This is a genomic window from Streptococcus sp. 27098_8_186 (genome assembly GCF_041432055.1).
Classification (GTDB): Bacteria; Bacillota; Bacilli; order Lactobacillales; family Streptococcaceae; genus Streptococcus; species Streptococcus dentalis.
The window spans coordinates 57,672-99,761 of sequence record NZ_JAPVYV010000008.1 but is presented as its reverse complement, the minus strand read 5'-3'; the positions used below and the strand labels follow the sequence as shown (position 1 = coordinate 99,761).

Below are 42,090 nucleotides of genomic sequence, written 5' to 3'. Positions count from 1 at the left end.
ATTTAAATACTCTTAACTTTCAGTTTTTAAATTGAATTTTTAAAATCCTTTAAATAGTTCTCTAATTTCTTTTTCATTTTTGTTTTTCCTAGACATCTTCTGTTTGCTAGTAATGCTTCATATTGTTCTTTTTCTTTTACTGTTAATTTTTCTTTAAAACGTTTTAAAGAATCTCTTAAAACAACCAGTTCATCTAAATATATTTTTCTTGATGAAATTCTGTGGCTAATTTCTCCAATTTCAATATATGGAAGTCTATTAATTTTTCTTTTATCACTTTCCTGTTGTCTTATTTTATCTTTAATATGATTTCTAAATTTTGTTTTAAAATATGTATAAAGCAACTCTTCATTTGTTTCTATTTCAGGATTTTTTTGATAAAGTTCAAATAGAGTTAGCTGACCTTCCTGTTCCCAATCGTCTTTTTCCCATAATTGAATATAATATTCTTTTTCACATTTTCTTACAATATATTTTACTTTTTGATACATTTTATTAAATTCCATAAGCTCTCCTTTACTTTTATCTGTATTTTATAAAAATAAAGAAGCCCATTGGACTTTTTTTCTATTCTGCACGTTTTTTTAACTATTTGGTTATTATTTTTAACTATTTTGCCCAAATACACAAAAAAACTGCCACTTGGTGACAGTTTATCGATAGTCCGTACGGGATTCGAACCCGTGTTACCGCCGTGAAAAGGCGGTGTCTTAACCCCTTGACCAACGGACCATTTTTACAACATATTCTATTATACAGAATATTTTTACTCTGTCAACACTTTTTTTATAAAAAAAAGAAGGAAATATTTTCCTTCTTTTAAATTAGTTGTTTTCTTCTAATTTTGACTTAATTTCATCATATGATAAAGGTTTTGCTTCTTCTTCTAATTCATGCTCTGAATTTTCGGGCATTTTTCCTGTTTCGTATAATGATTTAATTTGAACACTATCCAAGGTTTCATATTTTAATAGAGCTTCAGCAATCAGTTTATGCGTTTCTCTATTTCCTTGAATAATTTCCGCAGCTTTATTACGGGCTTCATTCAACAGACCACGAACTTCTTCGTCAATTTCGTAAGCCGTTTGTTCTGAAATCATTTTTTGTGGGCTTTGAGCACCAAACATTGCATGATTTCCTTCATATTGAACAGGTCCAAGTTTTTCACTCATACCATATTCTGTTACCATCGCACGCGCCATTTGGGTTGCTTGTTCGAAGTCATTTGAAGCACCGGTTGTTTGCGAATTAAAAATAATTTCTTCGGCAACACGTCCTCCCATGAGCCCTGCTAATTGTTCTTTCATGTCTTCTTTAGAAAGTAACATTTGATCTTCTTTAGGAAGGGCAATCATGTAACCGCCTGCGCGACCACGTGGAACAATGGTAACTTTATGGACCACACGAGCATTTGATAAGACCAGACCAACGATCGTATGACCAGCTTCGTGATAAGCAACCATTTCACGTTCTTTTTGTGAAATCGTCCGATCTTTCTTAGATGGACCTGCAATAACACGATCTTCTGCTTCATCGATATCTGCAGCATCAATTACTTTTTTATTTCGACGTGCTGCAACCAAGGCTGCTTCGTTCAAAACATTTTCGAGATCAGCACCGACAAATCCTGGTGTCTGTTGAGCAACCAATTTCAAGTCGACATCTTGAGCAAGTGGCTTATTCTTAGCGTGAACACGAAGAATCGCCTCACGACCTTTCACATCTGGACGCCCAACCAATACTTTACGGTCAAAACGACCAGGACGAAGAAGGGCAGGGTCAAGGACATCCGAACGGTTAGTTGCTGCGATAACGATGATTCCTTCATTACCTTCAAAACCATCCATCTCAATCAAGAGTTGGTTGAGGGTTTGCTCACGTTCATCATTTCCGCCACCAAGACCTACACCACGTTGGCGCCCAACAGCATCAATTTCATCGATAAAGATAATGGCTGGTGCTGCTTTTTTAGCATCTTCAAAAAGTGAACGAACCCGGCTAGCACCGACTCCGACAAACATTTCAACGAAGTCAGAACCAGAGATACTGAAGAATGGCACCCCAGCTTCACCAGCTACTGCTTTTGCTAAAAGTGTTTTACCAGTTCCCGGAGGGCCTTCAAGAAGCACTCCTGCTGGGATTCTTGCACCCAATTTAGTAAAGCGTTTTGGATCTTTTAAAAATTCAACAACTTCAACAAGTTCTTGTTTTTCTTCTTCAGCCCCTGCTACATCTGAAAAACGAACTTTTATATCTTCTTTATTAGCAGCACGGGCTTTATTGCGACCAAAGTTCATGGCACCGCGGGCACCTCCGCCACCGCCTTGGTTCATCATTGAGAAGAAGAAGAACATGACGATAACAAATGGAACAATTGAAGTGAGAATTGTTATCCACATGCCACTTGAGCTCTCACGCTTGATGGTGATTTCTGCTTTGTGGTCAGCTGCTAATTTTTGTAATTCATTGACGGTGATATCAGATGGAAGGATGACACTAGTAAAGCGAGTTACTTTTTGAACACTTGGGGTAAAAAATTGAATTCCTGTATCTTCTTTTGATTCTTTTGCTTTATTATAGGTCCCTGCAATTTCAATCACACTACCATTTGGTTGGTAACTGATCGTTTTGACATTATCATTTTTAATTTCTTTGACCAATTCTGTGTAGTTGATTTGCTGACTTTGACCAACTCCATTACCCGCAAAAAAGTACTGGAATCCTGTCACAGCTGCTACAATAATCAACAAATACAGAAATGGATTTCGAACAAAACCGTTATTTTTTCTGTTATTCATCTAGTCTCCTCTATTTTGAGTACACTTCCTCTTTTAATACACCAACATAGGGTAGGTTACGATAATTTTCATCATAGTCTAAACCATATCCTACAACAAACTCATTTGGAATCGTAAAGCAGGTGTAATCTGCTTCAATCTCAACCAAACGTCCCTCAGGTTTATCCAGTAAGGTAGCAATCTTTACAGATGCCGCATTTCGTTCTTCAAAAAGTTCTTTTAGACTCTTGAGGGTTTTACCTGTATCGATAATATCTTCTACAAATAAAATATCTCTACCAGTAATATCTTGGTCGATATCCTTGATAATATTAATAATACCTGAGCTTGCTGTCCCACCATGATAACTTGAAACCAGCATAAAATCCAATTCAATATGTGTATCCACGTGATTGATCAACTCTGCCATAAATGGAACAGAGCCTTTCAAAATCCCAACAAAAATTGGATTTTTTCCTTGGTACTCTTTTGTTAGGGTTTCACCCAATTTCTTTGCTGCTTCTACAATTTCATCATGTGAAACCAATACTTTTTTTATATCTTTTTCTAACATGTTTTTACCTATCTATTTTTTGAATATAAAGACTATCTTTCATTATACCACTTTTTGAGGGTTGACTCAAATCACTCGTTACCAATCCCACTACAGAAAGAATATTATGATTTTGTTCTATAATGAGAGCCTTTTCCCGAAGAGAAATTGGAATTTTATGGTTGATAAACCACCGTCTTAATTTTTGATGGTGGCCATTAATAAGCAACTGATCTCCTTCCTTTCTCCCTCTAATTAAGATGGGGCTTTCGCGTGAAACAGAAAGAATTTCTACATTTTTCCCTACTAATAGTTGTCCAAAAGATAGTTTATAATTTGCAATTTCAAAGATATTCCCAAATTCTAACAAAAGCGGGAGGGGGTGGTCATCAGACTTTTGACTGATTTTTTGTATTTCAAAGAAATCATATTCTTGATGTAGTTCATAATTCGACTTTAAATAATGAACGCAATTTCTTTTTTTTCGCAGTAAATTTAATAATTCTTGAAACTGTACCCTACCAAGTTGCAAATCTGGAAATTGTGCCAGATACTCTTCTAATAAGAATGATTGTACAGAATCAGAATACGTTCTAAAAGAAGCTAAATCTTGAATAGTTAACTCGCTAGTCAATTCTTTCAATGCTTGGTGCCAATGAGTCACTTCCTCTGCTAAATAACGAAGACTTGCTTGTATTTGAGGATTTTCTTTTTCAAATTCTGGAAGGTATTGATGGCGTACACGATTGCGAAAATAATCCTGTGAGTCATTGCTACTATCTTCAAAGTGAGGGATTTTCATCAACTCATCTTTGGTAAAAGTTAACAAAGGACGGATTAGCTCACCCTTGCCAAATGGTTGGCGTACAGAAATGCCACTTAAGTGACGTAATTTAGTTCCTCGTATCAAGCGCATGAAAGTTGTTTCAGCTTGATCGTTTGCATGATGACCTGTTACTAAAGCGGTGCAATCCTCTTTCTCCATAATCTGTTTAAAAAAATCATAACGAAAGGTACGAGCTTTTGCTTCTGTAAAATCACCCGAATAGTGAGCCACATGAATACGTGTCTCTCGCCTATCAGCTAGCGTTCGAAGTTCACTTTCTTCTAAATCTGATTCTGGTCTTTGTCCATGATTGACATGAGCGAGTACCAGATGGATTTTCAATCGTTCTTTATTCTTATATAAAAGTTCATACAGATTCATTGAATCCAATCCACCAGATAAGGCAACCAAAACACGGCGATGGGGAGTAAATAGATCTTGTTTTTCACAAAACTCTAAAAATCGCTTTTCCATTATTTCAATACCTCATAGATATCTTTTGAAATGTTGGAAATCGTATCATAATTCGAATGATCTGTAAAAATGGCTATTACATAGGGTGAATTTGTGTATACAATCGCAACATCATGTCTAAAATCATAGGCATCTCCAATTTTATGAGCAACTTTTACTGGAATGTCACGCGCAATCCGTTGATCATCATATTTTGTCGAGGAGAGTGCATCAATAATAGGGCCATTTTGTTGATAGATAGCCTCCATGACATTGCCAGCCATTTCAGCGGATGCTTCTCTTTTTTCAACATCCCAATGTTTCTTTGCAATTTTATCCAAAGTTTTTTGGAAGTCTTGATCTGATTGATGAGTGACATAATAATTCAAGATATTATGTCCAACATTATCTGATTCTTTTGCAATTTTATCTACCAACTCTTGAACACTGTATTCTTTTCCATCTGGTGTTTTTGAAAGGCTACCACTTCCTTCTGGTTCATAGCCACCTTTAAAATCATTGACTTCTGGAATATATTTGTAGGTTGTAGTTGGAGAAATGGCTTTTTTATTAAGCTGTTCTTGGACATAGTACAAGTATGGTAATTTTGTGACACTAGCAGAATACATTTCTTTTTGCGGATTGATTCCAGCAGTATTTCCAGTCGTTAATTGTTTTACATAGATTCCATACGAAGGAGAATTGTATTTACTATTTAACAAGTCCTGGACTTTTTCCATTCGATTATCTTTTTCAGTAACGAATGCTTTGTTCACCCAACCCTGACCTTCAATCTCCACAAACTCATCTCGTAAAGTCTTAGCTGTACGTAAGACTGTCACTTTTGTATAAGGAGAAAGAGGTGTATTTTTTTCTTTTGTACCATTTATTAAGGGTCGGTCATACACTTTAAAACCAGGTTTTAGCCACATGTCTTGTTTTTTTTCTTGTGTTTCTTGCACAACATCAGAAAAAATGACAGAAGAATCTGCTAATACATATCCTTTATCTGCTATTTTAAAAACAGCTTTCCCTTCATCATTTACAAAGAGTTGTTCGATTGTAAACGGTGTGTTGGGGAGAATTTCTCCTTTTGCTTTTTTCAACTGAGGATCAGAAAAAACAGAAATTTTGCGATAGACATTAGGGTTCGCTGGAATTGAAGAAAAATAAAGTTCTGATGGATGAGCCATTGTCTGAGAAGACTCAGACTGCTCGATACTCGCTGCTTGAGACCCAATAAATAAAATTGGAACTAACAATAGGAGCAGAAATCGTTTAGACACCTGTATTCCTTTCATTTTCATCCTTTTGAAGTTTGATCATTTGGTTTTTCTTTTTTAATTCCTCTAATTTTTCATCCGAAAATTCAAGAAATTGTTTAACTGTTTGTAAGATATTTTCCATCGGTTATTGTGGGAGTAAATCTGGGATGGTATAAACATATTCACCATCTTTTGAAAAAGAATACTTAGCGCGTGCATATTTTGTTGCATAATCATCGTCTTTTAATTTTTTAGCGATGTCTTGTTGGTATTCTTTTTGTTCACTTGTTTCTTTATACTCTTTTTCCAACTGTTTGTATTGTTCTTTTTTATCTTGTAGTGATTGATAGCTCTGGGCTAAATTATATGTTGGAAGAATAAACAGTAACATGACCAATATCAAGACGAGTCCCATAAAACGATTGCGTTTTTTTCTTTCTTCTTCTAAAAAACGTTTTCGCTGGCTTTCGTCTTTGATATATTTATTGTTCATTTGAACGATATTTTTAGGCATCTTCTTCTATCCTTGTTTCACTAATTATTTCGTACATTTTGAATGCATCTTCTTTTTTTGTACTATCCAACATTTCCAAGACTTTAACCGTCAATACTTTATTTCCAAAACGAACTTCAATTTGATCATTCACTTTCAAATCCGTTGAACTTTTGGCTAATACTCCATTGACTTTGATTCGCCCTTTATCTGCAACTTCCTTTGCAACAGGACGACGCTTAATAATGCGAGAAACTTTTAAATATTTATCTAATCTCATACTGTCACCTCTAACATAGTATTGTATCATTTTTTATACATAAAATGCGAAAAATGAGCTAAGAACTGCTAGTTCTCTTCTTTTTCCTGTTTAATTTCCAATAAGGTTTGACCAAATTGCTTCAGAGCTTCTAAAATTTCAAAATCTTTCTTATTTCGAATATCAAAGATCACTTCAATCAATCCTTTTTCTTCTGCAATCTGTGCCTTTAACTGTGTCATTGATAGAGCTTTGAAATAATCCTGTGTTAAAAACAGTTGTTTGGCAATAGGTTCAAATTTCACTATCACTTTTTGTTGTTTTCTCTCAACAAGACGGACAAAGACTTGATCCAAGTAAGCTTTCACTAAACCAATTTCAAGTAGGTAGGCGACAACATCTGGGTATTCTCCAAAACGATCAATCAATTCATCTTGCAAGTATTCATAGTCCGTCGCAGAATTTATTTCACGAATTTGTTTGTAAATTTCAATTTTTTGACGTTGATCTGAAATATATTCATTAGGCAAATATGCATCTATTTGAAGGTTCAACTCTGCATTGTTCTTTTGCCTGCGATGCTCTTGACCTTGTTTCTTAGCAATAGCTTCTTCTAACAATTGAGAATACATTTCAAAACCAACTGAATCGATGAAACCAGATTGAGAAGCTCCAAGGATATTCCCTGCTCCACGGATCGATAGATCTCGCATAGCAATTTTAAATCCAGACCCCAACTCAGTAAAACCTTTAATAGCTTCTAAACGTTTTTCAGACACTTCTGTAAGAGATTTGTCTGGACGATACATCAAATAAGCATAAGCAATTCTATTGCTTCTTCCTACACGACCTCTTAGTTGATAAAGCGTTGAAAGTCCCATATGATCCGCATTTTCAATAAAGAGTGTATTGGCATTTGGAATATCCACACCTGTCTCAATAATGGTTGTCGTCACTAAGACATCGTATTCGCCATTAATGAAATCCAACAAGGTATTTTCTAAGCGAACTTCACTCATTTGGCCATGAACAAAGCCAATCGAAGCCTCTGGAATCAACTCTTTTAACTCGGATACTTTTTGCTCAATCGTATCTACCTTGTTGTAAAGATAGTACACTTGACCTCCACGATCCATCTCCCGCAACACAGCATCTCGAATAATAGTTGGATTGGTCTCTAGTACAAAAGTTTGCACAGGATATCGATTGGTCGGAGGTGTTTCAATGACAGACAAATCTCGAATTCCTAGCATAGACATGTGAAGAGTTCGAGGTATAGGGGTAGCTGTCAAGGTAAGCACATCCACCTTTTTTTTCAATTCTTTCAAGGTTTCTTTATGCTTCACTCCAAAACGTTGTTCTTCATCGATCACAATTAAACCTAAGTCTGAAAAAACAACATCTTTGGACAAGAGCCGGTGAGTTCCAATAATAATATCCACTCGTCCTTTTTTCAACTTTTCAAGCGTTTCTTTCTGCTCTGCCTTACTCTGGAAACGACTTAAAACAGCAACCTCTACTGCAAAAGATTCAAAACGCTCCTTAAAATTGGCATAATGTTGTTGGGCAAGAACAGTGGTAGGAACCAGCACTGCTACTTGTTTATGATCATTTACTGCCTTAAAGGCTGCTCGCATAGCGACCTCTGTTTTCCCAAAACCGACGTCTCCAACCAGCAATCGGTCCATCGGACGATTTGATTCCATATCTTTTTTGATTTCTTCAATGGAACGTAATTGATCATCTGTTTCAATATATGGAAAATCTTGTTCAAAAGCCTCTTGATTTTCATCATCTGAAGAATAAGCAAAGCCTTCTAATTGACTACGCTCCGCATAGAGTTTTATCAAATCATCCGCAATGTCCTCCACCTGTGTCTGAACCCTTTGCTTCGTTTTTTGGAAACGCCCATCGTTTAACTTATTAATTTTTGGCGTTTTTCCATCACTTGCAACGTATTTGGACAACATCTGAATCTGATCGACAGGAATCGAAATGCGATCTCCATTTTGATATTGAATTGAAACATAATCACGATGGACACCCGAAATTTCAATCGTTTCAATTCCCAAATATTGACCAATACCATGAACTTGGTGAACAACATAGTCCCCTTTTTCTAGTTCATTATAATTTTTTAGACGTTCTGCATTGGAAATATTTTGCCTGCGAATCTTTCGTTTGATCTTTTTCTGATAAATCTCTGATTCTGTAATGTAGACAATTTTTTCATCAACAAATTGAAAACCGTGAGCTAATCCTCCAACAACTAATTGACTAGCTTGAGGAATGATCGCATCTCCATCAATATAATCCAATCGAATCCCATACTCTTCTAAATTTTTATGGAGCTGTTGAAGATTGTGATGAGAAGTTGCTTGGACAATAACAGTATAGTTTGATTTTCGATACCGTTCAATTTCCTCTTTTAGTAAATCAAATTGTCCAAAAAACTCCTGCATGGGATATTGATTGAATTGATATAAATGATCAAACTTCAGATTTCCCAATCCTTTTTGAAAGTTTGAAAAATAAGTTGCAGGCGTATATTTTCGTAATGTTGTACTGGTATCTGCAAAATACACTTGGCGAGAAGAAGCTCTATTTTTATGTAAATCTTCCGTCAAGAGATTAGCTGTATCTAGTTCAAATCTCGCTATTTGATCGGCTATTTTTTGATAATCATCCAGAAAGACTGGAGTGTGTTTAGGAAGATAATCGAATAGAGTATATTGTTTCTTGTAAAAGAAACTAATAAATTTTCTAAGATCCGGATGGAGTTTCCTTTGAGAAATATCTCCCAGAATTTCTGCTAGATAAGATTTAAATTCTTTATTCGCGCTCTGTTTTTGCAATTGTTCTATTTGCTGCTGACCACGGATAAAATCTTCCTCTTGCAACAATAGATCACTCACTGCCTTCAGTTGAACTTCTTCAACATTTTCAACAGAACGCTGACTTTCTGGGTCAAAGATTCGGATTCCATCAATCTCATCTCCGAAAAATTCAATCCGATAGGGTTGGAGTTGTTCGATCTCAAAGATATCTAAAATATCTCCTCGTAGACTAAACTCTCCCTGTTGCAAAACTTGGCTCACCTTTTGATAGCCAATCTTCTGTAATGTTTCACTCAGAGTAGTTAAGTCTATTTCTTGACCAACCTTCAATTGAAAAATGCTAGATGCAAAAACTTTAGGAGAAGGTAATAGTAGTTTTATACCACTCACATTGGTCACAAGGATACCTTGACGATCCTCTTGACATAAAAAGTTCAAAGCCTCTAATCGTGCAAATTGCCTTTCTTGTGAAGCAAAAACAAATTCTGCTAAAGGGTTATCATCTCCCAAAAATGTATGGACTTTCTCTTCTCCAAGCAAGGCAATAAAATCACTGGCCAATCGTTCCGCTTCGTTATAACTGGAAGTGATGAGGACTGCTTTTTCAATAGAATCAAAGGCTGAAGCCATTACAATTGCCTTTGTAGTCGCAGACAATCCTAAGATCAATTCCCTATTAGTTTTCTGCAAACCTTGTTGCCAGGATAGAAGGTTGGAGTTTTGACTCACTAAATCAATTACATTCATCTACTTACCCGTTGTATTTCTGCATGCTTCTTTCAAAATTTTCTTCTACCAAGTAATCGTTAACCGCTTCTTCTACTCGATCGATTGTTTGTAGAATAGTGATGTAATCGTCTTTATCAAATTTTCCTAAGACATGATGAACAACTGACATGCCTTGCTTAGGTCTTCCAATTCCAATCTTAATTCGATAAAAAGTCTGAGTTCCAATATGATTGATAATCGATTTGATTCCGTTATGACCTCCAGCTGATCCTTTCGCTCGAAGACGAATCTTGCCAACTTCCATATCTAAATCATCGTAAATAACCAAAAGATCTTCAATATCCAGACCATAATAAGTCAGAAGGGCATGGACTGCTTTTCCACTTTCATTCATGAAAGTGGTTGGCTTTACAAAATAGACCTTTTCGCCATTCAAAAATGTTGAGGCGATATCAGCTTGAAAAATCTTATCATGGGAGAAAGTAAGATTTAAAGACTTTGCCATTTGATCAACTAACATAAAGCCTACATTGTGTTTGGTTTCAACATACTTATCACCTGGATTTCCCAATCCAACAATTAATTTCGTCATCTCTTTCCTTTCAAAACACTAAAAGGGTTGGAAATATTTTTTCCAACCTTTACATCTTTTTAACTCTCTTATACATTAAAACGGAATTCCATGATGTCCCCATCTTGGACAACATATTCTTTTCCTTCTTCACGCAAACGTCCTGCTTCTTTTACAGCCTTTTCAGAACCGTATTTAACCAAATCATCATAGGACATGGTCACAGCACGAATAAATCCTTTTTCAAAATCAGAGTGGATGATTCCAGCTGCTTGAGGAGCTTTCATGCCACGTTTGAAAGTCCAAGCACGCACTTCTTTTTCACCAGCTGTGAAATAAGTACCGAGTCCCAATAAATGGTAAGCTGCACGTGTAAGTTTATCAACTCCAGACTCTGTTAGGCCAATCGCCTCTAAAAATTCTTGTTTATCTGCATCATCCAGTTCAGAAATTTCTTCCTCAGCACGCGCAGAAATCACAACTACTTCCGCATTTTCTGTTGCCGCAAAGTCACGAATTTGCTTCACATAGTCAATAGAGTCTGGATCTGCAACAACATCTTCATCCACATTTGCTACATAAAGAACTGGTTTGGTAGTCAAAAGGAAAAGTCCCTTCACCACTTTTTGTTCTTCCTCTGTGAATTCAATGGTACGAGCTGATTTACCATCTTCAAGAACTGGTTTGATTTTTTGTAGAACATTAAATTCAGCAACAGAATCTTTATCTTTTTGTGTGCGAGCAATTTTTTCTACACGCGCATAACGTTTATTAACAGACTCTAAGTCGGCTAAAATTAATTCTAAATTGATGGTATCAATATCTGCCAGTGGATCGACAAAGGCATCTTCACGACCTTGCTCCCGCATGACATTTTCATCATCAAAAGCACGTACCACATGGACAATGGCATCTACTTCACGGATGTTAGCCAAGAATTTATTCCCAAGTCCTTCTCCTTTAGAAGCCCCTTTCACAATCCCAGCAATATCTGTAAATTCAAACGTTGTAGGAACCGTCTTCTTAGGAGTAATCATTTCAGTTAATTTTTGAAGTCGTTCATCTGGAACTTCTACCATCCCGACATTAGGATCAATAGTTGCAAAGGGATAGTTTGCGGCCTCTGCTCCGGCCTTTGTAATTGCGTTAAAAAGGGTTGATTTACCAACATTTGGTAAGCCAACGATACCTGCTGTTAATGCCATTTTTCTTTTTCTCCGTTCAAATTTCAATCTCTTTCATTATAACATAATTCAAAAGACAAGTGATGAAAAGAAATTCTGAATTATTACTAAAGTGTAACCTTTACTAAATAAAAAAATATGTTATAATCAAACTATTAATGATAAAGGAGTTTTATTATGAAAAAACTAAATTGGAAATCTATTCTTCTTTCTTTTGTTGCGATTTTTTCTCTCTTGCTATTGGGTGCTTGTGGAAAATCAGTAGAAAAAACTTATATTCAAAGTATTAATCAAGATAGAAAATCAGACGTTCGTATTACCATAGAACATCAGGGAGATAAACTAATCAGTACTGATTCTGTAAGTACAGTTTATTACAAAGGAGCTGGTGTGTCAAAGGATGAAATAAAAAATCTCATTGCTAGTTACGATGAAGAATTCAAAGATGTAAAAGGGTACTCTCATTCCGCAGAATATAAAGATGAATATTTTGTAGAAAAAACGACTATTGATTATACAAAAGCAGATTTAAAAGTATTGCAAGAAAAAAAATTAATCACTGAACAAAAAAGTAGCAAAATTGACTATATTAGCTATGAAAGTATCTTAAAATCTTTTAAATCTATTGGTTTCAAAGAAGTTAAAAATGGAAAATTTGAAGAATTAAAATAATCGAAAAGGTTCAGTCACATATGTGACTGAACCTTTTATAGTACTTTCTTCATTTTTTGTTCAAAATCATGGCGACTCATCATGACCACATGATCACAATTGCTACATTTGATTTTTATGTCTGCACCAAGTCGCGTAATTTCCCAACGATTTGCCTTCTTGCCTGTTTCTTTAATCACACAAGCGTGAGGCTTTTTCATTTCTACAAAATCACCTAACGTATACATGATTCACCTTTGTTAATTTGTGCGAACTGGCGTAATCAATTGAATGAACCCTTGTTCATTTCCTTCTGGAACCAATGTAAACGGTCTAACAGAAGAAATAAAACGAATAACAACTTGTTCACTGTCAATAGCTTTGAGCGCCTCAATCAAATAAGTTGGATTAAAGCTAATGGACAGATCCTCTCCTGAAACGGCGCTCGTATCGATCTCTTCATTTACTCGCCCAACTTCTGGTGAATGAACGTGGGAAGAAACCACTCCATTTTTGAACTCTAATTTAACCGTTCCGTTTTGAGTCGCATTTGAAAGAAGACGAGCACGCTCCATTGCAAATCGAAGGTTGGCTACATTGAAGGTTGCCTCTGTATTGAATTCTGTTGGAATGAGACGGTCTGTATCAGGATAATTTCCTTCTAGCAAACGGGTATAGAAACTAATGTGTTCACTTCTAAATAGAATTTGATTGTTAGCAAAGAAAACTTCAACTGTTTCAATATCATCAGAAAAGACAGAGGTGAATTCACGAAGAGAGCGACTTGGGATGACAACATCAAAGTTGTCTCCATTTTTATCCAGTGTAATCACTTTTTGACTCATACGGTGAGAGTCTGTTGCTACTGTTTTTAGCTCTTTATTATCCGATAGAACAAAGTGAACACCTGTCAAAATTGGCCGACTTTCTTGTACACTTGCTGCAAATGCCGTTTCATTAATTAATTGTTTTAATAATTTTGTTTCCAAAACTAATGGATTACTTGCAGCAATTTCTTGAATACGTGGATATTGATCTGCATCTTTTCCTTTAAGTGTAATTTCTGATTTTCCACTTGTTAAAAGAACCTGTTTTTGTTCAATCTCTTTAAAATCTAAAGTAACATCTGGTAAACTTGAAACCACATTAATAAAGAAAGTTGCTTCCAATAAAATAGAACCTGGAGAGGTCACTAATAAACCAGCATTTTCATCTTTGATAGAAATAAAGTTTTCAATCGAAATTTGGCCATTCGATCCAGATAAGGCAACTCCTTCTGGAGTTACATCAATTTTAATCGTGGAAAGGATTGGGATAGCATTTTTTGAACTGATCGCTCTTTTTGTAGTATTTAATGCTTGTAAAAATAAAGTTTTGTTAATAGAAAAATTTATCATGGTCATTCCTTTTATTTATTTTATGATTAGTAAGTTAATAGTAATAGTAGGTTGTGTGGAAGTTGTGGAAAACTCTCAGAATCCTGTCTATGACTTGAAAAGTTACTTGTTTAAAAATTGTGCATAACCCCTAGAAGTTTAGAGAAAGTTATCCACAGATTAATTTAATTTTTTCTTGATACTTTGAATTTCGAGTCGAAGATTATCATCTGTATCGACCATACTTTTGATTTTTTCATAGGCATGAATGACAGTCGTGTGGTCTTTCCCACCGAATTCTTTTCCGATTCGAGGCAGTGAGTTGTCCGTAATCTCTCTTGAAAGATACATAGCCACTTGTCGTGCTAGGACAATATTCTGAACTCTTCGAGAACCTTTGATCTCTTTTACACTGACTCCATAGAAGGCTCCAACCGCTTCCTGAATTTTTTCAATGGGAATAACAAGCGTCTTGCTATTATCGTTTTTACGAGCTCGAATAGCTTCAGCTGCAACATCGATCGTAATTTCTTTTAGTTTCTTAACCTTCGCCATTAAAGAAATATCATTTAAGGCACCTTCTAAGTCTCGGACATTTGAATCAAACTGACCAGCTAGATATTCTAATGTGTCATTAGGAAAAATATAGTCTAGATCTTCAATTTTATTTCGTAAGATGGCAATCCGAGTTTCAAAATCAGGCGGTGTTATATTTTGAGTTAGTCCCCATTTGAAACGAGTAACCAACCGCTCTTCAAGACTATCTAAATGATCCGGACTTCGATCGCTTGTTAGAACAATCTGTTTGTTGTCGCTATGAAGCGCATTAAATGTATTAAAAAATTCCTCTTGAGTCGTGACTTTTTTACCACCAAGTGACTGGATATCATCAATCAATAAAAGATCTAAACTTCGATAGGTATTCTTGAAAGTCTTCATTTCTCCTAATCGAAGGTGTTCTAAAAATTCATTAATAAAGGTTTCTGCTGGAACATACTTAACCCGTGCATTTGGAATATTTTCTAGGATTTGATTTCCAATTGCGTTCAATAGGTGAGTCTTTCCAAGCCCTGGCCCACCATAGATAAAGAGAGGGTTGTAAGTTGTTGCAAGATTTTCAGAAACTGCAAGCGCTGCTGCTTTCGCCCAAATATTTCCATCCCCTTGCACAAAATTATCAAAGGTGTACTTTGATTTCAGACCTGTATCAATTTTAGGCAACGGTTCAGTTGTTAAGCTACCTGAAGATAATCTCCTATTCTCACTGCTATGATTGCTAGGAATTTCTTCGGTATCTTCAAAAACGAAATGGAACTTCAAATCTGTATTGTAGACTTCAAAGCTGGCTGTGATCAAAGCATTTTTTAGATTTGTTTCCCAAAATAATTCTTTATAATTTCCATCAAGATAAATGGTAGCCGTCTCTCCATCGATTTTGACTAATTTTGAATCAGCGACAAAAAAATCATAGGCACTATCTTTTAGTTGTAATTGAGCTAATTCTAAAAAACGAGACCAAAATTGCTCTTCTTGTGACACTATCAGACTTCCCTCCTTTTCTTGAATTGTATCAAATCATACTTACTCCTATTCTACCACAAATGACAATAGTTTTCCACAGGCTAAATTTCAAGGAATAAAAATATATTTTTAAACTTTTCCACAAGTTGTGGATTTAAATCCACATTGTTTTTAAAAGTTATCCACAAAGTGGGGATAACTAGAGAATATGCTTATTATTCTGCTATTTTCAAAAGATTTTTATGGTGGAAAAACTTGTCGATACAAAAATAAAAATAACAGCCTTATTTTAGGCTGTTGATAATTCGTTGGTATTCATCGAGACTTGAAAAAGAAATTTGGATAGTTCCTTTATTTTGCGAAGAGGAGTGTATCGTCACTTCTGTTCCCAATATTTTTTTCAATCGTTGTTCCTCTTCTAGTAGGAAACTTTCTTTTATTTTTTTATTTTTCTGTTTTCTTTTTGAACTGATCTTGTTTTCTAATGTTCGAACATTTAAATGATCCTGTTTGATTCGCTCCAACCAAAAGCGCTGCTCTTCTTCATCAAGAGGAACGAGAACACGCGCGTGAGCCGAAGAAATGTCATTTTGAATGACCGCTTCTTGAACAGAGGGAGCTAGATGTAACAAGCGAAGCATATTGCTAATATAGGGTCTAGATTTCCCCATAAATTGAGCGATTTGGTCGTGCTTATATCCATGATCAACGAGTTTCTGGTAGGAGATAGCTTCTTCAATTGGATTGAGATCTTCTCGTTGAAGATTTTCAATAATGGCTTGTCGCATCATTTCTTGATCCGTTAACTCTTTAATAATCGCAGGAACAAGCTCTAATCCAGCAATTTTTGAAGCTCTAAACCGTCTTTCACCTGCAAGCAATTCAAAACCAATTATTGGAGATTTTCTGACAATAATGGGTTGAATTAAGCCATTTTCTTTGATTGACTGAGCCAGTTCTTCTAATTTTTCTTGATCAAATACTTTTCTTGGTTGGAAAGGATTGGTTCGAATGTCCTTTACTGCTATCTTTTCTAATTTTTCCATCTTATGAATAGAATAACACACCTTTACAAATTAGTAAAGGTGTGTTTACAAGTATGTCAAGAAAGTGAAAGTTAATCGCTTAGATCCTCAGTTGATTTTGTCAACTTGATAGAAGTTGTTTGTTGTTTTCCATCACGATAGAATGTGACCTTGATCGTATCATTGATTTGGTGAGAATAAAGGGCAGATTGTAAATCTGCAGTTGACTCGATATCTGTATCATCAATCTTTGTGATGACATCGTAGCGTTGCAATTTATCTGAAGCAGGCATATTTTCAAGTGTTGAACGAACCAGTACTCCTCCAGAGATTTTTTCAGGAAGTTTTAATTGGCTTAAATCAGAAGTTGAAAGATTGGATAAATCCATCATTTGGATTCCAAGAGCTGGTCGAACCACTTTTCCTTTTTCTTCTAGTTGCTTGATAATATTGACAACATCATTTGCAGGAATTGCAAATCCCATTCCTTCTACTGAAGTTTGTCCGTTATTTGAAATTTTACTTGAGGTAATTCCAATGACTTGTCCTTGAATATTGATTAATGGACCTCCAGAATTCCCTGGGTTGATGGCTGCATCTGTTTGTAAGGCACGTGTAGAGATATTTTGTCCATTATCGGCTTTCAATTTCACATTGCGGCCTTGGCTGGAAATAATCCCTTGGGTAACAGAATTAGCATAATCTGTTCCAAGAGGGCTACCGATCGCAATCGCAGTCTCACCAACCGTTAATTGGTTTGAATCTCCGAATTCAGCTACTGCCTTTGCTTTATCCGCACTAATGCGAACTACTGCGATATCAGAATAGATATCTGATCCAACTACTTCTCCAGGGACTTTATTACCATCTGCTAAAAGAATATCTACTTTTTTAGCACCATTAATGACATGGGTATTGGTAACAAGGTAGGCATATTTTCCTTCTTTTTTATAAATGACTCCAGAACCTTCACTAGAAATTTGTGAGTCAGAGTTTTCTTCTTTTTCAAACAATCCTTGATTCGAAGAATCAGAATAAGTAATTACAGAAACAACAGCATTTTTCACTTTATCGACGGCTTCACTAGTTGAGGTCGTATTTTTATAAGCTGTTTTAACAGTGGTTGAGTGGACTTGCTTACTTTCAGTATTTGAAGTAGAAGAATGAGATGTTTGTAAGGTTAAAAAGGTTCCAAGAATCCCACCTAGAAAACCCACAACAAAAATGAGGGCTATGCTTCCAACTTTTTTTAGTAAATTAGATGAAGATTTCATATTTTCCTCCTAAGGGTATCAAATTGTCTAGAGTATAGAAAAACTTTCTTAATTATATCTTAAATAACTAAAGTTATCCACAATTTGTGGATAACCTGTAGAGTTTAGTTGAGAAATGGCTTTAAAAAGGACTTTATAGAATAGCTTTTCTTTCTATAGCTGTGGATTATTTGTGGAATTGAAGAATTATGCTACAATAGGGGAATGAAAATTAAATTGATAACCGTTGGAAAATTAAAAGAAAAATACTTAAAAGATGGGATCGCGGAGTATATTAAAAGGCTTGGTCGATTTGCAAAAGTAGAACAGGTTGAGTTAGTTGATGAAAAAACTCCAGATCGTGCCAGTCAACTCGAAAATCAACAAATCCTTGAAAAAGAGGGGGAACGAATTCTCTCTAAAATTTCAGATAAGGAATATGTGATTGTATTGGCTATTGAAGGCAAACAATTTCCTTCAGAGAAATTTAGTCAAACGATTGATCAGATTATGACATCTGGTTATTCAAACCTTACTTTTGTTATTGGAGGCAGTCTTGGTCTGTCTCCTGAAGTGAAAAAAAGAGGAAATCTATTGATGAGCTTTGGTCAATTAACGCTTCCTCATCAGTTGATGAAATTAGTGTTGGTGGAACAAATCTATCGTGCTTTCATGATTCAACAGGGGAGTCCCTACCATAAATAACCTTGACGCTCCTTCCTTTTTCTGCTAAAATGAAGTAAGTTCGGTCTCATAGCTCAGCTGGATAGAGCATTCGCCTTCTAAGCGAACGGTCGCAGGTTCGAATCCTGCTGGGATCAAATGAAAGATGCAGTTTTTGCTGTGTCTTTTCTTTTTGTAAAAAATGTATAAATTTTCATCATCTATTAATTTTTCTATATATTACTATTGATTAATAAAAATGAAATCATTTATTAGAAATATTTTAAAAAAGATCTAATAATCCCTATATAGTGCAAAGTGCAGATTGTGGGAATTATGTAAAATAGTTTTCAATCATGTAACAAAATCGTTAAAAACATTACAATTTCACCCATCCCCTTTAATTTTAGTCTATTTTATATTATAATTTTTTGTATATAAAAATTTTATTTTTTCTAATAATACTAGAATATAATAAAATAGAAAAAAAGTAGGAGAGTTTGTGTGATTCAGTCATTAGTATTGTCTTTTCTCTTAGGAGGGATCATTGTTCTGACGTTTGCATTAGTGGACGAAAAAATCTATCAGGAACATCAATTTTCATTTATCTTTCTGCTGAGCACCTTTGTTCTTCTTTTTGAAAGTCTCTTAGTATTTTTAGATGTGACTCTAGTTTCAAATATTCGACTCTCTGATTTAAATATGCTCTTATGGCCGGTTTATTTATATCCTTATTATCATTATGCTAATCGGATGAATTACTTGTGCACCATTTTTTATTCTTTTTTTACTTATTTAGCGGTTGAAGGAACAGCAACTTTTCTGACGATAATTGTCTCTTCAGTGTTAGGGGATGCTTTTGTAGCAGCTCACTCGATTGTTTATAATATATGTATTCGTTTGGTTTCTTTAGGAATCATTTTGAAGTTAATTGACTTATTTGAATTTGATTTCACTCCTTTTTATGAGAAAGAATTTGAAAAATATTTAAAGAGAGTCATCTGCGTCTATTTCACCATCTTTGTAGTGATTAATTTTGCTTTATGGATTAGTGAACAAGCGCAATTTAAAAATTTTGGGAGTATGTTGGCAACGATTTGTTTTTTCTTTTTTGTAGTCAGCTTATTCCATATGAAAATCGAGCGAGATCAGTATCGTAAAAATTTAGCACTGGAGTATAAAGAATTTTCTGAGCAACAAATGAGTCGCTATATGGCTGAAATTCAAAGTCTCTATTCTATTGTTAGGGGATTTCGTCATGATTTGGGAAATTTAGTTATTTCTATGTCATTAGCTATTGAGGAAAAAAATATTTCAGAAATACAGAGAATCCATAGAGAAGTATTAGAAGAAGGTTATAAAAAGATAAATACAGAAGAATTATCAGGATTTAACTTGGTCAATATCAGAGATTCTGCATTACGAAGTATTTTGATTCGTGGCTGGTTGGATGCTAGAGATGCTGGGGTAGAAATGACCTTTGAAACGAGTGAACCAATCGAGCAACTACCAGTTGATTTATTAGATATCGTGAGAATCGTTGGGATTCTAGTGACAAACGCTTTGGAAGCTTCAAAAGAAGCGGAAGAAAAGAAAGTTCATGTTGCTATTTTCTCTATTTCAAAAATTGTTTACTTAGTGATTCATAATACAACAAATGAAATCACTTTTGATATCAGAAAAATATATGAGGAAGGCTATTCGACAAAAGGAGAAAATAGAGGACTAGGATTAAATAATGTGAGAAAAATCTTAGCAAATTATGGAACGATGTTTTTAGAAACAGAATTGCAAGGAAATCGTTTTTTACAAGTTTTGAAGATTGGAGGATATGAACAAGAATGAAGATTTTTTTATTAGAAGATGAGCTCTCTCAACAGATACGGGTAGAAAAACATATTGTAGAAATTGCTAAAGAATTAGAAATTAAACTTGAAGTGATTTCTACCGGTAAACTTACGGAATTTGAAAATTATATCCAACATTCGGATATCCACCAATTATATTTTCTAGATATTCATATCCAAGACAATGAATATTGTGGGCTAGAAATTGCTAAAAAAATACGAGAAACAAATCCTTATGCCATTATTGTTTTTATTACTACAAAATCAGAATTCGCTTCTATTACCTATCGTTATAAAGTATCTGCCTTGGATTTTATTGATAAAAATTTGAATGAAGATTTATTTAGATTAAAAATAAAGGAGTGTATTGAGTATCTAACAACTATTCAAATTGGAAATGATGATTTGACAGATTATTTTGAGTATGACTTTAAAGATAAAAAGATAAAAATTCCATTTAAGGATATTCTTTATATTGAGACTGTTGGTTCGGCTTATAAATTAAACTTAGTTGGGAAAAATTTTCAAAAAGAAATTGCGGGAAGTTTATCAGATGTCTTGGAGAAAGATGTGGAGGAGAGATATTTCAGTCCCCATCAATCTTATATCGTAAATAGAAGTATGATCGTTGGGATGGATAAGAAAAGAAAACAGTTGTTGTTGAAAGAAGGGTATTCTTGTCCAATCTCAAGAAGCAATATCAAACGTGTCAAAAAATTAATTGAAGAGCAAAATTTAGAATTTAGTGCTTGACAATTAGTTAAATTTTGATATAATGAAATATGTTCTGTAAATGAATATATGGTCCGTTGGTCAAGGGGTTAAGACACCGCCTTTTCACGGCGGTAACACGGGTTCGAATCCCGTACGGACTATATCTCATTCCGCCATAGCTCAGTTGGTAGTAGCGCATGACTGTTAATCATGATGTCGTAGGTTCGAGTCCTACTGGCGGAGCTAGTATAACACCCATTTGGGTGTTTTTTTGTTTTGAAAAAAGGCTAGGATGGCAATTATCCTAGCCTTATATTTATAAGTGAACGATATTCATGTTCCTTAGCTTTTTAGTCTTTTTATTTGTCTCCATTCGTAGAGGAAGAAAAGAATGATTCCAACGAAAAAGGCAATGAGTCCTTCAATGAAGCCTTGGGGAACAAATGTTAAGGTGACTGTTCCGGATCCTTTTGAAACACGAACTCCCATTAATCCTTTCTGGATGCGATGAATTTGGATAGGCTTTCCATTTTGTTTAGCTGACCAGCCTTTATCATAAGGGAGTGTAAAAATAAGGGTAGTGTCTCTATTTGCGTTATAGGCTGCTACCAATTTGTTTTTCTTTTTGTGAATAGCAACTTCTTGCTGACGAATGCTAGCGATAGCTTGTGTGTATTGGTCAAGATCCAGAGCAAAAAATTCTGGTGTATCAAAAGAGACTGTCGAATTTTCTGGAAAACTCATACGAATAGTAACTATTTCTTCTGTGTCAAAATGGCCAATTGAAAAGAATGGAAAGGCATTATCAATGGTATAGCGTTGGGTCTGTCCATTGTAGCTGATTTCAATATCTTTCCGATCATCGTTTGAAAATTGTAAATTTGGAACATTGACATATAGTTGGCTATGGGCAGGAACCGTTACTTCATATTGAATACTTGCGTAGGATAGATGACTATCTTCTTCAATTTTTGCAGTTTGCAACGAAGATGTAGTATTTTGTGAAGTAGGCGAGAGAATATTTAATTTCTTATAAAATTTATATTTTTCATCTGTGATTTGATGGATGAATCGTGTCTGATTATCCAGTGTCAAATTCGTAAAGGAAGTATTTTTATAAGGTTTTGCTGACAGAAAGGCGATTGGTAAGGCATATTCGTTTTCTGAAAGTGAGACTCCATTTTTGGTTGCAATCTCTTTAAATCCAAATTTTTGAACAGGTTGTTGGCTTAAATTATAGCGAACACCAAATAGACTATCCATTAAAATAGAATTGTTTTGGTATCGAAGATTGAGGTTAGTTCCTTCAGATTTAAATCCTAGTTTGTCTAATGTCGAGCTAGCATCCGTATTTCGTACAGATGAAAATTGAGAAATTCCATTATAACCATACTTCATGCTATCATTGCCCGTTTGTGGCTGTAGAATCTCAGTCCGATAATTAGAGTCTGTCTTCCCTCTTACTAAGGATTGGATGGCTTTTAAGTCGCGTTCGTAGGACGACCGAGAAGCAAAGACCCATTCATTCGCAATTCCTTCCATTTGATAATAACTATTCACCGATAATTCAAAGATGGAGAAAAACAGGATCGAAAGATAGAAAAGTCTAGGCGGTATTTTTTTTAAGATAAATCCTAAACAGACTAAATAGAAGGCGATTAAAAATTCAAAAGTAACAATGAAATTGACAGCATCTAAAAATTTATAGTGACTGCTGTAAAGGACAGTTGCTCCAAATCCTAGAATAAGGAGGAAATTAGCAAGACTAAAACGAATCCAAGTGATCTCCTCTATTCGATTTAGTACTTCTCCTGCCATCAGAATAATCGTCAAAGAAAAGATCCAAGAGTATCGATGAAGAAACATATTTGGCGCGTGCATACCTTGCCAAAGGAGATCTAATAATTGAAAACGAAAACTCAAAATAAGAATGGCCAAGAGTATAAAATAAGAAAGTTTCACGTAAAACTTGATCGACTTTACAAAGAAGAAGGTGATTGCTAGTAGCAGTGGAAATAATCCCACGTAGATCATTGGAATTGATCCATATTTAGTAGTGTCAAAACTTCCAATGAAATTTTTTGCAAATACGTCAAGATACCAACTTTTTTCTGTAAAGATACTGTCAACCTTTGAAAAACTTTCTCCATGAGTGCGTAAATCTAAGAAGGTTGGATATAACATCACAAGGCTTGTTATAACTGATAAAAGAGATACAATCACAAAATGAAAGAAGCGTTTTCCAATTCCTTTGATGTCCCATGACAGTTGTGTCAAGTACCATAAAATGAGAAAAATAGACATCATAAACCCAAAATAATAATTTTGGATAAACAAGCTGGTTAAGCTGATAAAGTAGAGAATCTCTCCCTCATTGTAAATTAGTTTTTTGAATCCATAAAGAATTAATGGTGCTAGGATAAAAACATCTAGCCAAGTTTTGATTTCAATTTGGCTAATAGCAAAGCTCATAAGAGCAAATGAGGTTGAAAGGGTAAGAACCAGGGATCTAGGAATTTTAGAAAACATTCCATGTAAACTAATATAAGTGCTTAACCCAATAGCTCCAAATTTAAGAAGAGTGATGAGGTAAACAACATCTGGCATAGATTGTGCATTAAAGAAGTAGACAAGAGGAGAAAAGAAACTTCCTAAATAATAGCTACTGAGTGCATAGAAATTAATGCCTAATCCACTTTGAAAACTGTAAAATAGGCTATCTGTCCCGTGTAAAATATTTCGAAGTGTGGTATCAAAAATGACATACTGATGATAACCATCTCCTAATAAGGGGGATGTATCACTGTTCCAGTAGATTCCCTGTGAGAGGTAAATAAAGAACATCATGATAGCTGGAATCAGGAAAGAAGATACTATAAAAAGAGATGTTTTTAGCTTTGTTTTATTCATATATTTCTACTGAAAGAGCCTGAAATCATTATTTCAGGGCTCTTTATTTTTATGATTGACTCCAAAGTTCTTTCACTTTTGCTTGAACTTCTTCATTTTCAAGAAACTCATCATAGGTTTCATCAATACGATCGACTACGCCGTTTTTTGAAAGAACGATAATATGGTTGGCGAGTGTTTGAATGAATTCGTGGTCATGGCTGGCAAAGATAATCGATTCTTTAAAATTCTTCAATCCATCATTCAAACTTGAAATGGACTCCAAATCCAAGTGATTGGTTGGATCATCCAGTACAAGAACGTTTGACTTAAGGAGCATCAATTTAGACAACATGACACGAACTTTTTCTCCCCCTGACAAGACGTTGACAGACTTGTTAACTTCGTCACCCGAAAAGAGCATACGTCCTAAGAAACCACGAAGGAAAGTATTGTCATCTTCTTCTTTACTTGCAAATTGACGAAGCCAATCAAGAATACTTTCACCACCTGCAAAATCTCGGCTGTTGTCTTTTGGTAGATAAGATCGACTAGTTGTAACTCCCCACTTGACAGTTCCTTCATATTCAATATCATCCATCAATGCACGGATCAAAGCAGTTGTTTGAATATCGTTCTGTCCGATAAGGGCGGTTTTGTCACCAGGACGTAAGATAAAGCTGATATTGTCAAGGATGGTTTCTCCATCAATCTTGACAGAAAGATTTTCTACTGTCAAGAGATCGTTACCGATTTCTCGTTCCGCTTTAAAGTTGATAAATGGGTACTTCCGGCTAGATGGAACAATTTCTTCTAACTCAATCTTGTCAAGCATTTTTTTACGCGAAGTTGCTTGTTTTGATTTTGAAGCGTTGGCTGAGAAACGTGCGACAAACTCTTGTAATTGTTTAATTTTTTCTTCAGCTTTTGCATTTCTATCTGCTTGTAATTTTGCTGCAAGTTCAGAAGATTCTTTCCAGAAATCATAGTTTCCGACGTAAAGTTTGATTTTTCCAAAGTCGAGATCCGCCATATGAGTGCAGACTTTATTCAAAAAGTGGCGGTCATGGGATACAACGATAACTGTATTTTCAAAATCAATCAGAAAATCTTCTAACCAGGTAATGGATTGGATATCCAATCCATTGGTCGGCTCATCCAAAAGAAGGACATCTGGTTTACCAAAAAGGGCTTTAGCTAGGAGAACTTTTACTTTATCTCCGTTGGCTAACTCGCTCATAGTTTGGTAATGAAGGTCTTCTGATATATTTAGATTTTGAAGCAATTGAGATGCTTCACTTTCTGCTTCCCATCCACCAAGTTCGGCAAATTCACCTTCAAGTTCAGCTGCACGGACACCATCTTCATCAGAGAAATCTTCTTTCATGTAGATAGCATCTTTTTCTTTCATAATGTTGTAGAGCTTTTCATTTCCCATAATGACAACATCAATGACCCGTTCGTCTTCATAGTCAAAGTGATTTTGACGCAAAACAGACAAACGTTCATCAGGGCCAAGAGAAATATGGCCAGTTGTTGGTTCAATATCTCCAGCTAAAATTTTTAAAAAGGTTGACTTTCCAGCACCGTTGGCACCGATGAGACCGTATGTATTTCCTTCTGTAAAGTTGATATTGACATCGTCAAACAATTTTCGATCACTAAAACGTAGTGAGACGTCTGATACTGTAAGCAATGATATTCTCCTCTTTCTATAATATCTTCATTTTACTAGAAAATAGGGGAAAATTCAACTTTTTTACTGTCAATCTGTTTTTACAGATGTGTCAATTAAGTTTACAGAACAGTAAAGCATTAATTCGGTACAAACATAGACGATAGACTAACATTTTCAACTAGAAAGTGCTATAATGATAGGGATAACGATTAAGGAGAAGAGTATGACAAAACCCATCATTTTGACAGGAGATAGACCAACAGGAAAACTCCATATTGGCCACTATGTAGGTTCTTTAAAAAATCGCGTCTTGCTACAAAATAAAGACGAGTATAATATGTTTGTTTTCCTAGCAGACCAGCAAGCTTTGACAGACCATGCAAAAGATCCAAAAACGATTGTAGAATCTATTGGAAATGTTGCTTTGGATTATCTGGCAGCTGGACTAGATCCTGAAAAAGTTACGATTTTCATTCAAAGTCAGATTCCTGAATTAGCAGAATTGACTATGTACTACATGAATCTTGTATCTTTGGCGCGACTTGAAAGAAACCCAACTGTAAAAACTGAGATTTCTCAAAAAGGTTTTGGTGAGAGTATTCCAACAGGATTTTTGGTATACCCTATTTCACAAGCAGCCGATATTACAGCATTTAAAGCGAATTTTGTTCCAGTAGGAAATGATCAAAAGCCAATGATTGAGCAAACTCGTGAGATTGTTCGTTCCTTTAATCATGCATACAACACAGATACTTTGGTCGAACCAGAAGGAATTTATCCTGAAAATGAAGCAGCAGGGCGCTTGCCTGGTTTAGACGGAAATGCTAAGATGTCTAAATCATTGAATAATGGCATTTACATAGCTGATGATGCAGATACTTTAAAGAAAAAAGTGATGAGTATGTATACTGATCCTGATCATATTAAAGTAGAGGATCCAGGAAAAATCGAAGGCAATATGGTATTTCATTACCTGGATGTATTTGGCCGCCCAGAAGATGCGGCTGAAATTGCAGAAATGAAAGAACATTATCAACGTGGTGGACTTGGTGATGTAAAGACCAAACGATATCTTTTAGAAATTTTAGATCGTGAATTAAGACCGATTCGTGAAAGACGCCTTGAGTTTGCAAAGGATATGGGTGAAGTCTACTCTATTCTTGAAAAAGGAAGTGAGCGTGCTCGAAATGTAGCAGCTCAAACATTGGATGAAGTAAAATCAGCGATGGGAATTACCTATTTTAAAAAATAAAACGACTTCATTTAATGGCGAACAATTCTTTGCCGTTCATTGATAATTACCAATTAATGATTGACAAATTGCAATAGAATGGTATGATATTAACAATAAAAATTCGAGCCTTGCTCAATAAAAAGAAAAGAGGAACCAGCTAATGTCTAATTGGGACACAAAGTTTTTAAAAAAAGGGTTTACATTCGATGACGTGCTTTTGATTCCAGCAGAAAGTCACGTATTGCCTAATGATGCAGATTTAAGTACACAATTAGCAAGTAATTTACGCTTGAACATCCCAATCATTACTGCTGCTATGGATACAGTGACTGAAAGTCAAATGGCAATTGCTATGGCACGTGCTGGTGGACTTGGTGTGATCCATAAAAACATGTCAATTGAGCAACAGGCAGATGAAGTACGCAAAGTAAAACGCTCTGAAAATGGGGTTATCATTGATCCGTTCTATTTGACTCCGTCTCATACAATTGCAGAAGCAGATGAGTTGATGGGACGATACCGAATCAGTGGTGTTCCTGTTGTTGAAACACTTGAAAATCGTAAATTAGTTGGTATCCTTACAAACCGGGATTTGCGTTTTATTTCTGATTACAATCAACCCATTTCAAATCATATGACAAGTGAAAATTTGGTGACTGCACCGGTTGGAACTGATTTGGAAACAGCTGAACGCATTCTACAAGAGCACCGTATTGAAAAATTACCATTGGTAGATGAAAATGGTCGTCTTTCTGGCTTGATTACAATCAAAGATATTGAAAAAGTTATTGAGTTCCCAAATGCGGCTAAGGATGAATTTGGTCGTTTGCTTGTAGCTGGTGCCGTAGGGGTTACTTCAGATACTTTTGAACGTGCAGAAGCTCTTTTTGAAGCTGGTGCAGACGCAATTGTCATCGATACTGCTCATGGACATTCTGCGGGTGTTCTTCGTAAGATCGCAGAAATTCGTGCTCACTTCCCAGATCGTACCTTGATTGCAGGAAATATTGCAACCGCTGAAGGTGCTCGTGCATTATTTGATGCAGGGGTAGATGTAGTTAAGGTCGGAATTGGTCCTGGATCAATCTGTACAACTCGTGTTGTTGCAGGGGTTGGTGTTCCTCAAGTGACTGCTATTTATGATGCAGCCGCTGTAGCTCGTGAATATGGAAAAACGATCATTGCTGATGGTGGTATCAAGTATTCAGGAGATATTGTCAAAGCACTTGCAGCTGGTGGAAATGCGGTTATGCTTGGCTCAATGCTTGCAGGTACAGATGAAGCACCAGGTGAAACAGAAATCTTCCAAGGTCGTAAATTTAAAACATACCGTGGTATGGGATCTATTGCAGCAATGAAGAAAGGTTCTAGCGACCGTTACTTCCAAGGTTCTGTCAATGAAGCCAATAAATTGGTCCCTGAAGGAATTGAAGGACGCGTTGCTTATAAAGGTTCTGTAGCAGATATGGTCTTCCAAATGATCGGTGGTATTCGTTCAGGTATGGGTTATGTTGGTGCAGCAACTATTCAAGATTTACATGATCATGCACAATTTGTCGAAATGAGTGGTGCCGGATTGAAAGAAAGCCATCCTCATGATGTGCAAATTACAAACGAGGCTCCTAATTACTCGGCACAATAAATTTACACATTTGTAAATAAAAACAACAGCATCTTGACAACATTGTCAAGATGCTGTTTTGATATGACCGGCTTGAACAGTAAAAACTTTCAACTCTTCAGGCAGTTCTTTTAAATGATCGAGAGTGGTCGTTGTAATAAATGTTTGAATATTATTAGAGATGGTTTCAAGTAGTTGAAGTTGACGATAATTGTCAAGTTCGCTCATAACATCGTCAAGTAATAAAATAGGCTTTTCTCTTGTGATTTCTTCCATCAATTCAATTTCTGCTAATTTTAGAGAGAGAACAACACTTCGATGCTGGCCTTGACTACCAAAGGTAGCATTCATATTATTGATAAAAAATGCTAAATCATCCCTGTGTGGTCCAATGCTTGTTGTTTTCCTAAAAATATCCTTCTGACGGTTTTTTCCCAATATAGAGAGAAACTGCTCTTCTATATCATTTCCTTCTTCAGAAAAAACAGTTGACTGATATTGAATTGATAGGTCTTCTTTGTTGTCAGAAAGTCCAGTGTGTTTTTCTTTTGCTTTAGCTTCTAATTTTTTAATAAACTCAAGCCGATGATGGATGACGCGACTTCCAAAACTAGCTAGTTGTGAATCTAAGACCTCCAAAAATGTAGCATCAATTTTTTCCGAATTTTTTAGATAACTATTTCTTTGTTTCAGTACATGGTTGTATTGAGATAAGTCGGATAAGTAGAGAGGTTTCATCTGACCTAATTCAATGTCAATAAACTTTCGACGGCCTGCAGGTGATCCTTTGATCAGTTGCAAATCTTCGGGTGCGAAAAGGACAACATTCATATGGCCAATATAGTTCGATAATTTGGCTTGTTTCAAATGATTTACCTTAGTTATCCGACCTTTTGGTGTCAAGGAAATTTCTAATGGAAGGGGACCAGTTTCTCTTTGTAATTGACCAGAAACTTTAAAATCGGTGGATTCAAAATAGATGAGATCTCTATCATTTCGTGTTCGATGACTTCTGGTTAAAGCTAGAAAATAAATTGATTCGAGAATATTGGTCTTCCCCTGAGCATTTTGACCTAAGAAAATATTTAATCCAGGATGAAATTCGACTTCAAGTTCTTGATAATTACGAAAATGTTGAATGGATAACTGTTTTAACCACATTAGGAGATACCAGGAAAGCGAATCGCTTTTTCTTTTTTGTTAATTTTTGTCGGTTGTTTCTTTTGTTGTTGATTGAGTTGCTTGACAAGTTTAGCAACACGTTCCTTTTCTTCCTTCTCTTTAAGATGCTCCTCTATTTCTTCTTGAGAAGGTTCAAGAATGGTGATAGTCATGCTCAGTTCAGGGATGTCAATTTGATCATTGACACGAAGTTTACGACCTCTCCGTTGTTCTAATTCACCATTAACAAAGACTTCTTTTTCTTGAAGAAAAGCTTTGATTTCACCACCACTCTGTATAATACCGAGTTCTTTTAAGATTGCTTGTAATGTAATAAAATCATCAAATAATTTGTAATTCATAGTTCACCTCTTTGCGTGTTATTATACCATATTTTTAGTTTTTCTAGGGTAGAGAATGTTGAGTGATTTGAGGAGCTTTTTCACAGTTTGAATTAGGATTTTAGTGTGATTTCGTGTTATAATGAAAGTTACTATTGAGTAGAACGAGGATGAAAATGGAATTAGTAAAGGGCGTGAATCTTCACTTTCTTCAATCAAAAAAATTTAAAACCAATAAAATTAAGGTCCGTTTTTCATCGCCATTAGATGAAAATACCGTGGCTGCGCGTGTTTTAGTAGCCTGTATGATGGAAACTGCAAATCAAAAATATCCAACTTCACAATTATTCCGTGAAAAATTAGCGAGTCTATACGGGGTAGAATTGTCAACCTCAGTCTCTAAGAGGGGGCGTGTTCATTATGTTGATTTGAATATTTCCTTTGTGCGCGATGACTTTTTGAGCAAGAAAAATGTTCTTACTGATGAGGTTTTGGACATTATAGAAACTATCTTCTTTTCACCTTTGGTAGTAGAAGATCACTTTGACAGTGATACATTTGATGTTGAAAAGAAAAATACGATTTCCGATTTGGAGTCAGAAATTGAAGAGCCTTATTATTATGCACATGGGCAATTGAATCAACTATTTTTTGAAGACGAAACAATCGGGATGTCAAGATTGGGGAAAGTTGATTTAGTGAGACAAGAAACAGCTCAAAGTTCTCTTGAACAGTTTCATCAGATGCTCCAATTAGATAACATTGACTTCTTTTTCATAGGTGACTTTAATGAGCTCGCTATTGTGGATCGAGTGAACCAGTTTGAATTCAAGCCACGTGATAACAATTTGTCTGTCACCTATCAGCAACCTTTTACAAATGTTGTTAGAGAAAAGTTAGAGCAAAAACAAAACCAACAATCTATTTTAGAATTAGGTTATCATTTTTCTACCCAGTATGGAGAATCTCTCCATATCCCACTAGTTATATTAAATGGGATGCTGGGAGCTTTCTCACATTCGAGACTTTTTCAAATAATTCGTGAGAAAGAAGGCCTTGCTTATACCATCTCAAGCCATTTTGATATTTTTACAGGCTTCATGAGAGTTTTTGCAGGCATTGATAAGGAATCTCGTACGAAAGTAATGACCTTGATTATGAGACAGTTGAATGATTTAAAACGAGGCAAGTTTACAGAGTCAGAGATTCAATTGACAAAAGAAATGTTGGTGAATACGACCTTATTAGCACAGGATCGGCAAAATACCTTGATTGAAAGGGAATATCTGAAAACGATCCTAGGAACGAAAGTGCTTTCTTTAGAAGAGTGGTTAGAATCCATCGATAAGGTTAGTAGAGAAGAAATTATTGAAGTGGCAAAAACAATTAATTTACAGTCTGTTTATTTTATGGAAGGAAAGTAGTGTAAAGATTGAAAATTAAAGAAAAATATTATGAATCGGTTGGTGAGCAAGTTTACTTTACACGCTTGTCAAATGGGTTGACTATTCATTTAATTCCCAAAGAAGATTATTATGAAACCTATGGAATAATCACAACTAAGTTTGGCTCAGTGGATACACGAATTCTAGTGAATGGTGATGAAAGGCAATATCCTGCAGGAATTGCTCATTTCCTAGAACACAAAGTATTTGAAGATGAAAATGGTCAAGATTATTTAAAAAAATTCGTTCATTTAGGATCGGAAAGTAATGCCTTTACAAGCTTTACAAAGACAAGTTATCTTTTTTCAACAACTTCAAAAGTCCCTGAAAATATTCAATTGTTATTGGAGATGGTTTCAAAGGTTTCCTTTACAAAAAAATCTGTATCTAAGGAAAGAGAAATCATTCAACAAGAAATTGGAATGTACCAAGATAGTCCAGACTATCGATTATTTTTTGGTGCTTTAGAAAATTTATATCCGGGAACACCGTTAGCAGATGATATTGCTGGGACTAGGGAGTCTATTTCTGACATTACAATAGATAATCTCCGTGAAAACTTTGATCTATTCTATCATCCCTCTCAAATGCACTTATTAGTGATCGGAAACTTTGATGTTGATGAAGTATTGCAAGTAGTAAAAAAACATGATCTAGTTCCTCCTCATCCATCTGTGGAGTTAGAACGTTTTCCTGTAGAAAAAAATGAAGTAAGATTGAATCAATCTTGTAGAATGGAAGTTGCTACTCCTAAGTTGGCAATTGGAATTCGAGGAAATGATATCATTAAGGAAGAGGAAATATTTCGTTATAAATTGATGTTGAAATTACTATTTTCGATGATGTTTGGTTGGACTTCGCAACGGTTTCAAAGTTTATACGAAGCTGGGAAAATTGACAACTCATTGACACTTGAAGTCGAGGTTGAGGAATTATTTCATTTCGTTATTTTGACAATGGATACTCAAGAACCGGTGTCCTTATCTCATCAATTTAGGTCCGCGATCAAACAATTCGAGAAGGATCCAGATGTGAATCAGGAACATTTGGATACGATTAAAAGCGAAATGTTTGGTGATTTCTTACAAGGTTTAAATTCGCTTGAGTATAGTGCCACTCAGTTTGAATATTTTTCAGACGGTAGCACTTCTTATGATCTTCCAAAGATTTTACAAGGTATTAGTTTACAGGATATCATCAAATTAGGGCATCAGTTCATCGACCAGGCTGAGATGGTTGACTATATGATTTTTCAAAAGTAGTAAACAATGTATCAAGAAGGGAAAACATGAAGAAGAGAACGATTGGTCAAGTGTTAAGACTGTCAAGAGTAAATTTACACTTAAGTTTACAGGATGTGTCAAATAAGACAGCCATTGAAATTCCTTATATAGAAGCGTTGGAAAACGATGAGTTTGATCTATTACCGAGTCCCTTTTACGCTCAGATCTATCTTAAAAAGTTAGCATGGGCTTTGGGTTTAGATGAGTCCATCCTATTGACAGCTTTTCGTGAAGGAAAAGAATTGTTATTTGATGAAGAAATACTTGTAGATGACGAGGAGCTTCATTCAAGAAAATTAAGACAGAAAGCGAGCTGGTTACCAATCCTGTATTATTTACTAGTTAGTTTTGCCATCCTTGGCTTTGTGATTTATATCGTATATTTTTATGAATTTACAGCATCTGTAAAATAGATGTAAAGATAGTTTATTTTTTGGAGGAAGTATGAAAAAAGAAAATATTCCTAATGCATTGACATTAATTCGGGTTGTGATGATTCCTATTTTTATTGCTATTTTAAGTTTAAGTCATTCTTACTTAGGACATATTGTAGCGGCAGTTATTTTTGCAATTGCTAGTATTACAGATTATTTAGATGGCTTTCTTGCACGAAAATGGAATGTAGTTAGTAATTTTGGTAAATTTGCCGATCCAATGGCAGATAAATTATTGGTCATGTCAGCTTTTATCATGATGATTGAATTAAAAATGGTTCCTGCTTGGATTGCAGCCGTTATCATTTGTCGTGAGTTAGCTGTCACTGGTTTGCGTCTTCTACTTGTTGAGACAGGTGGTACAGTTCTTGCTGCAGCCATGCCAGGAAAAATTAAAACCTTTAGCCAAATGTTTGCCATTATCTTTTTGCTTTGCCATTGGACTCTTCCAGGGCAAGTGTTGCTTTATATTGCATTGATTTTCACAATTTATTCTGGTTACGACTACTTTAAGGGAAGTAGCTATCTCTTTAAAGACACATTTCAATAAATGAAACAGATGATTGAGCTAAAAAATGTATCCTTTCGATACGATAAAACAGTAGAAGAGTATCAAATTGACACGGTTTCGTTTCACGTGAAACAAGGAGAGTGGCTTTCGATTGTTGGACACAATGGTAGTGGGAAATCTACAGTTGTACGCCTGATTGATGGCCTTTTGGAAGCTGAGTCTGGTGAGATTTACGTTGATGGAAAACAACTGACTCGTGAAACCATATGGGAAATCCGTAGTAAAATTGGGATTGTATTTCAGAACCCTGACAACCAATTTGTTGGTGCGACAGTAGAAGATGATGTTGCCTTTGGTATAGAAAATCAAGGAATTCCACGGGAAGAAATGCTTCAACGAGTGGAGAAGGCTATTGAGCAAGTTGGTATGCTGGAGTTTAAAGATCGCGAACCATCTCGTTTGTCAGGTGGTCAAAAGCAACGAGTGGCCATAGCGGGTATTATCGCCTTGAGACCAACTATTATTATCCTTGATGAAGCAACTAGTATGTTAGATCCGGAAGGCCGAGAGGATCTAATGGCAGTAATGAGAGAACTTCAGAAAAAGTTTCAATTAACAATTATCTCCATTACCCATGATTTAACCGAAATTGCCTTAAGTGATCGAACACTCGTCTTTCAAAAAGGAAAACTAGAGTCTTCTATGACGCCGCGGGAATTGTTTTCAAGAAATGATCTCAATGAGATTGGACTAGATAAGCCTTTTAGTAAGCAGGTCCAAGAATCTCTCAGCTCGCATTTTCCTCTAAAGCAGGACTATCTAACAGAAAGTGAGTTATTAGACCAACTATGGGAATCTCTTTAAAGAATGTCTATTATACTTATCAAGAGGGAAGTCCTTTTGAAGATCAGGCGCTTTCTGATATTAGTTTGGAAATAAAAGATGGATCTTATACAGCTATTATCGGGCATACTGGCAGTGGCAAGTCTACTTTGTTGCAATTACTAAATGGTTTACTGCGTCCGACTAAAGGAACGATTCAATTTGAAGATTTTGTTTTAGATAATCATTCTGAGCCAAAAGAAATGAAGTACCTGAGAAAAAAAGTCGGTTTGGTTTTTCAATTTCCAGAAAGTCAGCTGTTTGCAGAAACCGTTCTAGCTGATGTAGCCTTTGGACCACAAAATTTTGGGGTACCTAAGGATAAAGCGGAGGAAATAGCCAAAGAAAAATTAGCGATCGTTGGTTTAGAAGAGTCTATCTATGATAAAAGTCCATTTGAACTATCTGGTGGACAGATGAGACGGGTTGCGATCGCGGGTATTTTAGCTATCGAACCAGAGATTTTAGTATTGGACGAGCCGACAGCAGGGCTAGATCCTGCTGGAAGAAAGGAATTGATGGTGTTGTTTGAGACATTACATAAAAATGGGATGACCCTAGTTCTGGTAACTCATACGATGGATGATGTAGCAAATTTTGCTGATACCGTATTTGCTTTAGAAGCGGGAAAACTTGTCCTAAACGGATCCCCAAGGGAAGTGTTTCAACAGGTTGAGTATTTACAAAAACTTCAATTAGGAGTCCCACAAATTACGAATTTTGCTCTTCAATTGAAACGAAGAGGACTTCCTCTGGACAGACTACCAATCAAAATTGAGGAACTTAAGGAGCTGTTACTTCATGAATAATATGATTTTAGGAAGGTATATTCCTGGAAACTCCATTATCCACCAACTGGATCCTCGTGGGAAGTTGCTCTCAATGTTTTTATTCATATTTCTTCTGTTTTGGGCAAATAATATCCAGACAAATGTTCTTCTCTTTGGTTTTATTTTTGTTTTAATGTATCTAACGAGGATTTCGGTTAGTTTTTATATTAAAGGCTTAAAATCAATGATTTTTATCATTGCTTTTACAACTATTTTTCAATTATTTGCGACCTCTCAAGGAACTATTTTGTATCAATGGTGGTTTTTTAAATTAACCGACCAAGGATTGATGCAAGCCACCATCATATTTTGTAGATTTATTTTAATCATTTTTTATTCGACGATTTTAACCGTGACGACGACACCATTGAGTTTAGCAGATGCTGTTGAAAAGATCCTTACACCACTAAAAATTATTAAGGTTCCGGCTCATGAGATTGGGTTAATGCTATCTATGAGTTTGCGCTTTGTTCCAACCTTAGTAGATGATACGAATCGAATCATGAATGCGCAAAGGGCGCGTGGTGTTGATTTTGGTGAAGGAAATCTATTAAAAAGGATCCGTTCCTTTATTCCGATCCTCATTCCTTTGTTTGCCTCAAGTTTTAAACGCGCAGATGCATTAGCAATTGCGATGGAAGCGAGAGGGTACAAAGGCGGTGAGGGACGAACACGCTATCGGACTCTGCAGTGGGGAGTAAAAGATAGCCTGGCATTGCTCGTTATTCTGTGTCTCATGTTGATAGTTTTTTATCTAAAAAATGGATAGAGCTAGTTGTATTGGTTCAAAAATAAGGAAAAAGCGCTATACAAAGCGCTTTTTACATTAAATTCACATATTCTTGTAACATTTGTAATATATTCTACAATAAACTGTAACATTTTGTGTGTATGATAGAATTATGTTCGAAAGGAGAATAGAATTCATGAACAGTAAAAAGTTCCAATGGACAGTCACTTCCCTACTTTCAGCAGCATCACTTTTCATTTCTGGTATTGCTACAGTGAATGCTAAAACTTACGAAGTGAAGTCTGGAGATACTCTATCAAAAATTGCACTAGAAAATAACACTTCAGTAGAAAATATTATTGCATCTAACAATCTGACCAATGAAGATTTGATCTATGCAGGACAAATTATTGAGTTAGGTGAGCGCTCAAAATCTATGATTGATAAAGTTGCTCCACAAGAGCAAGCAAAACCTGCTGAAAGTGCACCTACAGCAACTGTAACAGCACAAACTGCTCAAAAACAAACAACTTATGCAGCAAATGCTGCAGTGACTTCTGCACAATCAACAAATGGTGGAATTGTTCTATCAAATGGGAATACTGCTGGAGAACAAGGATCTTATGCAGCTGCTCGTATGGCTGAAATGACTGGTGTACCTGCTTCTACTTGGGAAGCAATTATTGCCCGTGAATCAAATGGTCAAGTAAATGCAGCAAATGCTTCTGGTGCTAGTGGTTTGTTCCAAACAATGCCAGGTTGGGGTTCAACTGCAACAGTTGATGATCAAATCCAGGCTGCATACAATGCATATAGCTCACAAGGTTTATCAGCTTGGGGTTATTAAAAAAATAGGTTTACAATTTGTAAACCTATTTTTTTAATGTCTCAAGAATATCAAGTGGAGAGTGACAAATAAAATCTGGTGAGTAAAGAAGTAGCTCTTCAAGATCTCCAAATCCCCAAGTGATGGCCATGGTTTTTATGCCAACTGTTTGACCTCCAATGAGGTCAAATTTTGTGTCTCCAATAATCACTGTCTCCTCTTTTGGAAGCTCATTGATTGACAAGGCGTATCGAATGACATCGGCTTTGTGGATACGATCTGAATTTGATCCATAAATTCCTTTAAAGTATTTAGCGATACCTAAATCTTGACACATCTGCAAAGCAACTGGTTCATGTTTTGAAGTAGTTACATAAAGAGGAATGTTTTCGTCTTGTAATGCTTTCAAAGCTTCTACTATCTGAGAAAACAGAGTTGATTTGTATTGACCTTTTTCATGATAATACTGGCGATAGATAGTTACGGCTTGATCTACCAAAGTTTCAGGAAGGGTAGCTTCAAAACTAGAAATCAAAGGTGGTCCCATAAAACTACGGATGGTTTTGAGATCGGGTTGAGGCACCTTCAAAGTATCGAATGTATGTTGAAAGCTCTCTGTAATTCCCTTGGAACTATCAACTAATGTTCCATCTAAGTCAAAGAATAAGGCTTGCATGTTATTCTCCAAATATCTCTTTTTGTAATCTACGTCCGGTTGGTGTTGCTGCCAATCCTCCTTCAGCTGTTTCTCTAAAGGCAGTCGGAAGACTAGAACCAACTTGGTACATGGCGTCAATAACTTCATCAACAGGTATTTTTGATTCAATGCCTGCTAAGGCCATATCAGCAGCAATGAAGGCATAGCTGGCTCCCATTGCGTTTCGTTTGACACATGGAACTTCCACGAGTCCTGCTACTGGATCACAAATGAGGCCAAGCATGTTTTTGATGACAAAACAGACTGCCTGACTCGCTTGATAAGGAGTTCCCCCGGCAGCTAGTGTCAATGCAGCCGCACTCATAGCTGAAGCAGAACCGACTTCTGCTTGACAACCACCTTCTGCACCTGAAATAGAAGCATTATTGGCGATGACTAAACCAAAAGCTCCAGCTGTCAGTAGAAAATCTAATTGTTGCTGACGGTTTAACCCTAATTTTTGGGTTGCTGCAGTGAGAACTGCGGGAAGGCAGCCAGCAGATCCTGCAGTGGGTGTTGCACAGACCAGTCCCATTTTAGCATTGTGTTCGTTGACAGCAATAGCATTCTTCGCTGCGGTTAGGACTGTCAAGTCAGATAACGTTTTTCCTGATTTGATATAGCGATCTAATTTTGCGGCATCCCCACCGGTTAACCCACTACGAGAGTGGTTTTCATTTAACCCTAACCTTACAGAATCAATCATCACTTCTAAATTACGGGTCATTAATCGTAGGACTTCTTCTCGTTCACGACCAGTTAGTTCAAATTCAGTTGCAATCATTAACTCTGCAACGTTTCCTTCGTATTGCGTGCTTGCTTGTTCTACGAGGTCTACAATTGAATAAAACATATGAACTCCTTATTTGAAAAAGTTGACATTATGAAGATGAGGGATTTTACGGATATCTTCGATAGCTGCTTCACAACTCCTGGAGTCAACTTCTATAATCATAATCGCTTTTTCTCCAGCTTTTTCCCGCGTCACATTCATTTGTGCAATATTAATATCATAGCGAGAAAGAGCTTCTGTCACATGAGCGATCATTCCAGGGACGTCTTGGTGAACAATGATAATGGTTGGAGTATTCATATTTAGCGAGATGGCAAAGCCATTTAATTCAGTAACCTGTATGTTCCCACCCCCAATTGAGATTCCAGTGACAGAAATCGTTTTATGGTCATTTTTTACAGTAATAGTCGTTGTGTTTGGGTGAGGAGCATTGCTTTCTTTTTGAATAGACCAAACAATCCGAATACCTCGTTCATGTGCAATTTTTAGACTATCTGGGATTCTAGGATCATCTGTGTCCATTCCTAAGATGCCCGCTACTAAGGCTAAATCTGTTCCATGACCACGATAGGTTTTGGCGAAGGAATTAAATAATTGAAACTCAACTTCTTTTGGCTCCTCTCCAAATATAGAAGAAACAATTTTACCAATTCGAACAGCACCTGCAGTGTGACTACTGGATGGGCCAATCATCACAGGTCCAATAATATCAAAAACTGATTGGAATTTTAAAGAGTTCATGCTCTGCTCCTTTGTGATCACTTTACTTCATTATATCAGATATGGCTGATGATTTCTTCTATTTTTCCCGAAATATCTGAGAAATCTTAAAGGGGGCTTAAAGCATTTATATTATCCTGGAATTTTAGTATTTCTAACATCTGACTGAAATATTTGACACATTATTTCAATAAATATGAAATATTTCTTGTGTAGTATAGAGGTATACCAATAAAGGAGTACAGAATAATGAATAAAAAACAAATGATGAAACGAATTATTGGACTTAGTTTACTTGCAGGACTTTTCCTTCCAATTGTAGCGAATGCAGATTCTTATACTGTAAAATCAGGTGATACTTTATCAGCTATTGCTAAAGAGAAGAACACAACGGTTGATGCAATTGCTAAGAAAAATAAGATTAGTAACGTGAACCTTATCTCAGTTGGTCAAGTTCTTGAGATTGAAGATGCAAATACAACGCAGAAAACTACGGAGCAAGCTCCTGCTAGTAAAACTGATACTACACAAGCAACAACTACTGTCTCTGCTTCAGATGGCTTGAGTGCGGAAGATGCAGCTGCTAAGGAATGGATTGCCCAAAAAGAGTCAAGTGGTAGTTATACAGCACAAAATGGCCAATATTATGGTCGTTACCAATTGACTATCACTTATTTGAATGGTGATTTATCACCTGCAAACCAAGAAAAAGTGGCCAATCAATATGTTGTCAGCCGTTATGGATCATGGTCAGCAGCTAAAAATTTCTGGTTGGCAAATGGATGGTATTAAATTCGTATGAAAAGAGTTCTTGAATAGGACTCTTTTTATATTTACAGACCTGTAAACCCATCGATCCTGATCAACAAAAAGAATAGTAAGATGCTTGTTTTCTAATATAAAGCGTGTTAAAATGGTAACTGCTCAAAACGACCTTCAATCGTTGAAGCAAACCACGACCTTCAATCGTGAGAAACGAAAAGATGGGAGAAATCTATGAGTGATAACTCGAAAACACGTGTTGTCGTTGGTATGAGTGGTGGTGTGGATTCATCTGTAACAGCTTTATTATTAAAGCAACAGGGTTATGATGTCATCGGCATCTTCATGAAAAACTGGGACGACACAGACGAAAATGGCGTCTGTACAGCTACAGAAGATTACAAAGATGTAGCAGCGGTTGCAGACCAAATTGGCATTCCTTACTATTCTGTCAACTTTGAGAAAGAATACTGGGATCGTGTCTTTGAATATTTTCTTGCCGAATACCGAGCTGGTCGAACACCAAATCCGGATGTCATGTGTAATAAGGAAATCAAATTTAAGGCCTTCTTAGATTATGCCATGACACTCGGTGCCGATTATGTAGCGACAGGGCACTATGCGCGCGTGGCGCGTGATGAGGACGGCATTGTTCATATGTTACGTGGCGTTGACAACGGTAAGGACCAAACTTATTTCTTAAGCCAACTGTCACAAGAACAACTTCAAAAAACCATGTTCCCATTGGGATATTTGGAAAAGCCTGAGGTCCGCCGTCTAGCTGAAGAAGCTGGATTGGCAACAGCTAAAAAGAAAGACTCAACTGGAATTTGCTTTATTGGAGAAAAGAATTTCAAAGAATTTCTAGGGAACTACCTTCCTGCCCAACCAGGTCGAATGATGACCATCGATGGACGAGATATGGGCGAACATGCTGGTTTGATGTATTACACAATCGGTCAACGGGGTGGACTTGGAATTGGTGGCCAACAAGGTGGAGACAATGCTCCATGGTTTGTAGTTGGTAAAGACCTCAGTCAAAATATTCTTTATGTCGGTCAAGGCTTCTACCATGAAGCATTGATGTCAACAAGTTTACAGGCTAGTCAAGTTCACTTTACACGAGATATGCCAGAAGAGTTTACATTAGAGTGTACAGCTAAGTTCCGCTACCGTCAACCGGATTCCAAGGTGACTGTACACGTTAAAGGTGACAAGGCAGAAGTGATTTTTGCAGAACCTCAACGAGCCATTACACCAGGACAAGCTGTTGTTTTTTACGACGGTGAAGAGTGTCTAGGCGGTGGCTTGATTGACAATGCTTATCGGGATGGAAAAGTTTGTCAGTATATTTAGATTGACAAATTTTCTCAATTTGCTACAATAATAAAAGCAATAGAAATGATGGTCAAAGCTCATGGATGTTGCAGGCTTTTTTGTCCTGCACTTCTCAGAGTTTTGACTATTTTTGTGTGATTTCGAAAGGAAGTAAAATGAAGCAACAGGATTTTCGGACGAAAATAGGTTCTACTGTTTTTGGTGTGAGAGCGACTGCTTTGATTGTAAAAGATAACCGCTTGTTCGTCATAGAAGATGAGGACGGCTGTTATACAATCGGAGGTGCTATTCAAGTCAATGAAACTACAGAAGATGCGGTGGTTCGGGAAGTCAAAGAGGAACTTGGTGTCACATCTACAGCAGGTCCGTTAGCTTTCGTGGTTGAAAATCACTTTGAACAAGCTGGAATCCACTACCATAACATTGAATTTCATTATTTAGTGGACTTGCTAGAAGATGCACCTTTGGTCATGCAGGAAGATACAAAGCAATTACCTTGCCGTTGGATTGCTTTCGATGATTTACATACTGTTGACCTGAAACCAGCCTTTTTAAAATCAGCCCTACCAGAATGGGACGGAAAATTACGACACATCCATCTTGAGAAATAGGAGAAAAAATGACTTATAATTTTATTGAAGAATACGATATCATTGTAATCGGTGCGGGGCATGCGGGAGTAGAAGCCTCCCTAGCTGCTAGCCGTATGGGTTGTAAGGTCTTACTTGCGACTATTAACATTGAAATGCTGGCTTTTATGCCTTGTAATCCCTCTATTGGTGGTTCTGCTAAGGGGATTGTCGTGCGTGAAGTCGATGCCCTCGGTGGTGAAATGGCGAAGAACATCGACAAGACCTACATCCAAATGAAAATGCTCAATACTGGTAAAGGTCCTGCGGTTCGTGCACTTCGGGCTCA

The 42,090-nt window shown here is 36.2% G+C and carries 41 protein-coding genes and 4 tRNA genes (1 of these 45 cut by a window edge); 21 read left to right on the top strand and 24 right to left on the bottom strand.

Translation table 11 applies throughout. The features are described 5' to 3' along the window. Positions 1-26: 26 nt before the first annotated feature. From O3602_RS08110 to ychF, 12 genes are all read right to left on the bottom strand, one after another. The gene (locus O3602_RS08110) at positions 27-506 is read right to left on the bottom strand and encodes a hypothetical protein (protein ID WP_003010759.1); all 480 of its coding nucleotides are present in this window, start codon (positions 504-506) and stop codon (positions 27-29) included. Positions 507-660: 154 nt separating this feature from the next. Continuing rightward, positions 661-732 (bottom strand) — tRNA-Glu (locus O3602_RS08105). A gap of 92 nt (positions 733-824) precedes the next feature. After that, positions 825-2,798, bottom strand: a complete 1,974-nt coding sequence (ftsH, locus tag O3602_RS08100; protein ID WP_371611482.1) for an ATP-dependent zinc metalloprotease FtsH — start codon at positions 2,796-2,798, stop codon at positions 825-827. A 10-nt stretch (positions 2,799-2,808) separates the two neighbouring features. Next, the gene (gene hpt / locus O3602_RS08095; RefSeq protein WP_003018402.1) at positions 2,809-3,351 is read right to left on the bottom strand and encodes a hypoxanthine phosphoribosyltransferase; all 543 of its coding nucleotides are present in this window, start codon (positions 3,349-3,351) and stop codon (positions 2,809-2,811) included. 4 nt (positions 3,352-3,355) lie between these two features. Then, positions 3,356-4,630, bottom strand: a complete 1,275-nt coding sequence (gene tilS / locus O3602_RS08090; RefSeq protein ID WP_003010757.1) for a tRNA lysidine(34) synthetase TilS — start codon at positions 4,628-4,630, stop codon at positions 3,356-3,358. Next, positions 4,630-5,895, bottom strand: coding sequence for a serine hydrolase (locus tag O3602_RS08085; protein ID WP_270300094.1), 1,266 nt, complete (start codon positions 5,893-5,895; stop codon positions 4,630-4,632). The genes tilS and O3602_RS08085 overlap by 1 nt, the downstream gene beginning before the upstream one ends. Further along, positions 5,888-6,016, bottom strand: a complete 129-nt coding sequence (locus O3602_RS08080; RefSeq protein WP_003002204.1) for an SP_0009 family protein — start codon at positions 6,014-6,016, stop codon at positions 5,888-5,890. Before O3602_RS08080 ends, O3602_RS08085 begins: the two co-directional genes overlap by 8 nt. 3 nt (positions 6,017-6,019) lie before the next feature. Further along, positions 6,020-6,388: a septum formation initiator family protein gene (locus O3602_RS08075; RefSeq protein WP_003010764.1), complete on the bottom strand. Its 369-nt coding sequence runs from the start codon at positions 6,386-6,388 to the stop codon at positions 6,020-6,022. Continuing rightward, positions 6,381-6,647 (bottom strand): RNA-binding S4 domain-containing protein, encoded by a 267-nt coding sequence (locus tag O3602_RS08070; protein ID WP_151379375.1) that lies wholly within the window; start codon positions 6,645-6,647, stop codon positions 6,381-6,383. The genes O3602_RS08075 and O3602_RS08070 overlap by 8 nt, the downstream gene beginning before the upstream one ends. 68 nt (positions 6,648-6,715) lie before the next feature. Continuing rightward, the gene (gene mfd / locus O3602_RS08065; RefSeq protein ID WP_151379376.1) at positions 6,716-10,210 is read right to left on the bottom strand and encodes a transcription-repair coupling factor; all 3,495 of its coding nucleotides are present in this window, start codon (positions 10,208-10,210) and stop codon (positions 6,716-6,718) included. Positions 10,211-10,214: 4 nt separating this feature from the next. Continuing rightward, positions 10,215-10,784 (bottom strand): aminoacyl-tRNA hydrolase, encoded by a 570-nt coding sequence (gene pth, locus O3602_RS08060; RefSeq protein WP_003002186.1) that lies wholly within the window; start codon positions 10,782-10,784, stop codon positions 10,215-10,217. Between the two features lie 68 nt (positions 10,785-10,852). Continuing rightward, on the bottom strand, positions 10,853-11,968 hold the full coding sequence (gene ychF, locus O3602_RS08055; RefSeq protein WP_003009244.1) for a redox-regulated ATPase YchF: 1,116 nt from the start codon (positions 11,966-11,968) through the stop codon (positions 10,853-10,855). Positions 11,969-12,124: 156 nt separating this feature from the next. On the opposite strand from ychF, the gene O3602_RS08050 reads away from it, so the two are divergent. Continuing rightward, positions 12,125-12,619 carry a DUF1307 domain-containing protein gene (locus tag O3602_RS08050; RefSeq protein WP_151379378.1) on the top strand — a complete coding sequence of 165 codons (495 nt, stop codon included), beginning with the start codon at positions 12,125-12,127 and terminating at the stop codon, positions 12,617-12,619. A 35-nt stretch (positions 12,620-12,654) separates the two neighbouring features. Here the strand turns inward: O3602_RS08050 and O3602_RS08045 are convergent, their stop codons facing one another. From O3602_RS08045 to O3602_RS08025, 5 genes are all read right to left on the bottom strand, one after another. After that, on the bottom strand, positions 12,655-12,846 hold the full coding sequence (locus tag O3602_RS08045) for a DUF951 domain-containing protein (RefSeq protein WP_003002008.1): 192 nt from the start codon (positions 12,844-12,846) through the stop codon (positions 12,655-12,657). A 12-nt stretch (positions 12,847-12,858) separates the two neighbouring features. Continuing rightward, complete coding sequence (gene dnaN / locus O3602_RS08040) at positions 12,859-13,995, bottom strand: DNA polymerase III subunit beta (RefSeq protein ID WP_003010786.1); 1,137 nt, start codon at positions 13,993-13,995, stop codon at positions 12,859-12,861. 159 nt (positions 13,996-14,154) lie between these two features. Continuing rightward, a complete protein-coding gene (dnaA, locus tag O3602_RS08035; protein WP_338323956.1) occupies positions 14,155-15,513 on the bottom strand; it encodes a chromosomal replication initiator protein DnaA in 1,359 nt (452 codons plus the stop codon). Between the two features lie 266 nt (positions 15,514-15,779). After that, positions 15,780-16,541, bottom strand: a complete 762-nt coding sequence (locus O3602_RS08030) for a ParB/RepB/Spo0J family partition protein (RefSeq protein ID WP_003010781.1) — start codon at positions 16,539-16,541, stop codon at positions 15,780-15,782. A 71-nt stretch (positions 16,542-16,612) separates the two neighbouring features. Then, positions 16,613-17,794, bottom strand: a complete 1,182-nt coding sequence (locus O3602_RS08025; RefSeq protein ID WP_151379379.1) for a S1C family serine protease — start codon at positions 17,792-17,794, stop codon at positions 16,613-16,615. A 204-nt stretch (positions 17,795-17,998) separates the two neighbouring features. Here O3602_RS08025 and rlmH point away from each other — a divergent pair, with 204 nt between their 5' ends. The 6 genes from rlmH (at position 17,999) to O3602_RS07995 (ending at position 21,240) form a co-directional block, all read left to right on the top strand. Then, on the top strand, positions 17,999-18,478 hold the full coding sequence (rlmH, locus tag O3602_RS08020) for a 23S rRNA (pseudouridine(1915)-N(3))-methyltransferase RlmH (protein WP_003009233.1): 480 nt from the start codon (positions 17,999-18,001) through the stop codon (positions 18,476-18,478). A 42-nt stretch (positions 18,479-18,520) separates the two neighbouring features. Next, positions 18,521-18,594 (top strand) — tRNA-Arg (locus O3602_RS08015). A 346-nt stretch (positions 18,595-18,940) separates the two neighbouring features. After that, positions 18,941-20,281 carry a GHKL domain-containing protein gene (locus tag O3602_RS08010; protein WP_270300096.1) on the top strand — a complete coding sequence of 447 codons (1,341 nt, stop codon included), beginning with the start codon at positions 18,941-18,943 and terminating at the stop codon, positions 20,279-20,281. Continuing rightward, complete coding sequence (locus O3602_RS08005; protein ID WP_151379380.1) at positions 20,278-21,036, top strand: LytTR family DNA-binding domain-containing protein; 759 nt, start codon at positions 20,278-20,280, stop codon at positions 21,034-21,036. The genes O3602_RS08010 and O3602_RS08005 overlap by 4 nt, the downstream gene beginning before the upstream one ends. A gap of 50 nt (positions 21,037-21,086) precedes the next feature. Then, positions 21,087-21,158, top strand: a tRNA-Glu gene (locus O3602_RS08000). Between the two features lie 8 nt (positions 21,159-21,166). Next, a tRNA-Asn gene (locus O3602_RS07995) sits at positions 21,167-21,240 on the top strand. Positions 21,241-21,339: 99 nt separating this feature from the next. Here O3602_RS07995 and O3602_RS07990 read toward each other — a convergent pair. After that, complete coding sequence (locus tag O3602_RS07990) at positions 21,340-23,907, bottom strand: YfhO family protein (RefSeq protein ID WP_371611481.1); 2,568 nt, start codon at positions 23,905-23,907, stop codon at positions 21,340-21,342. Positions 23,908-23,956: 49 nt separating this feature from the next. Beyond that, the gene (locus O3602_RS07985) at positions 23,957-25,582 is read right to left on the bottom strand and encodes an ATP-binding cassette domain-containing protein (protein ID WP_003010809.1); all 1,626 of its coding nucleotides are present in this window, start codon (positions 25,580-25,582) and stop codon (positions 23,957-23,959) included. 205 nt (positions 25,583-25,787) lie between these two features. On the opposite strand from O3602_RS07985, the gene trpS reads away from it, so the two are divergent. Together trpS and guaB are read left to right on the top strand one after the other, a co-directional pair. After that, positions 25,788-26,816, top strand: a complete 1,029-nt coding sequence (trpS, locus tag O3602_RS07980) for a tryptophan--tRNA ligase (protein WP_003010784.1) — start codon at positions 25,788-25,790, stop codon at positions 26,814-26,816. Positions 26,817-26,958: 142 nt separating this feature from the next. After that, positions 26,959-28,440, top strand: coding sequence for an IMP dehydrogenase (guaB, locus tag O3602_RS07975; protein ID WP_003009220.1), 1,482 nt, complete (start codon positions 26,959-26,961; stop codon positions 28,438-28,440). Between the two features lie 45 nt (positions 28,441-28,485). On the opposite strand, the gene recF is transcribed toward guaB, so the two are convergent. Both recF and yaaA read right to left on the bottom strand, forming a co-directional pair. Beyond that, a complete protein-coding gene (gene recF / locus O3602_RS07970; RefSeq protein ID WP_371611480.1) occupies positions 28,486-29,580 on the bottom strand; it encodes a DNA replication/repair protein RecF in 1,095 nt (364 codons plus the stop codon). Then, positions 29,580-29,942 (bottom strand): S4 domain-containing protein YaaA, encoded by a 363-nt coding sequence (yaaA, locus tag O3602_RS07965; RefSeq protein ID WP_155127499.1) that lies wholly within the window; start codon positions 29,940-29,942, stop codon positions 29,580-29,582. The genes recF and yaaA overlap by 1 nt, the downstream gene beginning before the upstream one ends. Before the next feature lie 155 nt (positions 29,943-30,097). Between yaaA and yfmF the strand changes: the two genes are divergently transcribed. From yfmF to O3602_RS07925, 8 genes are all read left to right on the top strand, one after another. Further along, positions 30,098-31,345 carry an EF-P 5-aminopentanol modification-associated protein YfmF gene (gene yfmF / locus O3602_RS07960; protein ID WP_003010771.1) on the top strand — a complete coding sequence of 416 codons (1,248 nt, stop codon included), beginning with the start codon at positions 30,098-30,100 and terminating at the stop codon, positions 31,343-31,345. A gap of 8 nt (positions 31,346-31,353) precedes the next feature. Continuing rightward, entirely contained in the window at positions 31,354-32,628 is a 1,275-nt protein-coding gene (gene yfmH / locus O3602_RS07955; RefSeq protein ID WP_003010777.1) for an EF-P 5-aminopentanol modification-associated protein YfmH, read from the top strand. Between the two features lie 26 nt (positions 32,629-32,654). Next, positions 32,655-33,062 (top strand): helix-turn-helix domain-containing protein, encoded by a 408-nt coding sequence (locus O3602_RS07950; protein WP_003009210.1) that lies wholly within the window; start codon positions 32,655-32,657, stop codon positions 33,060-33,062. A 31-nt stretch (positions 33,063-33,093) separates the two neighbouring features. Beyond that, on the top strand, positions 33,094-33,633 hold the full coding sequence (gene pgsA, locus O3602_RS07945; protein ID WP_003010799.1) for a CDP-diacylglycerol--glycerol-3-phosphate 3-phosphatidyltransferase: 540 nt from the start codon (positions 33,094-33,096) through the stop codon (positions 33,631-33,633). Further along, positions 33,634-34,458: an energy-coupling factor ABC transporter ATP-binding protein gene (locus O3602_RS07940; RefSeq protein WP_371611479.1), complete on the top strand. Its 825-nt coding sequence runs from the start codon at positions 33,634-33,636 to the stop codon at positions 34,456-34,458. Next, positions 34,443-35,285, top strand: a complete 843-nt coding sequence (locus O3602_RS07935; protein WP_003010756.1) for an energy-coupling factor transporter ATPase — start codon at positions 34,443-34,445, stop codon at positions 35,283-35,285. Before O3602_RS07940 ends, O3602_RS07935 begins: the two co-directional genes overlap by 16 nt. Beyond that, on the top strand, positions 35,278-36,075 hold the full coding sequence (locus O3602_RS07930) for an energy-coupling factor transporter transmembrane protein EcfT (RefSeq protein ID WP_003010805.1): 798 nt from the start codon (positions 35,278-35,280) through the stop codon (positions 36,073-36,075). The genes O3602_RS07935 and O3602_RS07930 overlap by 8 nt, the downstream gene beginning before the upstream one ends. A gap of 157 nt (positions 36,076-36,232) precedes the next feature. Then, positions 36,233-36,883: a LysM peptidoglycan-binding domain-containing protein gene (locus O3602_RS07925; protein WP_003010788.1), complete on the top strand. Its 651-nt coding sequence runs from the start codon at positions 36,233-36,235 to the stop codon at positions 36,881-36,883. 25 nt (positions 36,884-36,908) lie between these two features. On the opposite strand, the gene O3602_RS07920 is transcribed toward O3602_RS07925, so the two are convergent. Genes O3602_RS07920 through sdaAB form a run of 3 tightly spaced genes read right to left on the bottom strand, consistent with a single transcriptional unit; the run spans position 36,909 to position 39,093 of the window. Further along, the gene (locus O3602_RS07920) at positions 36,909-37,538 is read right to left on the bottom strand and encodes an HAD hydrolase-like protein (protein WP_371611478.1); all 630 of its coding nucleotides are present in this window, start codon (positions 37,536-37,538) and stop codon (positions 36,909-36,911) included. A 1-nt stretch (position 37,539) separates the two neighbouring features. Next, the gene (sdaAA, locus tag O3602_RS07915; protein ID WP_003012869.1) at positions 37,540-38,412 is read right to left on the bottom strand and encodes an L-serine ammonia-lyase, iron-sulfur-dependent, subunit alpha; all 873 of its coding nucleotides are present in this window, start codon (positions 38,410-38,412) and stop codon (positions 37,540-37,542) included. A gap of 9 nt (positions 38,413-38,421) precedes the next feature. Beyond that, the gene (gene sdaAB, locus O3602_RS07910; RefSeq protein ID WP_003002135.1) at positions 38,422-39,093 is read right to left on the bottom strand and encodes an L-serine ammonia-lyase, iron-sulfur-dependent subunit beta; all 672 of its coding nucleotides are present in this window, start codon (positions 39,091-39,093) and stop codon (positions 38,422-38,424) included. A gap of 228 nt (positions 39,094-39,321) precedes the next feature. Here sdaAB and O3602_RS07905 point away from each other — a divergent pair, with 228 nt between their 5' ends. From O3602_RS07905 to mnmG, 4 genes are all read left to right on the top strand, one after another. Continuing rightward, positions 39,322-39,864: a LysM peptidoglycan-binding domain-containing protein gene (locus tag O3602_RS07905; RefSeq protein WP_003012685.1), complete on the top strand. Its 543-nt coding sequence runs from the start codon at positions 39,322-39,324 to the stop codon at positions 39,862-39,864. A gap of 204 nt (positions 39,865-40,068) precedes the next feature. Further along, positions 40,069-41,190 carry a tRNA 2-thiouridine(34) synthase MnmA gene (gene mnmA, locus O3602_RS07900; RefSeq protein WP_003012790.1) on the top strand — a complete coding sequence of 374 codons (1,122 nt, stop codon included), beginning with the start codon at positions 40,069-40,071 and terminating at the stop codon, positions 41,188-41,190. Positions 41,191-41,327: 137 nt separating this feature from the next. Beyond that, entirely contained in the window at positions 41,328-41,783 is a 456-nt protein-coding gene (locus O3602_RS07895; RefSeq protein ID WP_003012839.1) for an NUDIX hydrolase, read from the top strand. 8 nt (positions 41,784-41,791) lie between these two features. After that, positions 41,792-42,090: the 5' portion of a tRNA uridine-5-carboxymethylaminomethyl(34) synthesis enzyme MnmG gene (gene mnmG, locus O3602_RS07890; RefSeq protein ID WP_371611477.1), read on the top strand. It continues 1,612 nt past the right edge of the window; the window shows 299 of its 1,911 coding nt (coding positions 1-299); its start codon is at positions 41,792-41,794; its stop codon lies beyond the right edge, outside the window.

What these genes read in the sequence shown, in the direction of transcription:
- O3602_RS07940 (WP_371611479.1), top strand. Translation starts at nt 33,634, where the DNA reads ATGAAACAGATGATTGAGCTAAAAAATGTATCCTTTCGATACGATAAA.
- O3602_RS07895 (WP_003012839.1), top strand. Translation starts at nt 41,328, where the DNA reads ATGAAGCAACAGGATTTTCGGACGAAAATAGGTTCTACTGTTTTTGGT.
- O3602_RS07950 (WP_003009210.1), top strand. Translation starts at nt 32,655, where the DNA reads ATGAAGAAGAGAACGATTGGTCAAGTGTTAAGACTGTCAAGAGTAAAT.
- sdaAA (WP_003012869.1), bottom strand. Translation starts at nt 38,412, where the DNA reads ATGTTTTATTCAATTGTAGACCTCGTAGAACAAGCAAGCACGCAATAC.
- O3602_RS07920 (WP_371611478.1), bottom strand. Translation starts at nt 37,538, where the DNA reads ATGCAAGCCTTATTCTTTGACTTAGATGGAACATTAGTTGATAGTTCC.
- dnaN (WP_003010786.1), bottom strand. Translation starts at nt 13,995, where the DNA reads ATGATAAATTTTTCTATTAACAAAACTTTATTTTTACAAGCATTAAAT.
- pth (WP_003002186.1), bottom strand. Translation starts at nt 10,784, where the DNA reads ATGACGAAATTAATTGTTGGATTGGGAAATCCAGGTGATAAGTATGTT.
- O3602_RS07930 (WP_003010805.1), top strand. Translation starts at nt 35,278, where the DNA reads ATGAATAATATGATTTTAGGAAGGTATATTCCTGGAAACTCCATTATC.
- yaaA (WP_155127499.1), bottom strand. Translation starts at nt 29,942, where the DNA reads ATGAATTACAAATTATTTGATGATTTTATTACATTACAAGCAATCTTA.
- O3602_RS08080 (WP_003002204.1), bottom strand. Translation starts at nt 6,016, where the DNA reads ATGGAAAATATCTTACAAACAGTTAAACAATTTCTTGAATTTTCGGAT.
- yfmF (WP_003010771.1), top strand. Translation starts at nt 30,098, where the DNA reads ATGGAATTAGTAAAGGGCGTGAATCTTCACTTTCTTCAATCAAAAAAA.
- O3602_RS08110 (WP_003010759.1), bottom strand. Translation starts at nt 506, where the DNA reads ATGGAATTTAATAAAATGTATCAAAAAGTAAAATATATTGTAAGAAAA.
- O3602_RS08070 (WP_151379375.1), bottom strand. Translation starts at nt 6,647, where the DNA reads ATGAGATTAGATAAATATTTAAAAGTTTCTCGCATTATTAAGCGTCGT.
- O3602_RS08025 (WP_151379379.1), bottom strand. Translation starts at nt 17,794, where the DNA reads ATGAAATCTTCATCTAATTTACTAAAAAAAGTTGGAAGCATAGCCCTC.
- O3602_RS08050 (WP_151379378.1), top strand. Translation starts at nt 12,125, where the DNA reads ATGAAAAAACTAAATTGGAAATCTATTCTTCTTTCTTTTGTTGCGATT.
- trpS (WP_003010784.1), top strand. Translation starts at nt 25,788, where the DNA reads ATGACAAAACCCATCATTTTGACAGGAGATAGACCAACAGGAAAACTC.
- hpt (WP_003018402.1), bottom strand. Translation starts at nt 3,351, where the DNA reads ATGTTAGAAAAAGATATAAAAAAAGTATTGGTTTCACATGATGAAATT.
- O3602_RS08030 (WP_003010781.1), bottom strand. Translation starts at nt 16,541, where the DNA reads ATGGAAAAATTAGAAAAGATAGCAGTAAAGGACATTCGAACCAATCCT.
- guaB (WP_003009220.1), top strand. Translation starts at nt 26,959, where the DNA reads ATGTCTAATTGGGACACAAAGTTTTTAAAAAAAGGGTTTACATTCGAT.
- mfd (WP_151379376.1), bottom strand. Translation starts at nt 10,210, where the DNA reads ATGAATGTAATTGATTTAGTGAGTCAAAACTCCAACCTTCTATCCTGG.
- ychF (WP_003009244.1), bottom strand. Translation starts at nt 11,968, where the DNA reads ATGGCATTAACAGCAGGTATCGTTGGCTTACCAAATGTTGGTAAATCA.
- O3602_RS07905 (WP_003012685.1), top strand. Translation starts at nt 39,322, where the DNA reads ATGAATAAAAAACAAATGATGAAACGAATTATTGGACTTAGTTTACTT.
- O3602_RS07935 (WP_003010756.1), top strand. Translation starts at nt 34,443, where the DNA reads ATGGGAATCTCTTTAAAGAATGTCTATTATACTTATCAAGAGGGAAGT.
- O3602_RS07925 (WP_003010788.1), top strand. Translation starts at nt 36,233, where the DNA reads ATGAACAGTAAAAAGTTCCAATGGACAGTCACTTCCCTACTTTCAGCA.
- tilS (WP_003010757.1), bottom strand. Translation starts at nt 4,630, where the DNA reads ATGGAAAAGCGATTTTTAGAGTTTTGTGAAAAACAAGATCTATTTACT.
- O3602_RS08005 (WP_151379380.1), top strand. Translation starts at nt 20,278, where the DNA reads ATGAAGATTTTTTTATTAGAAGATGAGCTCTCTCAACAGATACGGGTA.
- O3602_RS08075 (WP_003010764.1), bottom strand. Translation starts at nt 6,388, where the DNA reads ATGCCTAAAAATATCGTTCAAATGAACAATAAATATATCAAAGACGAA.
- O3602_RS08045 (WP_003002008.1), bottom strand. Translation starts at nt 12,846, where the DNA reads ATGTATACGTTAGGTGATTTTGTAGAAATGAAAAAGCCTCACGCTTGT.
- sdaAB (WP_003002135.1), bottom strand. Translation starts at nt 39,093, where the DNA reads ATGAACTCTTTAAAATTCCAATCAGTTTTTGATATTATTGGACCTGTG.
- ftsH (WP_371611482.1), bottom strand. Translation starts at nt 2,798, where the DNA reads ATGAATAACAGAAAAAATAACGGTTTTGTTCGAAATCCATTTCTGTAT.
- pgsA (WP_003010799.1), top strand. Translation starts at nt 33,094, where the DNA reads ATGAAAAAAGAAAATATTCCTAATGCATTGACATTAATTCGGGTTGTG.
- O3602_RS07990 (WP_371611481.1), bottom strand. Translation starts at nt 23,907, where the DNA reads ATGAATAAAACAAAGCTAAAAACATCTCTTTTTATAGTATCTTCTTTC.
- recF (WP_371611480.1), bottom strand. Translation starts at nt 29,580, where the DNA reads ATGTGGTTAAAACAGTTATCCATTCAACATTTTCGTAATTATCAAGAA.
- rlmH (WP_003009233.1), top strand. Translation starts at nt 17,999, where the DNA reads ATGAAAATTAAATTGATAACCGTTGGAAAATTAAAAGAAAAATACTTA.
- mnmA (WP_003012790.1), top strand. Translation starts at nt 40,069, where the DNA reads ATGAGTGATAACTCGAAAACACGTGTTGTCGTTGGTATGAGTGGTGGT.